We start from the raw sequence: 56,052 nt of genomic DNA on the forward strand, positions 1-56,052 counted from the left end.
CGACCGGATCCCAAGTGCTTGAGGGGCTGGGTGCGGACCGCTGCACCCTGTTTCACGGCAATGCGTTCGAGTTTGAAGACTACGGCAATTATGATGTGATCTACTACTTTCGCCCCATGCAATCGAACCCGGATATGATCGCGCTAGAGGCCCGTATACTGGCACAGGCCCGCCCCGGCACGTTTCTGTGCGTGCCCGGTGAAATGGCGACGCCAAACCATGACGCAGCGGGCGCACGCAATGTGAGCGGGCATGTTTATGCGACCGGTATGAGCAAGGACGAGGTCGATGACTTGCACTTTGCAGCCCGCCATATCGGGACATCGGTTCCTGGCTTTTTCAAAACCCCGCCAAGGGTGTCCCCTCTGCTTGAACGTCTGTTGATGGCCTGTGCACGCAACGGCTACCGCATCTAGACGCAGCGCCCACCCTTGCAGGTGCCACAGCGCGCCTGTAGGTTTGCTCGACTTCTGATCACCCTCAAAGGGGCACGCCTTGACCTTCACTCCCGCGATCACCGGCACCGGCGTCTTTACACCTGAATTGTCCATTTCCAACGCAGAACTGGTGGTCGCATTCAACACCTACGCGGACCGGTTCAACGCGGAAAACGCGGATGCAATTGCAGCCGGAGAGATCGAAGCCAAAGCGTACTCTTCCGAAGAGTTCATCCTCAAAGCCTCCGGCATCGAACGCCGTTACGTCATGGACAAAGACGGCATTCTGGATCCCGCCGTCATGCATCCGCTCTTGCGCCAGCGCAGCGACGACGAACCGTCGATCATGGCAGAAATGGGGGTCGATGCCGCAAACAAGGCATTGGCAGCGGCTGGCAAGACAGCAGCAGATGTTGGAGCCCTGATCTGTGCGGCGTCCAACGTTGAACGCGCCTACCCCGCCGTGGCCATTGAAATTCAGGAACTACTCGGCGTGCAGGGCTTTGCCTTTGACATGAACGTTGCATGCTCTTCCGCCACGTTTGGCATTCAGGCAGCAGCAGACATGGTGCGGTCAGGTTCCATCAAATCTGCACTCGTGGTCAATCCGGAAATCTGCTCAGCACACCTCGAATGGCGCGACCGGGACTGCCATTTCATTTTTGGCGATGTGGCCACCGCCACGCTGATCGAGCGGGCGGAAGACGCAACAGGCCCCTACTTTGAAATCAGGTCAACGCGCTGTGCGACCGAATTTTCCAACAACATCCGCAACAACAACGGCTATTTGCGCCGCTCGCGCCCGGCCGGAATGGTGGACCGGCGCGACATGCAATTCATGCAAAACGGGCGCAAAGTGTTCAAGGAAGTGCTGCCCATGGTCAGCAGTCACATCGCCGGACACATGGGCGATGAGGGGGTGGCGGCGGGCGATCTCAAACGCCTTTGGCTACATCAAGCCAACAAATCCATGAACGATTTCATTGGTAAAAAAGTACTGGGACGCGATCCGATGCCGGGCGAACAACCCAACATCCTTCAGGACTATGCCAATACGTCTTCCGCCGGGTCGATCATCGCGTTCTCTCAGAATTCTGATGACATGCAGAGCGGTGATCTTGGTATAATCTGTTCGTTTGGCGCGGGCTATTCCGTTGGTTCGGTGATTGTGGAGAGGCGCGGCTGACGCGGCTCTTCATCACTCGGCATCTCTTCGACCATCGCATCCATGGCTGAAGCCACCCCGCGCAATCGCTCAAGGCGACCTTCGTGGGTATCTGGCACCTGCATCTGCGAAAGCATCTCAGACACCTGAGTGTAGGAAACATCAAAGAACTCGCGCCCCCGTTTCCAGTCCATGAACCTCATACCCTTGAGCACCGAGATGTTCAGCAAGACATCGTCGCCCACGTCTGTCAGACGCAAAAGTTTGCGTGCATTGACCACCATTGCGCGTGCCAGAACCGCAAAAGCGGTCGGGTGGCGTTCCGCTTCACTTGCGGGCTTGCGCATCATGGTGGTCAGGGCTTTCATCCTTGTGGGATAGTCCTCGTATTTCGCCCGCACCATCCACGGTTTGCCAGGTACAAAGTTGAGGAGTACGTTCGATCCCGCCTTGAGCGAACGCATGGCACCAATCGGCACATTGTCGATCAATCCCCCATCAATCAGAACCTCACCGTTGCTGCGCAGGAAAGGCGGGAAAATGCCAGGGATCGCGCTTGAGGCGCGGATGGCCTGCCAAAGAGGACCCGTTCGGATCACCGAAACATCGTTGTGGGTGAGACTGGTGGAGACAGCAAAGAAATTCAGCTGCAGATCCTCAACATCACCCATCCCAAAGTGTTTGCGAAAAGCGTCATCAAGCACAGAATGATCGAGCAGCGAAAACCTCGGTATGGTCAGGCGCGCCATGGCTTTTGAGCGCAGGAAAATCTCCTCACATTGCTCCATGGTCTCGTCTGGATCATACCCCAAAGCAATCGCTCCGGCCATCGCCGCGCCAACACTGGTACCGCCAACGAAATCAAAGGTATAGCCGTGGTCATGCAGCGCCTTGACCACTCCCAGATGCGCGGTGCCATAAGCCCCCCCTCCGCACATCACCAACCCAATCGCTTCGCCGCGCACAAAGCGCGCGATACGGGCAAAATCCGGCTCAGAATCCAGTGCTAAGTGGTGGTGCAAACGCACGGGTCGCCCCTCCAGCCATTTGGCCGTTTGCGCCGTACTGTCCCCTATTTTCGGTCTGTGCAAAACAAAATGCAGGTGCGTCGGCAACGTCGCACCATAGATCGCATGCTCCAAGTCAGATGGCGCATCCTCTGGGCCAAACGCACCCTCTTTGGGCGCGATGATCATGATAGTGTCAGAATTGTTGGCCGTGACCCGTTGCCAAATTGGGTTCGTCTTCGGATCCGCGCAAATCAACAGCAGATTACCGTAAGCCGCTTCTTGCTCTTCGAGCCATGCGGCCAAGGCGCGAGCGTCTTCCAGCAGGTCTGGAGCGCAATCCTGCGCCTCAATGACTTGCCAGTGTGCCTCCGCTTCAAAAACGGCGCGAATTCCGGCAACAAAAGTAGGGTTGATGACCGGATCCGCGCCACCGGGAAACATCGCGCAGACATGGCCTGACTCGGGTCGTAAATGCGGTGTAGCGGGAATGGTGCGCGCCAGACGCTGGGACACAGCCGCCAGAATGCCATTCGCCAGCGCAGGTGTGGCGGCGGCGAGATCGTCGTAGGCCGCGCGGCTCAGACACATAATCGCACTGTCGCGTGCAGCGACCACTGTGGCTGTGCGGGTGCCCCCGGCGAAAAAGGCCAGTTCGCCAATCGGCTCACCTTTTGATATCTCAGCAATGGCCTGCCCGTTATGCAGAACCGTAAAGCGGCCGCGCAACACGATGAACAACGTATCAGCGGCGTCGCCTTCGTTGATAAGAACCTCGCCCCGGCTCATGTCCCGATAGTCTGCGGTCCGGGCCATTTGCTCAAGGATTTCGGGCGCCAAAGCACCAAACCCATCAATGTCGCGCAACAAAGCGACTAGCTCTGCATAGCTTGTATCACTGGCCACGTTTGCGACCCCCCTTAACCGCGCACAGATTGCACCGCGACCTACCCCACAAGCAAGATGCTACTATGCCGCGTACTACGCGGTATCAGAATACCGCCCAAAAAAGCACAGTGTCCTGGGCCCTTGGGCGGGCGCCTATTTGCGCGCAAACGCAAAAACAGTCGCGCACCGGACCTAACCGTCAGTTTTAGATACCCGTTGATGAACTGCCTCAGCACTTTCAACCCGTTCGGAATATCGATTTACTAAATAGTCCGACCGGCCCCTCACCATCCACGTGAACTTGACCAGCTCTTCCATCACATCCACCACACGCGCATAGAACGGGCCCGCAGGAAGGCGGCCGTTCTTGAATTCCAGCCAAGCCTTGGGAAGGCTCGACTGGTTTGGGATCGTTACCATCCGCATCCAACGCCCCAGAATGCGCATCTGGTTGACCGCATTAAAACTCTGCGAGCCGCCGGAAACCTGCATCACAGCCAGCGTCTTTCCTTGGGTCGGGCGAATGCCCCCCTTCAACGACAAGGGCAGCCAATCTATCTGGCTTTTGATCAGGCCAGTCATGGCCCCATGGCGTTCAGGACTGGACCAGACCATGCCTTCGGCCCAGACCGCCAGATCGCGCAGTTCAACGACTTTTGGGTGGGTGCCATCATCGGCATCAACCTGCGGCAGACCGGTGGGGTCAAATATGCGGGTCTCGCAGTCCAGATGGCGCAAGATGCGCGCGCTCTCTTCGGCGGCACGGCGCGAATAGCTTTCAGGGCGCAATGATCCGTAAAGCAGCAGAATACGTGGCGGATGGCCCGGATCGCCTTTGGCGCGCAATGCCTCGGTGTCAATCTGAGGCAGGGCAGCCGCCACCAAGGCGGGTAGATCGTCGGCCTGCGCCTGATCAGCCACTTTCGTCTTCCAGATGCAATTTCATGTCGATCAGCACCTGTTGCAGCAGCGTTGTCTCTCTCAACAACCGCTTGGCCTCGTTTACGGTGATGATACCATCCTCAATGGATTGCTGATATTCACTCATCAACATGGCAAACCGCTGGCTGAGCGCAATCACATCGCTGTTCACGCCGCCGGGTCGTTCGTCATTGGGACGGCGGTCATCATGGCTGAGGGTAATACCCTGCAATTCGGCCAGCGCGCAGGTCACATGGGGAAAGCTTGCGTCTTTCTCAAGCGCGACGACCGCATCAATCGGCATGAAGCGATCTGCATGTTCGGGATTGTCTGAGTAATAGCGCCCAAGAGTGGCCTTGGACTTGCCCGTCATGCCGCATGCCGGCTCGATACCGACATCCTTCACCAATGCCTCGGTATGCTTTTTCAGATAGCTGCCAAATCCGGCCATACAATGTCCCTCGTTCACTCAGACCTATCGCCACAACCCGCACGTGCGGGGAAACGATCCGGTCTTTTCCCATTAATCAACTCAAAAGCAAATGTCATTTGTAAATGGTCCTAAGAGTTGCGGGACGTAATGAGTAACTGGTGGCCCCAGCGCCGGAACGTGGTGGGGTCTGCCATGATCTTCTGTCACGTGGGACTGACAGGCCGGAACGATCCGGTAGCAAGACAGGCAGATCCGTCGGAGTTAACAAGTATCGGGGCAGGCACATCCCCAAAATGAACGGTGTGATTTCTGCATCCACTCGCCTGCCCTAAAAGTAACACAGTACCGAATGTGGTCCGAGAATTTGACATGCGCTGCCACAAGCGCCGCAATTGCTCGGACCCACCCATTTTCAGATCGTTACTGAGCCGCTCTTTAGAGGTGCTTACAGAGACTAGTCTTTTCCTGGGCCTCGTCAGAACTGGCCAACATTCACAAACTTTTGGCTGTCATTCGAAAGCGCAGGCGGCTTCCTTGCCTCATATGCAGTGCAAGGGCCAAACCACTCACGGATATGCACTTGGTTGCGTGGGGCAGGTCTGTGACCGCCCAGTAGTCACGAATTGCCCCGCGCAACCATTTCCCCACACTGTATAGTCCCTGTACCGACATAACTCCGTCAGGTCTTCGCGCGATGTGCAAATTCCACAATGCCCCTTTAGGTTGTCTGCAAGGCCACCAGTGTGAGCGAATTATCTCAGCAGGAACAATTGCTTGTCTTGCTGGCCTCTGTCACCCGCAGGGGTAAAGGCAGCACTTCGATGAATCAACATTCCATCAGGTATTGTCCTTACGTGTCGCAATGGACTAGATGAAACCGCCTCTAACCACATGAAAAGGCTTCGCATTGTGGCCAAGCTCTACTTCCATTACTCCACCATGAACGCAGGCAAGTCGACTGTGCTGCTACAGGCCGCGCACAACTACCGTGAACGCGGCATGGTGCCCTATCTGCTGACCGCGCGCCTTGATGACCGTGCCGGGGCCGGTCGAATCGCATCGCGTATCGGCATCGGTGCAGAAGCGGACATTTTCACGCCCACAGATGATCTTTTTGAACGTCTCGCCGCACAGCAGGCCAACGGACCAATTGCTTGTGTGTTCGTGGACGAGGCCCAGTTTTTGACCGAGGATCAGGTCTGGCAGCTGGCGCGCGTTGTTGATGATCTGGACCTGCCAGTGATGTGCTATGGCCTGCGTGTCGACTTTTTGGGCAAGCTCTTTCCCGGTTCGGCCACACTGCTGGCGCTTGCCGACGAGATGCGCGAAGTGCGCACAATCTGTCATTGCGGAAAAAAGGCGACCATGGTCATTCGCCGCGATGCGGATGGGCGCGCGCAAGCTGGCGGCGCGCAGGTGCAGATCGGGGGTAATGACACCTATGTCTCGTTATGCCGCCGCCACTGGCGCGAAGCGATGGGGGATGGGTGAAGAACAGGCAAAACACCTGCGCCCGTCGCCATTTGCAAGACACTACACCGGATTAGGCAGAGCCTGACCTTCACAAAACGCCGCCACATTGCGCACGGCCATCAATCCCATATCTAATCGCACCTCAAGGGCCGCAGTGCCCAGATGCGGCAACAGTGTCACGTTATCGAGCGCACGCAACGCCTTTGGCACCTCGGGTTCGCGCTCGTACACATCAAGGCCCGCACCACCGATCTGACCGCTCTGAAGCGCTGCGATCAGCGCGGCTTCATCCACCACATCCCCGCGCGATATGTTAACGAGGTGGGCGTGAGGCTGCATCGCGGCCAATACATCCGCGCCGATCAAGTGACGGGTTTCAGCACCACCGGGCACAGCCGCGACGATAAAGTCCACGCTCTGCGCCAACGTGTGCAGATCAGGCGCATGGGTGGCTGGAAAATCGAGGTCCTTGTCCGAGCGGTTGAAGTAGTACACGTCCATCCCGAAGCCGAAATGACAGCGCCGCGCGATGGCCTGCCCAATCCGGCCCATACCAACGATGCCAACCTTCTTGCCGCTCATGTGCAGGCCCAGCATTTGCGTCGGGTGCCATCCGGGCCAGTCATCGCTGCGCACCATCCGCTCACCCTCGCCCGCCCGGCGCGCCGACATCAGCATCAGCATCAGCGCGATATCTGCCGTGGCATCGGTAACCGCTCCCGGAGTGTTGCTTACGGCGACACCAGCGCTTTGTGCCGCCGCGACGTCAATATGATTGTATCCGACCCCAAAGTTGGCCAGCAGTCTGCAGCGTGGCTTTGGCACATCGGCAAACACTGCCGCAGAAAACTGATCCCCAAGAGTGGGCAGAACGATGTCAAAATCCGTCAGGGCCGCGCGCAGCTCTGCATCAGTCAGCGGCAAGGTCTCACTGCGTACCACGACATCGTCACAACAGGCGCGCGCCGCCGCAACGACGTCTTCCGGCAAAGGTCGTGTGATCCATAGTTTGGTCAATGGAGCCGCCCCCCTGTCGGCACGTCCTTGTCAGGCGTGGCCAACACAATCGCGCCGTCCTCATCGGGAAAGCCGAGCACCAGTACCTCAGACATAAACGGTCCGATCTGGCGCGGTGGGAAATTCACCACCGCCATGACCTGCCGACCAACCAAGGTTTCGGGCTCATAGTGCACCGTGACCTGCGCCGATGTTTTTCGCTCGCCCAATTCTGGACCGAAATCGACCCACATCTTGATTGCCGGCTTACGCGCCTCGGGAAATGGTTCGGCCCGTACCACGCGGCCCACACGGACATCTACCTTCAGGAAATCCTCAAACTCGATCTCAGCCACGCGACAACTCCTCGGATCTTTTGGTGGCCGCCGCAACAGCCCGGGGTAGCAAGGACGGAAAGCCCGCAGCTTCATCCATCAAAACTTCCAAAGCGGCCTGTGTGGTGCCATTTGGGCTTGTCACGTTGACGCGTAATTGGGTGGGATCATCATCCGATTGCATCGCCAAGGCCCCTGCCCCCGCGACGGTGGCCTTGGCCAGTTGCATCGCAAGGTCCGGTGACAACCCCTGCGCCAAACCGCCCGCCGCCAGCGTTTCGATCAGATGAAAAACATAGGCCGGGCCAGAGCCGCTGACGCCCGTGACCGCGTCCATCTGCGCCTCCCCCTCCAATCGGACGACATCACCAACCGCAGACAACAGTTCTGCCGCCTCATCCAACGCGCCCTGTCCGGCGGCATTGGCACAGATCGCCGTAATGCCGCGCCCAATGGCGGCTGGCGTGTTGGGCATCGCGCGCACGATTGGGGTGTCGGCTCCAAATGCCGCCTCAAAAGAAGCCAGGGACGTACCTGCCGCCACCGAGACAAACACCGTTTCTCCCCCTCCCAGCGCCGAAATGGCAGGCAGCGCATCCCCCATCATTTGCGGTTTGACGGCCACAAGTACCACGGCAGGGGCCTCGGGCAACGGGGCGTTGATATGTACACCTGTCCCGCGCAGCCACAGCGAGGGTACCGGCTCGATCACCCAGACCTTGTCTGCGGGCAACCCGCGTTCCAGCCATCCGGCCAGCATCGCCGACCCCATCTTGCCACAGCCCAGAAGCACAAGGCCCTGGGCTGCGATCCGTGTCTTCTTCATGGATTCAGTTCCCCAAGTGATCTCAGGGGGAAAGGTTACGCGCGGCCATAGGCCTCTGCAATGGCGACCTGAATGGCATCCTTGGGCGTACGGTCACCCCAGATCAGCAATTGCAGGGCGGGATAGTAACGCTCGGCGCTCATCACCGCAGCGCCGATCATGGTGTCGATCTGCTCGGCAGATGCCACCTGACCACCGCTAAGGACCAAACCATACCGGTAAACCATCAGCTTTTGCTCTTCCCAATAAGTGAAGGACCCGGCCCAGCACTGATCGTTGATCAGATTGAGCAACTCATAAAGCTCGGCGCGTTTTTCTTCGGTTGGCTCCATCTCGAAGGTGCACACCATACGCAGTGTTTCGTCATAGCCCGACCATGCCAGCGTGAGAGAATATGTTCGCCACTGGCCCTCAACGGCCATTGCGATCTGATCATCTGCAATACGGTCGAAATCCCACTCATGATGTTCGGCGATATGCTCGACGATATCGATGGGATGAATGTCATCGTCCAGGAACTGCTCGGAAAGGGCCATGGTGCCACCTCTTATTCGCTAGTAGCGATGGGGGCTGGCAGCGCCCCAAGCGCTAGGTGCCTGCTCTAGAAACCGGGGCTATTCCCCGTGCCTCTACGATATATGGTGACCGCGCCCATGGCGTCTGGCAACCCTTTATTTGGGGATAACCGCAATAAGTTGGGGACAAAGCGCCGTGGGGCGCAAAATGAGGGCATGGAAGTGGGGATGGGCCAGTCGCGGTCAAGTCGAGTGAAATCTGGTCTAAAGCAGAGCTGCCGGGAAGATCAGAACGTCGGGCTGCCCGCCAAATCTTGGGAAGGGACGGCATCTGTCACGTGGTTTTATGCGCTTTGATGGGCAGGCAGGCAAACTGGCAAGCACCCGTTCTTTCTCTAGGTTGCGGATGAGTCGTCCGCTCCAACGTGACATCGCGCTCAGCCTAAAAAATAAAGGAGGGGCTGCCATATTTTCCGAGATAGTTTGGTGTTTTGAGAGCCATTGTTCACGAAAAACGAGCGCTGCCGCTACCGTGGCGTGAAACTGCCTCAGTTTTGCCAGATTCACCTTGCGCGGCGGATCAAAATACAGCAACCGATCATACATTACTATGACAATTGATCGATGACGCTTAGCTGCGGCGCGTAAAGAGTTGAGGAACAGACAATGAAAAGCATTGCAAAATTTGCAACAACTGCCTCCGTATTGGCCGTGATGGCGACCGGTGCTTCAGCCGCGACCTATACGTTTACCGAAGGCAACGGTCAAAACCGCAAGTTGGTTGCTGGTTCGACGGACCTGAACGACTCTCCGGTACCCGACGGAATTCCACTGGGTAGTTTCGCCAACGACGATGTTATCCAGCTGCACGGTCGGATTGTGTCGTCCCAGGATGTGTTCACTTACACTTTCGCCTTTGCCAGCGCGTTTAAGGTTGAGTTCGATCTGGACGGCTATGAGCTGGCCACTGATCTGATCTCATCAGACGGCGTTTCCACGTTTGAAACCATCTCCGGACTTGTCGGACAAGTGGAAAAAGGCGGAAACCCTGAAACGGGAAGCACGAAAAAGGCTGTCGCATTTACGCTAGCACGCACCGGATCGAGCGTCACCAAGAGTTTCACAACAGATGTCTGGCACGACAATCCTAGCGACGGGTTCATCTTTTCCGGTCTTGGCGGCTTCGAGTACACGTTGACGGTTGATGGTTCGCTGCAGCCAACCCAAAGTGCGGTTGCACTATATGACCTCAAAATTTCCGCCGTTCCGATCCCTGCTGCAGGCTTCATGCTTCTCGGTGGACTTGGCGGCTTGGCAGCTCTGCGTCGCCGCAAAGGTAAAGCGCAAGGCTGACCAGCTGACCGCAAGACTGCAATTATTCAAAGGTCGCATTGAGATGCGGCCTTTTTCTCTGGCGCGACACTTGTTGCGTTGGCGCAGAATTCTCGAATGGTTTTCGCGGTTTTCCTCCGAACCGGACCAAAAGGTCTAAAATAAGAGAATTTCGATGGGCGAACTGTCGTCAGTAAAGGACATGTTGGCAACGTTTCGGATCTGTTGCGCGCTCACATCCAGAATCAGGTCAGAATCCCTTAGCGTCAACAACTTGGTTTTGGTTTGGACGACGATGTCCTTTCCACCCGCACGCACAGCAAAGATCGAACCGCCTTGCGCCAAAAGAAACAAATACACCCGGTCGTTGTTCACGGAAATGCCGTCCGCAACACCAATCACAGCGCCGTCTGCAGACAAAAGGCGCAGGCCTTTGGTGATTTCAATGGAAGCGGCTTCGGATTTGCTCAATTCAGCCTGCGACGGCAACGCGGCCATGTTCAGGGCAAAAACGGCAAGGCAAGTGCGCAAAAAAGCCATCGAGGATCCTCCACATCTGATATTCAAAAGATACGGGCGAAGCAGGCAACTGGATGTCCGTCGATGTTTTTTTGAGAACAGACGCCACGCCGGGTCAGTCAAGCAATCCAGCCATCCGATAGCCCGACAGCCAGTTGTCCTTGTCTTCAAGCCTCTGACAGATACGGGCATGATACTTGGCATATCGCGCAAAGTCAGAACTTTCCGCGCACACGGCACGGAAGGTGTCCGCCGCCTCTGCCGCTTGGTCCATCCGCCCCATGTGGGCATGGCACGCAGCGATCTGGGCAAAAGTGTGCGGTGGCGGGTCGGCCCAGGATTTCAGGATGTCCAGGCAGTCATCGTATCGACGCAACATGTACAGACACTCCGCCATGGGCTCCTTGGTGAAATCGAGGATTTGAGGGTCCATACTCGTTGCCTCTTCCATCACACGCAATCCATCCTCGCACTGGCCTGCGCCATTCAGGATCGATCCGTAGACCACGCGGCACTGCATATCATATGGATTGATCTTTAGAGCGGTTTCAATGTGCATGCGCGCCCGATCACTTTCGCCAAGCCAGTAATAGGCCTCGGCCACAAAGGCCAACAGCGTCGGGTCACTGGAACCCGTCTTTAGCGCTTCGGCCAGATACTGGCGTGCACGTTCTTCGGGGTCGCCGTACCAAACCCCAAGGCTGAAGAGAGAATAGGCATACAAATTGGCCAGAACCGCGTGCGCCTGCACATAGTTGGGATCAATCGCCAGCGCCCGCTCGAGCGCACTGACAGCGCGCGGATCAGCGCCGGCCGATGTCAGAAAAATCCAGCGACCCTGCAGGAACAGCTCATAGGCCGAAAAGGCAGTCGTCGGCTTGCTCTGAATGCGCGTCGACAAAGCGCTGCGCAAACGGTTAGGCAAGACGGCCGCGATCGCGTTGGTCACCTCATCCTGCACGGCAAAGACGTCTTCAAGGTCGCGGTCATAGCGCTCGGCCCAGATGTGCCCGCCATCACCCACATCGATCAGTTGCACGGATATACGCACGCGTCCGCCCGCTTTGCGCACTGACCCCTCAACCAGATACTTGACGCCCAGCGCTTCGCCGGCTTCGCCCGCATCGAGCCGCTGGCCTTTTAGTGCAAAAGACGAATTGCGCGCCTTCACGTGCAGATCTCGGAACCGGCTGAGCGCGGTGATGATGTCCTCAGTGATCCCGTCCGAGAAAAACTCCTGTTCAGGATCGGCACTGAGGTTTTCAAAAGGCAGTACCGCAACCGAGGCCTGACGCGCCGCTTCCAACGCGATGGGTTCGCGCAGGGCTATGGCGGTCGTGCTTTTGGCCGCGCCGGATTGTGACCACTGATGCACCTGCTGTGGGTCACTCATGCCTTTGAGAGTGACAAGGCCCCCGTCAGCAAATGGTACATCCGTCTTGCCGCGCACCTGCTGGTAAACCGCGTCCGAAATACATACCCCCCCGGGGGCTGCCTCACTTTGCAGGCGGGCGACCATGTTCACACCCTCACCGTGGATGTCGTCGCCTTCGACAATGATGTCACCAAGGTTCACCGCAATGCGAAACGCAAGCTGGCGCAAATCCATGCTTTCGGCCTCGCCCACGTGCAAGTGCATCTGTTTTTGCAACTCGACGGCACAGGTCACAGCATTAAGGACAGAGGAGAATTCCATAAGGAACGCATCCCCCATCGTTTTGATGATGCGCCCCTTGTACATGCGAGATACGGGACCGAAAAAGTTCTTTTCCAGCTTTTGAAACAAAGCCCGCGTGCCAACCTCGTCGCGCTGAATCAGACCGGAATACCCCACAATATCTGCCATAACGATGGCGGCGAGACGGCGTTCGGGCTGGTCGGACATCAAAGTATCTCAGCAAATTTCCGAAGGTATCGGTCGACACAGTGCATCGCCGGGCTCGCGATTGCCAGCTTATCCCGGGCACAGCGCCAATTTACGCAGAAAGCCTGGTCGAACACCGGGCAATCACGTGCAACTTACATCTTTGGAATGGTGCGGCAGCGCCTCCGTTTGATCAGGCGCCGATCAGTGATCGGGCCCTGATAAGTCAAACGGCTTACTTGGACGCTGCTTCCATCGCATCCAGACGCGCTTTCAGCGCTTCGTTTTCTTCGCGGGCTTTTTGCGCCATCGCGCGGACCGCGTCGAATTCCTCGCGGGTGACAAAATCACGGTCCGCCAGCCAGCGGTCCATCATCGACTTCATCGCCGTCTCGGCCTCGTCCCGCGCGCCTTGGGCGACGCCCATCGCGTTGGTCATCAGTTGCGAGATATCGTCGAAAATCTTGCCACGTGCCTGCATCTGTCGTCTCCCGTTCAAAGCTGACCCCTATATGGGGGCCACAAGCCCACGGGGCAAGCTTGACCTTACCCGCAGCCAGAGGCATTCAGACGCAGATGAACGCGCTCCTCCCCTTCCCCAACATCTCGCCCGAGATATTTTCCATTTCGCTGTTTGGCATGGATTTGGCCCTGCGCTGGTATGCGCTGGCCTATATCGTTGGGATCATTATCGGCTGGCGGCTGGTGGTGATGACGGTCAAGACGCCTCGGCTCTGGCCCGGGCAGCAACCCGTCATGTCCCCCGCGCAGATCGAAGACATGCTGACATGGATCATTCTCGGCGTTCTTTTGGGTGGGCGCCTCGGCTACGTTCTGTTCTATCAACCCGGCGTGTACCTCGAAAATCCGTTCGCGATCCTCGCCATCTGGGAAGGCGGCATGGCTTTCCACGGCGGGCTTTTGGGCGTGGTGCTTGCCGCGTTCCTCTACACAAGACGCCACAAAATCTCGCAACTTAGTGCGGCAGACGCAATCGCTCTGGGCGTACCGCCCGGTCTGCTCCTCGGCCGGATCGCCAACTTCATCAATGCTGAGCTTTGGGGGCGGCCTACCGAGCTGCCGTGGGGCGTTATCTTTCCTGGGCAAGCCGCACAATACTGCCCGCAGATCGTTGGCGCGTGTGCGCGCCACCCTTCGCAGCTTTACGAGGCCTTTCTTGAGGGATTTGTCTTGCTCACCCTCCTTTTGTGGATGGTCTGGCGGCGCGAAGCGTTCAAGCGGCCCGGTCTGGTCTGTGGCACTTTCCTTGCAGGCTACGGGTTGTCGCGCTTTGCAGTTGAATTCGTCCGCCAACCAGATGCGCAATTTGTCGGTCCTGCCAACCCACTGGGACTGGCCTGGCATGTGGGCGGCTACGGGCTGACGATGGGGCAACTGTTATCGCTGCCGATGATCTTTCTGGGTCTCTTTCTGATCTGGCGCGCGCGCCGGATTGGCCTAAGTGCCGCATGACGCTGGAACGGGAACTGGCGGCCCGGATTGCGGCCTCGGGACCAATAACCGTTGCCGAGTATATGAGCACGGCGCTTCTGCACCCCACACACGGGTACTACAGCACCCGTGACCCGCTTGGCGCGGATGGGGATTTCACGACCGCCCCGGAAATCAGCCAGATGTTTGGTGAACTGATCGGCCTGTGCCTGGCGCAAAGCTGGCTGGATCAAGGATTACCAAGTCCCTTCACACTGGCAGAACTCGGCCCCGGGCGCGGCACCTTGATGGCCGATACCTTGCGGGCAACAAAAAAAGTACCCGGGTTCCATGACGGTGCTCGGATCGTACTGGTCGAGGCGTCACCAGTACTTAAGACGCTGCAAGCAGAGACACTGGCCCCATTTACTCCGACATGGATCGACACAGTTGCCGACTTGCCCGACCTCCCCCTTTGGCTTGTCGCCAATGAATTCTTTGACGCCCTGCCGGTACGACAGTTTCAGCGTGACGGCACTGGGTGGCGCGAACGCAGTGTTGGACTAAAGGACGAAACACTGACCTTCGGCCTCTCTCCCGTTGGCCCGCAACCCGCCCTTGACCACAGGCTGGAGGATACAAAGGACGGCGATCTGGTGGAACTGAACGCCCCGGCACAGGCAATCACTGCGGACATCGGCGCGCGTGTGGCCAAGGGCGGTGCAGCGCTGATCATCGACTACGGCGACTGGCGCAGCCTAGGGGATACGCTTCAAGCCCTGCGTGGGCACGTCCCTACTGACCCATTGGATGCCCCCGGGCACGCAGACCTGACCACACATGTGGATTTTGAGGCCCTCAGCAGCGCCGCCGCCCCGGCCACATTCACGCGCCTGACGCCTCAGGGTGTCTTCCTCGAACGGCTGGGAATCACCAATCGTGCGCAAACACTCGCCAGTGCGATGACGGAAGAGAACCTGAATGCCCATATTGCAGCACATCGACGGTTGACGCACCCCGATGAAATGGGAAACCTGTTTAAGGTGCTGGGTCTCTACCCGCCAGATGCACCGCCCCCGCCCGGACTGGAGCCATGACGCTTGAAATCCTGACCGCCGACACTCTCGCGCCCCTGCGCCACGGCTTCTTCACGCGCAAAGGTGGGGCATCTTCGGGTGTGTTTGAGGGGCTGAATTGCGGCACCGGCAGCACGGATCAGACCGAAATCGTTGCAATCAACCGGAGCCGTGTGGCGGAGGCGCTTGAAGTGCCCGACGACCATCTTGCAGCCGTACACCAAGTGCATTCGAGTGATGCGATCCATGTCAGCGGTGCCCAAACCGAAAAACCCCGCGCCGACGGGTTGGTCACTGCCACGCCTGGCCTTGCTCTGACAGTACTAACGGCGGACTGCCAGCCTGTGCTCTTTGCCGATGCAGGCGCGGGCGTAATCGGCGCTGCCCATGCCGGTTGGAAAGGTGCACAAGCTGGGGTGCTTGAAGCGACTGTAGACGCAATGGTCACCCTCGGGGCCAACCGCGAAAATATCCATGCCGTCATCGGCCCCTCGATCAGCCAGCGCGCTTACGAAGTGGGGCCGGAGTTTTTTGATACCTTTCTGGATGAAGATCCCGAAAACGCCCGCTTTTTCGCAGGTGGTGACGGTGACAGGATGCATTTTGACTTGCCCGGTTACGGGCTGGCACGATTGCGTGCTGCCGGGGTGGGGTCTGCTGAGTGGACAAGGCACTGCACATATTTTGATGCCGATAGGTTCTATTCCTACCGCCGTTCAGTACACGCCAAGGATCCCGACTACGGACGATTGATCTCGGCCATCGTGCTGTGATCAGGGCACGGACAAGGCACAAGTCGCCGCAACTGCGCCCCATTGTTTCCCTTCGCGCACCAATGCATGAGGCAAAGCCCAAATAATTAAGGGTTTTTGCAAAATGTGCGCCACGCCATGATTGGCCAGAAAGTTTTTCTCAAATTTTCGAAAAACGCGCAGGGCCGTCAAAAACGCGCCCGAATGCAGCGCCATTCTGTATGCGAGGCGGGCAAAAGCCCGGACAGAACAAAAAAAACGCGAAGGCAATAGAACAGATGGCAAAAACACGTTTCATCAAATCCGTGGTCAAATCGGCCAAAGAAGATACCACCCAACTGCCATGGGCACGCGGTACACGGCGGGCAGCCTTTATCGCCAAGCGGAACTCAGCGGCAGTTCTGCGCAAATCTGCATAAGCGCTGATCCGCGCCCCTCGAATCAAATGTGGCGCGCTTGTCCTGCAAGGCGTCAACAATCCCGACCAAAGGCGCATCATTGATGCGCCTTACTCAGTTTATGTTCCCCTTTTATTGATAATTTGCGGCTAATTTCAGAATTAATCTATATTGTTGAGACACATGGCTAGAGCCCATCTGTCGTCGTCGGTGGGGGCCGACACGGATGTGACCAGTAAGACTGAGGTTACACATGACGATCCCCGCTGCTATGCGCACACATCGCGCTCCCTCCACCCCTGTAATGCCGACCCGTTCCTATGATGTGGCCGCGCTCAACCCCGATGGCACGCGCTTTGTGCACAGTTTTCAAGCGCCGATGCTCCCCCTGTTTGAAACCGCATTTTCTGCTTTTGCCCGCGGGACTACTCTGGCCGGTCCTCATGGGGCTATTGCAATCGAAGACCTTGTGCCCGGCGACTGGCTCAACACATCGGCCGGTCAACCGGCAGAGGTGACATGGATCGGATCAACCACCTTCGTGCCTGCCCATTCAGGGCGGCGCATGCCGCTGGTGCGGATCATGGCGGACAGCTTTGGGCAAAGCCGCCCATCTTCTTTTGTTTCACTGGGCAAGGGCGCGCGCGTTCTGCAAACGCCACCGCATTTGCGCGGATCAACTGGCGGCGCGCAGACCCTGACCCCAATCAGCGATTTTGTGGACGGCGTGAACGTGATTGAAGTCTCTCCGCCCACACCGGTACACTTGTTTCACCTGTGCCTGACGCGCCATGCGGCGGTGGATGTGGGCGGCATGATGGTCGAAACCTTTCACCCCGGTATGGGTGGCACCCGCGACATGTCATACGCCCAGCGCGATCAGTTTCTGTCGATGTTCCCGCGAGTTTCGCACATCACGGATTTCGGTCCATTGGCACACCCACGCGCGCCAGAGGCAGCCTAGGCCGACTTGGCCAATCGCTCCTCAAGCACATCAAACGGCACGCCAGGGGCATCCTTGGCCTGCCGGATCACCAGCGATGTCTTGACGGATTCCACATTGGGAGTGGTTAGCAACTCGCCTGTCAGAAAGCTCTGAAAGCTGGACAGGTCTGGCGCCACGCATTTTAGGATGAAGTCAACTTCGCCGTTCAGCATGTGACACTCGCGTACCAGCGGCCACGCACGGCAGCGATCTTCGAACGCACTCAGGTCGGCCTCGGCCTGACTGGCCAGACCTACATTGGCAAACACCTGCACTTCGAAACCCAGAACATGGGCGTCCACGTCACCGTGATAGCCACGGATGTACCCTGACTCTTCCAGCGTGCGCACACGGCGCAAGCAAGGCGGAGCTGAAATACCCACCCGTTTGGCCAGTTCCACATTGGTCATGCGGCCATCCGCCTGCAATTCGGCCAGAATCTTTCGATCGATCTCGTCCAGACGTGTGCTTGCCATGATTGCCCCCTCATTTTACGCGATGTTATAGCAGGCCGGGTCAAGCGCGCAATAATATTTCACACTTGCGCAACATTTGAAAATTTATTTCGCGTAAGACCTATGCGCAGCGCACACATCTGCCTGCCAAAATCGGGGTTCAAACCCATGGCACGCAAGTCTATATCATCACAACAATCCCCGCCTCAGGAGAGCTGCCAAATGTCCGACACAAAACGCACCAAGGTTCTGATCATCGGCTCCGGCCCTGCCGGATACACAGCGGGCGTCTACGCCAGTCGAGCGATGCTCGACCCCATCCTCGTGCAAGGGATCGAACCAGGCGGGCAGTTGACCACCACGACCGAAGTCGAAAATTGGCCTGGTGACACCGAGGTGCAGGGCCCTGATCTGATGGTGCGGATGGAAAGTCACGCCACGGCCATGGGCTGCGAAATCATCGGTGACATCATCAGTTCCGTGGACTTCTCCAAACGGCCCTTCGTTGCGCAATCCGACAGCGGCACGGTTTATGTGGCCGACGCGATTATCCTTGCCACGGGCGCGCGCGCCAAATGGCTTGGCCTGCCGTCTGAGGAAAAATTCAAAGGCTTTGGCGTTTCCGCCTGCGCCACCTGCGACGGCTTCTTCTATCGCGGTCAGGAAATCGCCGTGATCGGCGGTGGCAATACGGCCGTCGAAGAGGCGCTGTTCCTCACCAATTTCGCCTCCAAAGTCACGCTGATCCACCGCCGGGACGAACTGCGCGCAGAAAAGATCCTGATCGACCGGCTGATGAAAAACCCCAAGATCGAACCGCTCTGGTTCCATCAGCTCGAGGAGGTCTATGGGACGGACACGCCCCTTGGCGTCGAAGGGATCAAGGTCAAACACACGCAAACAGGTGAAATCACGGACATCCCGGCCAAGGGCGTCTTTGTGGCCATCGGCCACGCGCCTGCCAACGAACTGGTCAAGGATGTGCTGGACACCCACATGGGCGGCTACGTGGTCACCAAACCCGACAGCACAGAAACTTCCATTCCGGGCGTGTTTGCTGCGGGCGACCTCACAGACCACAAATACCGGCAGGCCGTCACGTCTGCGGGCATGGGCTGTATGGCCGCTCTCGAGGCGGAACGGTTTATCGCCGAAAACGGTGTCGAGGACGCAGCAATGGATTACACCGCCGTCGCTGAATAAATCCTGCCCTTGGACTGTTACCTCAATGCCGCGCGCCTCCCGTTGACCGGGGCAGGCACGCGCGCCACTGTGCACGGACCAGACAGGATCGAGAGAACAAGATGAATTCAGAGCTGTGGCGCGGCAGTTGGGCGACCCGCATTCGGATCGTGTCCGGGTTGATCTTGATGGCCTATGTCGCGGCCCACCTGATAAATCTCGCCTCGGCCCTGATCTCACCGGATGCATATGACATGGTGCAGAAGGTGCGGTTTTGGGTCATCCGTTCTGATATCGGCACAACCGTGATCGGACTGGCGCTGCTTGCCCATATGGCGCTGTCACTGGGCAAGGTGGCCTTGGCGCGTTCTCTTCGGATGCCGCTGCGCGACGCGCTGCAAATCTCGCTCGGGTTGATCATACCCCTGATCCTTGTCAGCCACGTGATATACACTCGTGCGGCACACGAGGTATTGGGCGTGAACACCACGCTTGGCTATATCAACACTCTGATCTGGACCACGTGGGATGGTTGGATGCAGGCACTCTTGGTCATTGTCACATGGGTGCACGGCATGATCGGGATGCACGTGTGGTTAAGGGTGACACGTTGGTGGCGGGCATCATTTCCTTGGATTGTCGGCGTTAGCGTCCTGATCCCGACACTCGCGCTTGTTGGGTTTGTCATCTCCGCGCGGGTGATGCGCGGGCTGATGCAAGATCCACGGGCCGCAGACCTTGCCCGGCAGGCATGGAACTTCCCTGACAGGGAAGGGTTTCAGCTGCTGGCCCAATTCGATCAGCAATCCACTCTGGCAGTTTGGGCAGTGCTGGCCCTTGCCCTGTTTGTCTTTGGCGTACGTCGCACGATGACGGCATTGCGCAAACCGATCCGGGTTCAATACATTGATGGCCCCCAAGTGCGCGCACCGCGCGGCCAAACGCTGCTGGAAACCTCGCGCAGCAACGGCGTAGCCCATACGGCACTGTGTGGCGGGCGTGGACGCTGTACCACCTGCCGCGTCATCGTCGAAGACGGGATGGACGACCTGCCCCCGCCATCCGAGGCAGAGGCCCGCACACTGGCCGCCGTCGGCGCTCCCCCCAATGCGCGGCTTGCCTGCCAGATGCGGCCCAGCGCCCCGATCAGCGTTTTTCGCGTCTTTGCGCCTGACGGCAAACGCAGCCGCGCCCACGCAAGCCAAGGGAAAGAGGCGCAACTGGCCGTCCTGTTCCTTGATATGCGCGGGTTCACCGCCCGCACAGACGGGCAGTTGCCCTATGACGTTGTGTTCCTGCTAAACCGCTTTTTCGACCAGATCGTGCCGCCGATCAACAAGGCTGGCGGGACCGTGGACAAGTACATGGGCGATGGGCTGATGGCGGTGTTTGAGACGGACACGCCCAGTGCCTCTGCACGTGCCGCGATCCAAGCTGTCGAAGGCATCGGACACGCGCTTGAGACTTTCAACGAAACACTCAAAAGCGAAGGCGGCGCGCCCGTAGCGATTGGCATCGGTGTGCATCTGGGCAATGTCGTGCTGGGCGAGATTGGGGCAGCGGGCCAAGCCCCCCGGACGTTGATCGGGGACACGGTGAACACCGCCTCACGCCTCGAGAGCGAAACCAAGGGGCTCGCTGTTCAGGCCTTGATATCCGAAGAAACCCTTCAAGCCGCCGGACACGCCGTTGCGACAAGCAACATGGTCCAGCTCTCCTTGCGCGGCCTTGAACATCCCCTGCCCGCGCTGGCGATAGATCAAGCCAACCAATTGCAAGACACGCTGGGGAAAGCCGGCGAAAACGCCCTCGCATAGTGCTGCGACACCTGTGCTGGACAGGCCAGTGCTGCCGCAAAATCGCTATACCTGACAGCGTCGTCGGTTTCTGTCAGTACAGCCGCCCCGTCTCGTTATAGGCCATGCGCGCCTCGATGTCCTCTAGTGGGCTGTCCATCTTGCCCATGTCTTTGAGAGCCTCGGCATAGGTCGGCAAGCCCTCGATCGACCCCCAATGCTCTGGTTGCCACATCCGGGACCGGATCATCGACTTGCCGCAGTGAAAGAATGCCTCTTGAACACGCACGATCAGCGCAAGGTTTGGGCGGTGGCCATTGACGGTTGTCATGTCCAGAATGTCGTCATCCCGCGCAATTTCGCCCACACCGTTAATGCGCACGACTTCCTTGCGCATCGGAACCACCAGCATCAGGCCGATAGCCGGGTTTTGCAGAATGTTGTGAAATGTATCCCCGCGCTTGTTGCCGATGCGGTCGGGGATGGCGAGAGTCTTGGGGTCCAGAAACTTGATGAACCCGGCCGGGTCCCCTTTGGGCGAAACATCCATCCGACCGTTTGCATCGCTGCTGGCAATGGCGACAAAGGTGGTTCTTTCGATCCACGCCCGGCAATTGTGATCAATGTGGTCAATGACTTTGTTGACCTGACTGGGATGCATCGTCGGCGTGTCGAGGATATCTTCGATCTGATCAGCAGTCGTGACCGGCTTTTGGATTTCGTACATGCGGCTCCCCCGTTTCGGCGATCAACAGAGCAGAACGCTAGCACCGATCACAAGCCAGTCAAAATTGATATGTCAGGACGGCCCGCCCAAAGGCAGACCCAAGCGTGCCCGATTAACCACAGATCCAAAAATCCGCGCCAAATTCAAAGTTTGTTCTTTTCTGAACATACTTTTCGTGACATACGTTCACTCGTGAACAAACACGAGTGACCCGGTGCCCAGTACAGCATCCAAATCCAGCGACGCACGCGACGACCAGATGTTCCGTCTGCTGCGTCAACTCGACATCGCCCCGGATGCGTCCCAACGGGCCATGGCGCAGACCATAGGTATTTCGCTGGGCCGTCTCAACGCCCTGCTGCGCGATGCCACCGCCGCCGGTCTGGTCAAAATCGGCAACAAAGACAGCACCGACAAACGCCAACGTTACTCTTATGCGCTCACAACCCGCGGAGCAGGCGAAAAGAACCGCCTGATCGACCAATTCCTGACCCGAAAGTTCGCCGAATACGACGCGCTCTACGCCGAACTGACGGGCACCACCTCCGGCTTTAATCCCTTGAACTACAGGACCAAATTGATGGAAAATAACCTCGCCCCGATCCCCGAGCTGTTCGTGTCCTACGACAGCGCCCAGAAACTGAAAGCCGACGCAGGCGATCTGGTCAGCTGGGACCTCACACCGCGCCAGATCTGCGATCTGGAATTGCTGATGAACGGTGGGTTCAATCCGCTCAAAGGGTTCCTGTCCGAGGCCGATTACAACTCTGTCGTGGACACGATGCGCACCACAGACGGCGCGCTGTGGCCAATGCCCATCACACTGGACGTAAACGATAAATTCGCAGGCCAGCTCGAAATTGGTCAGGACATCGCCCTGCGCGACCAAGAGGGCGTGATCCTCGCCACCATGACCGTGACAGACCGCTGGACACCCAACAAAGCACACGAAGCCGAGCAGGTGTTCGGCGCTGACGACAGCGCGCACCCGTCCGTCAACTACTTGCACAACACCGCAGGCGACATCTACCTCGGCGGGCCCGTCACAGGCATCCAGCAACCGGTGCACTACGACTTCCGGGCCAAGCGCAACACACCCAATGAATTGCGCGCCTATTTCCGCAAAATGGGCTGGCGCAAGGTTGTCGCATTCCAAACCCGCAATCCGCTGCACCGCGCGCACCAGGAACTGACCTTCCGCGCCGCACGCGAGGCCCAAGCCAACCTGCTGATCCACCCGGTCGTCGGGCTGACCAAACCCGGTGACGTCGATCACTTCACCCGCGTACGCTGCTACGAGGCGGTGCTGGACAAATACCCCCAAGCCACCACATCCATGTCCCTGCTCAATCTGGCAATGCGTATGGCTGGCCCACGCGAAGCGGTCTGGCACGGCCTGATCCGGAAAAACCACGGCTGCACCCACTTCATCGTCGGTCGTGACCACGCTGGCCCCGGCCAGAACTCGGCAGGCGAAGATTTCTATGGGCCTTACGACGCACAGGACCTGTTCCGCGAACATCAGGCCGAAATGGGCATCGAAATGGTCGACTTCAAACACATGGTCTGGGTGCAGGAGCGCGCCCAATACGAGGCCATTGACGAGATCAAGGACAAGGATGACATCACCATCCTCAACATCTCGGGCACCGAATTGCGCCGCCGCCTGTCCGAAGGGCTGGAAATCCCCGAATGGTTCTCGTTCCCCGAAGTCGTGGCTGAACTGCGCAAAACCAAACCACCACGGGCACAGCAGGGCTTTACCGTCTTCTTCACCGGGTTTTCCGGGTCGGGTAAATCGACAATCGCCAACGCCCTGATGGTCAAACTGATGGAAATGGGCGGGCGCCCCGTGACGCTGCTTGACGGCGATATCGTGCGCAAAAACCTGTCCTCCGAACTTGGGTTCTCCAAAGAGCACCGCGATCTCAACATCCGCCGCATCGGATACGTGGCAAGCGAGATCACCAAGAACGGCGGCATCGCCATCTGTGCACCCATCGCGCCTTATGCGACCACCCGGCGTGCTGTGCGCGAAGATGTTGAAGCATTTGGGGCCTTTGTCGAAATCTACGTCGCCACCTCTATCGAGGAATGCGAACGCCGTGACCGCAAGGGGCTTTATAAACTGGCACGCGAAGGAAAGATCAAGGAATTTACAGGAATTTCAGACCCCTACGACGTTCCTGCCAACCCAGAACTGAGCGTCGAAACTGAGAATGTAGATGTGGACAACTGCGCCCATCAGGTCCTGCTGAAACTGGAAAGCATGGGACTGATTGCGGGATAATCTCCCCTTTTTCACACACCATCAAACCAATCAAAACGCGCCCTGTTCCGGGGCGCGTTTTTTGATGTACCCAGCACGGGCACGCCTCGTACCCCTCTAAGGCGCGCAAGCGGTTGGCATAAATGCACCACCCAAGCGGGCCATCCATTGCGCCCGCGTTGGTTCATTGGGTCAAAACTGCTATATCGACAGGCGGATAAAAGCGGCAATCACGCCTCTGACCAAATCGCAAAGATGCCATGTTTCACGGCTAAACCCGGCTCGAAAAGGAAGTCTCAGACCCATGGCCGATCCGTTTCTGTCAGAGATCAAATATCTGGGCGGTGCCAACCTCGACTTCATCGAAGTTGCGGTTGATGTGGGCTATGACGTGCCAGATTTGGTTCTGACCATCTACAATTCAAACGGCTCGATCAGAAGTTCAAGCAACCTTTCGGTGCTGACCCCAACCACCGTGAACGGCAAGGACGTTTACCTGATCGAAAACGGGGATGCCACGAACTTTAACGGCGTGGCCCTGTCGAACGCGGTGGCGTTGAGCGAAAACGGCACCGTTTATTCCTTTGTGTCCTTCAATGATACCGTTGGCGGCGTGACCGCAACAGAAGGTCCCGCAAACGGGACAACCTCTGATGAGATTGGCATCGCCGGAGCAGGCTCATCCCTCGAAACAGACGATGGCGGGACGTCCTACTTCACCCAGACAAACCCAAACCCCGACAGCGTGCCCTGCCTGACAACAGGTGCGCAAATTCAAACCAGTCATGGCCTAGTCAAGGTTGAAGACCTCAAGTCAGGGGCGCGCGTCTACACGTTTGACGGAGTCCACAAACCGCTGAGAAAGATCTTTAAACGTGCCATCAGCAAGGATGAACTGGACCAGAATCCACGGCTCTATCCGGTGCGCATATGCGCGGGCGCCTTGGGGCCGGGCCTCCCGTCAGAGGACCTGCTGGTGTCGCGCCAGCACAGAATGGTCGTGTCATCTCCCATCGCCAAACGCATGTTCGGCAGTGCCGACGTGCTGGTTGCGGCCAACAAACTGACTTCGCAAAAGGGCATTTTTGTCGACGCCTCTGTGTCCTCTATCGAATACTTCCATCTGTTGTTTGATGCGCACGAGATCATCTTTGCAGACGGCGCCCCAACCGAAAGCCTGTTTCTCGGAGCCGAAGCGATGAACGCCCTGCCCGCAAAAATACTCGATGAAATCAGGCGGATATTTCCTGGCATCAAGTTGCCGCTCGAAGACGCGTCTTCGAAACTTTATATCCCGACCAACCGGCGACAAACAAAGCTGGTCGAAAGGCACCTAAAGAACCAGACACGTCTGGTCACCGCCCTTTAAGAGGCGCAGGCAAGGTGCGTTGATCCTTACCATTGCGCTTGTATCCTCGGGCGAGCGCCCTAATCCACCAAGCCCAATTGTCGGGCAATGGTGACGCTGTCGTAGTAATCGCGTCCTTCAACCACCATCCCATCCTTGACCCGCATCACCGAACAGTACCGCACTTCGGCCCGTTTGCCCGTCGCCGGGAAATCCCCAAGGCTTGAGCGCAGCGTGCCCCTGTGCGTTCCGGTGTTGCGAAACTCGACCGTCGCCCACTCTCCACACTGGCTCACGATGACGTTCTCAACCTTGCACAGCCCATCCGGAAACGCCTCGCGCCAACGATAGTAGTCTTCTTTGTAGGCCTCTTTCCCGGTGAGTTTTTCGCCGCGCGCAATATCTTGGAAATCACAATCATCCGCGATGACCTCTGCACCCCGATCCGGGTCGCGCATGTCCCAGGACTCGTGGAACTGGCGCACTGTCTTTTCGGTGGGATGCATCTGCTTTGGATCCTTTGGTGTTCTATCAAAGATGGCAGCAACACGGACACGTAACACATATAGGCAAAGACGTCTGCATCCCGTTGATATCGCTTCCCTTCACACTGCCTCGACTTGGAACACCGAAGTCCAACAAAAACCCCTAGACTCCCCTGCCTTCATTTCCGATGATCCTGTCAAAATCCAAAACGGGGACTGTAGCCATGAAGACCATTCTGACCGCCACCCTCCTGACCCTCTCCGCCTCAGGCGCCTTTGCCGCTGGTCACTGTGCTGCAGGCAAGACCCTGACCGAAGGGACCCTGACCATCGCCACTGGCAACCCTGCCTACTATCCGTGGGTCATCGACGACGCCCCTGAAGCCAAGCAAGGGTTCGAAGCCGCCGTGGCTTATGCCATTGCAGGTGAAATGGGTTTTGCCGACGACGCGGTCACATGGGTGCGCACCTCGTTTGACGAGGCGATCCAACCCGGTGCCAAGAACTTTGACCTCAACATGCAGCAGTTTTCGATAACCGCAGACCGTGATCGAGTCGTCGACTTCTCTGCCCCCTACTACACCGCCCCTCAGGCCGTAATGACGACAGTCGAGACCGTCGATGCCGGGGCCAAACCGACCATGGAAAGCCTTAAGGCCATGAAGTGGGGTGTTGTCGCATCGACCACCGCCCTGCCCGTCGTCACAGAGACAATCAAGCCCACCCAATCCCCACTGGTCTATGATGACAACGCCAACATTACGGCCGCAATGCAGGCAGGTCAGATTGACGCTGCGCTGTTTGATTTGCCCACCGCCCTCTTCACTGCAGCTGTCCTGATGGACAATGGAGTGGTGCTGGGCCAGTTCGATCCGTCGGCGGCCGAAAGCCCCGATCAGTTCGGAGCATTGATGCCAGAAGGGTCCGCTCTTAAAGAGTGCGTCGACGAAGCCCTCGCCGCACTGACGGCAAGCGGCGAACTGGCCGCCATCGAGGCCGAGTGGCTGCAAGCCGCCGTCGGAGTACCTCTGATCAAGTGACCACACGCCGCGCCGCTTACGAGGCCCGGCAGCGCCGCCGGGCCAACCTGCTTGCCGGGGGTAGCACGGCTGTCGTGCTTGTCCTTTTGATTGTCCTCGTGCCACTGGCACCGGGGTGGGAGGGCGTACAGGCGTCCTTTTTCAACGCTGAGATCTTTGCCCGCACATTTCCTGATCTGCTGAGCGCGTTCCTGATCAACATCGCGATCTTTGCGTGGTCTGTGCCTCTGATCGCAGCTCTCGGCCTTGCCATCGCTTTGGCGCGCGGTGCGCGGGCGCCGGTACTGTTCCCGCTGCGCATCTTCGGGGCCATCTATGTTGATTTGTTTCGCGGAATTCCGGTTGTCCTGTTGGTCTATCTGGTGGGCTTTGGCATTCCGGGGCTTGGACTGCCGCGCCCGTGGAATTCACCCTACATATGGGGCACAGTGGCGCTGGTCCTGACGTATTCGGCCTATGTCGCAGAAGTACTGCGTTCAGGCATCGAAAGCATCCACGAAAGCCAGCGCAACGCCGCTGTCTGTCTGGGGCTCAGCGAACGGGACACGATGCGTTATGTAGTGTTGCCCCAAGCCATCCGACGGGTGGTCCCGGCCAATATGAACATGCTCGTGGCCCTGCAAAAGGACGTAGCCCTGTTGTCTTTTATCGGACCGGTGGAGATTTTGCGGCAGGCCGGTATCTTTAAAAGCCTACTGGCCAATTTCACACCCTATGTAGCCGCCGCAGTGATTTTTCTGTGCGTTACCGTGCCTGCCACGCGCTACGCCGACTATCTTATGAACAGGGATCGCAATGCCAGAACCTAGGCTCGCGCTCAGTGGCGTGAAAAAGAGCTTTGGCGACGTCGAGGTGCTGCATGGGATCGATCTGGTAGTGAACCCGGGCGAAATGGTCTGCCTGATTGGTGCGTCCGGGTCAGGCAAGTCGACATTGTTGCGGTGCATGAACGGGCTGGAACCGGTGGATGACGGCGAAGTTCGCCTGGACGGGGTCGACATCGCCGAACCCGGTTTTGACCTCGCCCCGATCCGCCAAAAGATCGGGATCGTCTTTCAGTCTTTCAATCTCTTTCCTCACATGACCGCCTACGACAACGTCGCACTCGCTCCGCGCCGCGTTCTGGCCGAGGACGCAAGGACACGGATTGAGGCACTGTTCGAACACTTTGGTCTGTCAGCGCACATGACCAAATACCCGGATCAGCTTTCAGGCGGGCAACAACAACGGGTTGCTGTGATCAGAGCGCTGGCGATGCGACCACAAACGATGCTCTTTGACGAAATCACTTCGGCACTCGACCCTGAATTGGTTGGCGAGGTGCTGGATGTACTGCGATCCCTGCGGGATGACGGAATGACAATGGTGCTGGCCACGCATGAAATGGGATTTGCCCGCGAGCTTGCCGATCGTATCTGCTTTATGGACAAAGGTGTGATCGCAGAAGAGGGTCCGCCTGACGTGATCTTTTCCAACCCTCAAAAGGAACGCACCAAACAGTTCCTTGCGTCAGTCCTGCGCTGAGGTTGCCACTTTATCCCTCCCGCCCGAGGGGCTGGCCTGCCAGGGGCAAAACCAATCAGTAAAGATTCCAGTCATCCGTCTCTGCCAGCGCGCCGACGGACATCCACGCCACACGCACCCGGGCAACGCGCGTGTCCCCCCAAGTACGAAAGACCAGATCAAAACCTTCTGGCGAAACCGCGTCAGCGGACACATCAGCGCGCAGTGGCGTTTTGGTGTCCACATCCCACATAGAAATAGAGACGTGTACAGACGGTGCAGTCTGGTACGTTTCAGAGAATTTAATACTGCGACGCCGTTCACGTGGCCCACGCCCCGTCCACATCTCACCATCGTTTTCAAAATCGGAAAACAAAATGACGTCGCCTTGGTCGATGCCGATCAGGTGGTTCTCTAGTCGCTTCATGGGATCGTCGTCTCAAAATCGTCAGGTCATCAACTCGGCTACGTTGATGCACCTAACAAAACAAAACGGCAATATTGGGACTGCGCATAAAAAAGGGCCCCGACAAAGGTCGGAGCCCCTTTTTCAACTGTCGCGATAAAACGGCCTACAGGCTCGGCGATTTAGTGCTCAAACCGATTTCAGATCCCACGGCAACAATATCCGCCATCAGCTTGGCTGCATCGTCTACTGGACCGGTGTTACCGTCCGCTGCCTGCTTGGCGCGGTTGTAAACGTCCTGCACCTCGTCAAACATTGCGTCCATGTCGTCCTGGGTCATGTCGCTCTTGGCAACAGCACGTTCAGCAAGAACCGAAACGCCTTGCGTCCCAATCTCGGCAAAGCCACCGGTGACAACATACTCATGCGTGTTGCCACCCGCCTCAACCCGTAGAACACCGGGGCGCAAGGTCGTGATGGTCGGGGCGTGATCCGCCATGACCGTCATATCACCGTCCGCGCCGGGGATTTGAACCGAAGCCGCATCCATAGACGCCAGTTCGCGTTCGGGCGACACAAGATCAAATTGCATAGTCTTCTCCTCATTTGAACGCTTGGGTCAGACCCGTGCGCCCGGAGGTTGATCGGAGATGTAAGGCGGGGATATCCCCCGCCCCGCACATTAGGCTGCGTCGGCAGCCATTTTCTGAGCCTTAGCAATCACATCCTCGATGCCGCCAACCATGTAGAAGGCGCCTTCGGGCAGGTGATCGTATTCGCCAGCAACAACCGCCTTGAACGAGGCAATCGTGTCTTCCAGCGGAACCTGCACACCGTCAGAGCCGGTGAACACTTTGGCCACGTCGAACGGCTGGGACAGGAAGCGCTGGATTTTCCGCGCACGTGCCACAGTCAGTTTGTCCTCTTCGGACAGTTCGTCCATGCCGAGGATCGCGATGATGTCTTGCAGCGATTTGTAGCGCTGAAGGATCTGCTGAACGTCGGACGCAACCTTGTAGTGCTCTTCACCCACAATCTGCGGGTCCATCAGGCGCGAGGAGCTGTCGAGCGGGTCCACAGCCGGGTAGATACCCAGTTCGGAAATCGCACGGGACAGAACGGTTGTCGCGTCCAAGTGGGCGAATGTTGTGGCGGGTGCTGGGTCGGTCAAGTCATCCGCAGGAACATAAACAGCCTGGATCGATGTGATCGAACCGGACTTGGTCGATGTAATCCGTTCCTGCATTTGCCCCATGTCAGTCGCCAGTGTTGGCTGGTAACCCACCGCCGAAGGAATACGGCCGAGCAGAGCCGAAACTTCGGAGCCCGCTTGCGTAAAGCGGAAGATGTTGTCGACGAAGAACAGAACGTCTGTGCCGGAGGCATCGCGGAACTGTTCGGCCAGTGTCAGACCGGTCAGAGCAACACGCGCACGCGCTCCGGGAGGTTCGTTCATCTGGCCGTAAACCAGAGCAACCTGCGATTCTTCGAGGTTATCGGGCTTGATCACGTTGGATTCGATCATCTCGTGATAAAGGTCGTTGCCTTCACGCGTCCGCTCACCCACGCCCGCGAACACGGAATAGCCCGAGTGCACTTTGGCGATGTTGTTGATGAGTTCCATGATCAGAACGGTCTTGCCCACACCGGCACCGCCGAAGAGGCCGATCTTACCACCTTTGGAATAGGGTGCCAGCAAGTCAACGACCTTGATGCCGGTGACCAGAATTTCGGATTCTGTGGACTGTTCGGCAAAAGCTGGCGCGTCGGCGTGAATGGGGCGGAATTCTTCGGCGCCGACTGGACCACCTTCGTCCACAGGTTCACCCACCACGTTAAGGATGCGACCCAGTGTTTTGGGGCCAACGGGCACCATGATCGGGCCGTCTGTGTCCACAACTTCCTGTCCGCGCACGAGGCCTTCGGAGGAGTCCATCGCGATACAGCGTACGGTGTTTTCGCCCAAGTGCTGCGCAACTTCCAACACCAGCTTGTTGCCGTTGTTGTCCGTGGTCAGCGCGTTCAGAATTTCCGGCAGGTGATCATCGAACTGCACGTCGCAGACGGCCCCGATGACCTGTGTGATTTTGCCTTTAGCGTTTGCCATGTTTCGTCTCCGGTTTTCTTACAGCGCTTCCGCGCCGGAAATAATTTCGATCAGCTCGTTCGTGATGACGGCCTGACGCGAGCGGTTGTACTGAATGGTCAACTGATCAATCATGTCGCCCGCGTTGCGCGTTGCGTTGTCCATCGCGGACATGCGCGCGCCTTGTTCGGATGCGCCATTTTCCAGCAAAGCGGAAAAGATCGCGGTGGCCACGGCCCGGGGCAGAAGGTCAGCGAGGATCGCCTCTTCATCCGGTTCGTAGTCATAAAGCGTCTCGCCCGCTTCGTAATCCTCAGGGATCGCAAAGGGGATGATCTGCTGCGCCGTCGGGATTTGCGTCACAACGTTCTGGAAGCGCGCGAAAAAGATCGTTGCCACGTCGAAGTCACACGCATCAAAGCGGCCCAGAACATCCTTGGCCACACCTTGTGCGTCGCCGTAGGACATCCGCTTGACCTCGGACATATCCACGTGACCGACGAACGCATCGCCAAAATCACGTTTCAACTGGTCCCGGCCTTTTTTGCCGACAGTCAAGATTTTGACGGTCTTTCCAGCAGCTTGCAGCTCCTGCGCCTTGGTGCGCGCCAGCTTGGCGATGTTCGTGTTGAACCCACCGCACAGACCGCGCTCGGACGTCATAACCACCAGCAGGTGCGTCTGATCTGACCCCGTGCCGCTCAGCAGTTTCGGCGCGCTGTCCGATCCTGCCGCTGCAGACGCGAGCCCCGCCATCACGGCCGTAAACCGTTCAGCATAGGGGCGTGACGCCTCGGCTGCTTCCTGTGCCCGCCGCAGTTTCGCGGCGGCCACCATCTGCATGGCCTTGGTGATCTTGCGCGTTGATTTAACGCTCTCGATCCTATTTTTCAGGTCCTTGAGATTTGGCATTGCCCGACCTCCAAATTAAGCGAAGGTCGAAGCGAACTCGTCAAGAACCGCCTTCATCTTGTCGACGTTCTCACCGCCTTTGAATTTTGGATCTTCATCCGAAATCCACTTGAGGAATTCAGCCTTCTGGCTGCGCAGGAAGGCCAGCAAACCTGTCTCGAACTTGCCAACGTCACCGACGGGCAATTTGTCGAGGTAGCCGTTCGTGCCTGCGAAGATGACGCAAACAATCTCGGCGTTGGTCAGCGGTGCATATTGCGCCTGCTTCATCAACTCGGTCAGACGTGCACCACGGTTCAGCAGCTGCTGAGTGGCGGCGTCAAGGTCAGAACCAAACTGAGCGAAGGCAGCCATTTCGCGATACTGAGCCAGCGACAGTTTCACCGGACCCGCAACAGACGACATCGCGTCTGTCTGGGCAGACGAACCAACCCGCGAAACTGACAGACCGGTGTTCACAGCAGGGCGAATGCCTTGATAGAACAGTTCGGTTTCAAGGAAGATCTGGCCATCCGTGATCGAAATCACGTTTGTCGGGATAAAGGCTGACACGTCGCCGCCTTGGGTTTCGATGATCGGCAGAGCCGTCAGCGAGCCCGCGCCATTGTCTTCGTTCAGCTTGGCCGAACGCTCCAGCAGACGGGAGTGGAGATAGAAAACGTCACCTGGATAAGCTTCGCGGCCTGGTGGGCGGCGCAGAAGCAGGGACATCTGGCGATAAGACACGGCCTGCTTGGACAGATCATCATAGATGATTAGCGCGTGGCGGCCATTGTCGCGGAAGTGCTCCGCCATGGATGTCGCGGCATAGGGTGCAAGGAACTGCATCGGCGCCGGGTCGGACGCGGTCGCGGCCACAACGATCGAATATTCAATCGCACCGGATTCTTCGAGCTTCTTCACCAGCTGTGCAACGGTCGAACGCTTTTGGCCAACCGCGACATAGACGCAGTACAGCTTCTTGCTTTCGTCATCGCCCGCGGCGTCGTTGTAGGATTTCTGGTTAAGGATCGCGTCGAGAGCCACGGCAGTTTTGCCGGTCTGACGGTCACCAATGATCAGCTCACGCTGGCCACGGCCAATCGGGATCATCGCGTCAACGGCCTTGAGGCCTGTCGCCATCGGCTCGTGCACCGATTTACGTGGGATGATGCCCGGCGCTTTGACGTCCGCAACCGAACGCGCTTTGGATTTGATCGGGCCCTTGCCGTCCAGCGGGTTGCCCAGACCGTCAACAACGCGGCCCAGCAGTTCGTCACCAACAGGCACGTCCACGATTGAGTTGGTGCGCTTGACCGTGTCACCTTCTTTGATGTCACGGTCGGAACCGAAGATCACCACACCGACGTTGTCGGTTTCGAGGTTCAGAGCCATGCCCTGAATGCCACCGGGGAATTCAACCATCTCACCGGCTTGGACATTGTCGAGGCCGTAGACGCGGGCGATACCGTCGCCCACGGACAAAACGCGGCCCACTTCGGCCACTTCTGCTTCCTGACCAAAGTTCTTGATCTGGTCTTTAAGGATTGCAGAAATCTCTGCTGCTTGGATACCCATTTATCCGACCTCTTTCATTGCATTCTGGAGGGAAGAGAGCTTGGAGCGGATCGACGTGTCGATCATCTTCGAGCCCACTTTTACGATCAAACCGCCGATGAGGCTTTCATCGACGGAAGCATTAATAGTGACGTCTTTGCCCATACGGGCCTTGAGAGTCTTGGCAAGGCTTGCGCTTTGCGCCTTGGTCAGCACCTTGGCGGATGTGACGTCAGCCGTCACTTCACCTTTGTCCTCGGCAATTGCCAGACGCAGAGCTTGCACGAGGTGTGGCACCACGAACAGGCGGCGCTTGTCCGCCATCAGTGCCAGCGTGTTGCTCATCACCGATGTCAGTCCCGCCTTAGCGGCAATGGCCGTTACGGCGGCGCGCTGTTCATCGCGGCTGTAGAGAGGTGAATTGATCAGCGCATTGAAATCTGAACTCTCGGCCATGGCCGCTGTCAGGATTTCGATGTCGCCTTCAAGGCTTTTGACGTCACCTGCCTCTTTGGCAAGTTCATAGACAGCTGTGGCATAGCGTGCAGCGATGCCTGTGGAGATCGAAGCTGGTTCGGACACGTCCACCCTTTCGATGTCTTGGCCTCGAATTTGCGCCATGCCTGGCGGAAACCCGAGGGTGTTGGTTCGCCCGAAGAAACCTCCAAGCGATGAAATCAGGGGGGATGTAGCAGAGGGTGCGAGACCCCGCAACATATGTTCGTGAACACCCATTTCTTGGGTTATCATGTGTTTTCAGCAGGTTAATCAAAGTGCGACCGTTTGGCCCGATGGGAATGTTGGGAATCTGTCGCAAAACTCACGTTTTTGCATGCGATTCCGTTGAACACAGCCGGGCAAGTGCTGAAATTCGCGGCTCTCGGCTTGGTCGTGCATTCGGATTGTGTAGCAAAGGTTCCGAAATTGGCCTGCTATCAGGAAGAGACCCTCACTTGGCGTGTAAACGATGCCATCGGTTGGCATTTGCTACCAGCCCGGTCACACCCGTCCTGCAATTGGCGAAGGCACCCCTTGGGGAATCTTCTGGCGCTTGGCCAACGCCGGCTTCACTTTGCCCTTGGGTGGATAGACAAGTTTTGACGCCTCGACCATGAATGCGCCCCCCGCAAACATGCCTGGCATCGCGCGCCCGACCCTCTCAAACATCGCACCCGACTTCATCCAAACACGTCTGGTAGACGGGAATTGGTAAAGCGCGCCCAAATGCCGTTCGGGCAGGAATTGGTGTTTGCGCAGTTGCGTCTCAAGCTGGCTGGCCGAATACGGGCGGCCAAATCCAAACGGTGTGCGGTCCCGCCGCGACCAGATCCCGGCCCGGTTGGGCACAATAAACAACGCCTTGCCCCCCGGGCCCAACACCCTCCATGCCTCCTCCAAAAGATCAAAGGCGCGTTCGGATGTCTCAAGGCCATGCAGGATGATCAGCTTGTCCACATGCCCGGTCTCGATCGGCCACAGCGTCTCTTCGGTCAGGACAGAGACGTTCGTTCCATCCGGCGGCCATGGCATCACACCCTGAGGGCCGGGCATCAGCGCAATCACCCGGCGGGCATCAGCCAGAAAGGGGCGCAGTAGCGGCACAGCAAAGCCGAAGCCCGCTACGGTTTGCCCCTTGGCCTCCGGCCAGAATTCAAACACGCGGCGCCGCATAGACGACTGTGCCGCCCGCCCTAAGGCACTGCGGTAATAAAAGTTGCGCAGATCTTGTACGTCCAGATGCATCGGTCTCTTGCCCTTGGGCGGCACACGGGCCACCTTTGCACTATACCTACTCCAAGAAAGCGCAAATGCCATGCCTCTCGAAATTCGCACGATCCCCTGCCTGTCGGACAACTACGCCTATCTCGCCCATGATCCGGACACAGGCGCAACGGCGGCCATTGATATCCCAGAGGCAGCACCCATAATCGCGGCGCTGGCAGAAACAGGCTGGACGCTCTCGGACGTTCTGATCACGCATCACCACTACGATCATGTGGATGGTTTGCCCGACCTGCTCGCCGCCCATCCGGCCCGCGTGATTGGGGCCACAGCGGATGCGCATCGTCTGCCTGCCTTGGATGTAGCGGTCAACGAGGGAGATACGGTCAGTATCGGGAACCAAACTGGCACTGTCATTGATGTGTCAGGCCACACGATCAACCATGTCGCCTTTCACTTCCCCGACTCACACGCCGTGTTTACCGCAGACAGCCTGATGGCATTGGGGTGCGGGCGGGTGTTTGAAGGCACCAAACCGCAAATGCACGCATCTTTGCAAAAGCTGGCCGCACTTCCCGGCGACACAGTCGTTTATTCGGGCCACGAATATACCGCGGCCAACGCAAAATTTGCGCTGACCATTGATCCGGACAATCCAGCGCTTATATCGCGGGTCCGTGATGTGACCGACAAACGCGCAAACGGCACGGCCACGGTGCCCTCTCTTCTGTCAGAGGAGCTGGCAACCAACCCTTTTCTGCGCGCCCACGACCCCGCCGTTCAAGCCAACTTGGGCCTGACCGGTGCTAACGCCGCCGACGTGTTCACAGAAATCCGCACCCGGAAAGACAATTTCTGATTGCGATTGCGCTAACAGCACGCCCACTTTGTTAACAAACTCGCACTGTTCACACGATTTGTGAGCGTCAAGGCAAAGAAAAGCCTTGAAGACGCGCGCTGTTCAACCAAACTTAAGCACATGAGGCCATGGTTGGTATGGGGTCTCGATATCCCTTGAGACCCCGGGCCAACCCCGATCGATAGGAGCACCGCTGTGCCTTCATTCTCGACATCACTCGAAAAAGCCATTCATCAGGCTCTTGCGCTGGCCAACGAACGCCGGCACGAATTTGCAACGCTAGAACATCTTCTTTTGTCACTCGTCGATGAACCGGACGCACGCCGCGTGATGCAGGCATGCTCGGTCGACATTGATGAGCTGCGCGGAACGCTGGTCGAATTTGTCGATGACGACCTGTCTAATCTAGTGACTGATATCGACGGTTCTGAAGCGGTGCCAACGGCGGCGTTTCAGCGGGTGATCCAACGCGCAGCCATTCACGTCCAATCGTCTGGTCGCACCGAAGTGACCGGCGCCAACGTGCTGGTAGCCATCTTTGCCGAACGTGAATCGAACGCCGCCTATTTCCTGCAAGAGCAGGATATGACGCGCTATGACGCGGTGAACTTTATCGCGCATGGTGTGGCCAAGGACCCCGCCTTTGGCGAAGCGCGTCCCGTGTCCGGCGCGCCGGAGGCAGAGGAAGAACCCCAAGGCGTGACCGAGGGCGAGAAAAAAGAATCCGCTCTGGCCAAATATTGCGTGGACCTCAACGAAAAATCCCGCGAGGGCGACATCGATCCGCTGATCGGACGCGATTCCGAGGTAGAGCGCTGCATTCAGGTGCTGTGCCGCCGCCGCAAGAACAACCCGCTTCTGGTGGGAGACCCCGGCGTGGGCAAAACAGCGATCGCCGAGGGCCTCGCACGCAAAATCGTTGCCGGTGAAACACCCGAAGTGCTCTCTGGCACCACCATTTACAGCCTCGATATGGGTGCGCTACTCGCTGGTACACGCTATCGCGGTGATTTCGAAGAACGGCTGAAGGCTGTCGTGACCGAACTTGAGGAACATGACGACGCGGTGCTGTTCATCGACGAAATCCACACTGTGATCGGTGCGGGTGCGACGTCAGGCGGCGCTATGGATGCCTCAAACCTGCTGAAACCTGCCCTTCAGGGCGGCAAGCTGCGCACCATGGGCTCAACAACATACAAAGAGTTCCGCCAGCACTTCGAAAAAGATCGCGCACTGTCGCGTCGTTTCCAAAAGATCGACGTGAACGAGCCTTCGGTCGAAGACGCCACAAAGATCCTCAAGGGCCTCAAGCCCTATTTCGAGGATCACCACGGGGTCAAATACACCTCGGACGCGATCAAAACATCCGTTGAACTGGCGAGCCGGTACATCAACGACCGCAAGCTGCCCGACTCGGCCATTGATGTGATCGACGAGGCCGGTGCGGCCCAGCATCTGGTTGTCGCCGCCAAACGGCGCAAGACGATCGGCACCAAAGAGATCGAGAATGTCGTGGCCAAAATCGCACGCATTCCGCCTAAGAACGTGTCCAAAGATGATGCCGAAACGCTTAAAGACCTCGAAGCGTCCCTCAAACGTGTCGTGTTCGGGCAGGATGACGCCATCGTGGCCCTGTCTTCGGCCATCAAACTGGCGCGGGCTGGCTTGCGCGAACCTGAAAAACCCATTGGGAACTACCTGTTCGCAGGTCCCACCGGCGTGGGTAAAACCGAGGTGGCCAAGCAATTGGCGGACACGCTCGGCGTGGAAATGCTGCGGTTCGATATGTCCGAGTACATGGAGAAACATGCCGTCTCTCGCCTGATCGGTGCCCCTCCCGGCTATGTCGGCTTTGACCAAGGTGGCATGCTGACGGACGGTGTGGATCAGCATCCGCACTGTGTGCTTCTGCTCGACGAGATGGAAAAGGCACATCCGGATGTCTACAACATCCTTTTGCAGGTGATGGACCACGGCAAGCTGACCGACCACAATGGCCGGACAGTGGATTTCCGCAACGTGATCCTGATCATGACGTCGAACGCGGGTGCCTCGGAAATGTCGAAGGCCGCCATCGGGTTCAACCGTGACCGGCGTGAGGGCGAGGATACAGCTGCAATTGAGCGGACGTTCACACCTGAGTTCCGTAACCGTCTGGACGCAGTGATCAGCTTTGCGCCACTTCCAAAATCGGTGATCCTGCAAGTGGTCGAAAAGTTCGTGCTTCAGCTTGAAGCACAACTGATGGATCGCAACGTGACCATCGAGTTGACCAAGCCAGCTGCTGAATGGCTCGCTGATAAGGGCTATGACGACAAGATGGGCGCACGCCCCTTGGGCCGCGTGATTCAGGAGTACATCAAGAAACCGCTCGCCGAAGAACTCTTGTTCGGCAAGCTGATGAAGGGTGGTGTGGTAAAGGTTGGCGTCAAAGGCGGCGAGCTGGACCTGAAACTGGAAGGTCCGGACAAACCGCGTCTGTCCGGAAACAAGCCTCCGCTTCTGACCGCAGACTGATGCGCATGGGCGCGCTTGCGTCCCTATGCCTGATCCTTGCCGCAAGTCCGCTTGCGGCAAGGGACATCCTCCTCAATCCCCCCATCGCCTGCAATCTGCAAACCGACTGCTATATCCAGCAATACGTGGATCACGGCTCATCGGACGCAACGATGGATTTCCGCTGCGGTCCGCTGACCTATAACACCCACTCTGGCACCGACTTCGCGCTGCGCTCCATCGCACAGATGGAACGCGGTGTTGACGTGAAACCCGCCGCCCCCGGAACAGTGCGCGGAACGCGGGGCGGGATGCCTGACCAAATTTATACACCTGACCTTGCTGCTGATTTCGACGGACGGGACTGCGGCAACGGCGTAGCGATCGACCACGGCGGCGGGTGGAGCACGCAATACTGCCACCTCAAACAGGGCTCGGTCAAAGTGCGATCCGGTGACCGCGTCCGACTAACAACTGTGCTGGGACAAGTAGGGCTGTCCGGGCGCACCCAGTTCCCGCACGTTCACATGACCGTGCGCAAGAACGGCGAGGTTGTGGACCCGTTCGATCCGGATGGCCAAATCACCTGTGGCACCCCCAGCACGGAAACTCTGTGGAAAACACCGCCTATCTACCGCCCCGGCGGCATCCTGACCGTGGGCTTTGCAGACGCAGTACCCGACTTTGGCGACATAAAAGCAGGTACCGCCACCGCCGAAACCCTCAGTCGCACCGCACCGGCCCTTGTCGTCTTTGCCCATATCTTTGGGGGTCAGTCAGAGGACATCATCGCATTCCGCATCGACGGACCCAAAGGTGTATTCTTGGATGAAACCGTGGTCCTAGAAAAAAACCAGGCCCAGTTGTTTCGCGCTGTTGGCAAACGCCGTCGTGGCGATTGGGACAGTGGAACCTATAACGGCACTGTTCGCCTGATCCGCGACGAACAAGTGATCAACATCGGAAAGGGCGTTGTGTTCATACAGTAAGGCGCCTGTGTTGCCCTTACTTTTCAGTGAACTTCAGCTCAATTCGACGGTTTTGTGCGCGCGCCTCGAGCGTGTCTGCGAAGTTGATCGGCTGGTACTGACCAAAGCCGTTGGCCGACAACCGGTCCGGCGGCAGCCCTAAAAAGTCCACCATATAGCGAACCACAGACAGAGCCCGTGCCTGGCTCAGTTCCCAGTTATCGGCAAATTCACCTGTACCCGATAGCGGGACGTTGTCGGTATGTCCGTCTACTTGAAGCACCCAGTCAATTCCCGAAGGGATGTCTCCGGCAATGTTAAGCAGAATGCTCGCAATTTTGGTGATCTCGACTTCGCCCAACTCAGACAGGTCGGCGCCACCAGGCGGGAACAGCACTTCTGAGGAGAACACGAACCGGTCGCCAACAATCTGAACCCCGTCCTGAGTGCCAAGAATATCGCGTACCCTGCCAAAGAATTCCGAGCGATAGCGCTCCAGATCCTGCGCCTCTGCCTCAAGCGCCTGCGCCTCTGCCTCAAGGGCTGCACGTTCCGCCTCGAGGCGCGCCCGTTCCGCTTCTTCCAATTCGCGCCGACGCCGTTCTTCGGCAGCAACACGGGCCAGCGCTGTGTTCAACTCAGAGCCCAATGACTGCAACTGCACATCGCGCACCGCATCCCGCGCCACGGCATCATCCAGAAGGGCCTGCAACTGACCCAACTGGTTGCGCAATGCGGCAACCTGCTGGTTCAGCAGTTCCGTTTGCCGCTGCGCCTCCAGCGTCGCGGCTTCCTCGGCAGTCAACGCTTCGCGCGCAGCAGCCAAAAGGGCCGCGCGTTCATCTGCTGTCTCGTTGCTGTCGACCAGTGCTGCTTCTGCGGCCGCTTTTTCTGCAAGTGCAGCAACCAACGCGGCCCGAACCTCCGCCGTGTCAGCACCAAGGCTCTCCATTTCGGTTTCCGCCGCCAACTTGGCCGCCAACGCGGCGGCCAGTTGCGCGCGCACCTCTGAATTACTGCTCCCTGCCGCATCGGCATCCGCGAGAGCCGCATCCCGCGCCGCAAGGGCAGCCGCCACTTGTGTACGCAAATCGTTCAAATCGGCGTTTTGGCCGGCCAACGCCCCTTCGGCAGCGGTACGTGCCGCAACGGCGGCTGCAAGACGATCCCGTATGTCTGTCACTTCCAGATCAGAGGCGGCGATTCGCGCCTCAAGTGTGGTCAGGCGGGCCTCAAGCTGTGCAACATCTTCCGCCGACGCCTCACGCGCGGCCTGTGCACTGTCCAATTGCGCCTGCAACTCCGCCACATCCGCTTCACTTTGGGCCAGCGCCGTTTGTGCAGCCCCCAATTCGGTTTGCAACGCGGCACTGGTCGACGTCCCATCATTCAATGCAGCCTCGGCTGCCTGCAAGCGCAGTTCCAGCGAACTGGCCTGTGCAGTGCGTTCATCCAGAGCGCTTAAGGCGCGAGCCAGTTGCGACTCTAAGTCAGCCGCTGCGGCTGCGCCGTCTTCAGCATCAAGCAATGCGGCCGCCAGTTGTGTCTCAAGACTCGCCCGTTCGGACGTGGCACTTAGCGTCTGTGCCTCTGCCGCACTCAACGCAGCCAATGCTGCGGCAAGGCTAGTTTCCAATTGTTCCAACTGCGACTGCGCCGCCGCGGCACTGCTGGACGTTGTCTCAACGGCCAAAAGCGCTGCCGCCAATTGTGCATCAAGGTCAGCTTCGGCGGCACGTGCAGCGGAAAGCAGGGTCAACGTATCTTCAGCCTCCTGCCGTTGCGCCTCAAGCGCAAGCGTCATCGCCGTCAACTCTGCATCCGCTTCAGCAAGCCGCGCGCGCAGGGCCTCTGCAGCCGCAGCCTCAGCCAGCCGGGCGACCTCTTCCGCACTCAGTGCGTCTTGCGCGCTATCCAGATCAGCCTGCAAGGCTGCAGCCTCGGCTTCGCTGTCCGCATTGCGGCTCCGCAAATCTGCGATCAACGCCTGCAAGGCGTCGGTGCGCGCCGCAGCCAACCGCGCGGCCTCAGCCTGCGCGTCAATTTCGGTCCGTGATTGCGCAAGGGCCAGGTTCAACGCCTCTTGCTCGGACAACAGACGCGTCTGTTCACTCTCGAGACCAGAAATGCGCTCCAACGCGCCGTCACGCTCTGAAATCAGTGCTGCAACCTGCGCCTCAAAGCTCGTGATCCTAGTCTGCGCCGCGCCCAACGCTTCGGCCTGTGCATCCCGCTCAGCACTCAGTGAGGCAATCAGGGCCGTCTGTTGTAATACCTGCGCCTGTGCATCATTCAACGTTGCATTCAGTGACGTGACCCGCGCATCCAGTTGGTCGGCGCGCTGCTCTTCCAACCCCAATGCCTGCGCTAGGGCCGCGACCTCGCCGGCCAGTTGATCAAGTTCGGTTTCCTGCCCAGTGATCGTTTCGCGCAGGACGAACTGCACGACCATGAAGATGGTCAAAACGAACATCAACACCAGCAACAAGCCCGTCATCGCATCGACAAAGCCCGGCCAGATCGAGGCCTGAAACCGTTGCCCGGTGCGTCGCGACAGCGCCATTGCTAACCCGTCCCGCCGTCAGTCTTTTTGCGCGTTTGCGAAGCGGTTGTACGGCGCGTCTGACCACCCGCGTTCAGGGCTGCCGCCAGCGCAGACAGATCCGTGCGGATTTCTGACATGGTTTCTTGCCGACCGGCACTAATTTCTTCGAGGATGCGTAACATCTGAACATCGATTGAACGCAGGCGCATCCGACTTTCCGCATCAATACCGTCCCCGGTACCTTGCGTTTCGACCACTTCGATCAGGCGTTCTTGTGCCGCGACACCACGCGCTTGCCCTTCGGCCAATTGGCGCAGGGCATCCGTCATTTGCCCCTGTCCCGCGATCACGCCATCAAGCGTCCCCGAGCCTGCGCCGCCTTGCATCTGTTCCGTCATGCGCTCGACCGCGTCCGTTAGTTTGCTTAGCTTTTCGTCGACGACCGCCCGGCTCACGTCTGATTGCAGAAACACGTTTTGCAGACTTTCCATCTGTTCGGCCAGATGATCCAAAACGCCCGCCATCATGTGGGACTCAGCATTGCCCTCGCCTTCGGCCTCAGCCGCGAAACTGACGCGGGTGATAGAACTCAGCCACTCTTCCAATTCCCGGTAAAAGCGGTTCTGCCCGTGCCCTGCGAACAGTTCGAGAAGGCCAACGATGAGTGATCCGGCAAGACCCAGAAGGGAGGAGGCAAAGGCAACGCCCATCCCCCCCAATTGATCCTCAAGCCCGGTCATCAGCCGGGCAAAAACCTCAAAACCTGCTTCGCCATCCTGCGGTGCAAGGCTGCGGATCGTGTCCACAAGCGCTGGCACCGTTGTTGCGAGACCATAGAAAGTCCCCAAAAGGCCAAGGAAAATCAGCAAGTTGACGATGTAGCGCGTAATCTCTCGTGCCTCATCGATACGTGTCGCCACCGAATCCAAGATCGAGCGGGTTGAAGTCGCGTTCAACTGCATCCGCGAGCCCCGGCTGCGCAACAACGACGCAAGAGATGCCAGCAGACGTGGCGCCTTGTCATTTGCTGTCGGGCCGCCGCTCGCAAACCCTTCGATCCAGCGTACTGACTGGATCAGTTGGAGCACCATCCAGAAACAGGCGATCACCCCGATCAGGAACACAAAGACGATAAAGCCATTGAGGTACGGGTTCGCCTCGAAAACAGGCAACACACGCGGCAAGGCCAGCACAACGCCTGCGCCGGACAGGCCCAGAACGATGACCATCAATGCAATTTGCCGTAGCGGCTGGCTAAAGTACGGCTGTGCCTCAGGTGTGGTCTGCGCCATAGGCTGGCTCCTGACCCCTTATTTGTTCTGCTCTTGGCGCAATCTATCGGCTTTTCGGCAAAAGTGCCAAGGATTTATCCCGTTATCGCTGCGACGCGGCGTGACAACCAGTCAAGGTCCGGATCTGCCACCCCAAGCGCGGTCAAATGTTGGGCAGTGTTGAACAGGTATTCGTAGTTTGGCCCGCGCCCGCCGACTGCCTGGGCGATGATCTGCGCCTGTTCTTCGAGCGGCAGGCCGCCGCAATACTGCACATGGTCCGGATCGATCACATAGGTAACCGCCTGCACGGTCGGCCCACCTTCCAAAGAGATGTCCAGCATCCGTTCCAGATATGCGGACGAGATCAGCTCTCTTTCGCGCAAGTAGGCCAGTGTCGCCTCTTCCGTCCCTGGCGCGGCACGCAACGCCACTCCGTTGCAAACCGTCTCATCATGTTCGTCCAACGCCAGAACCAATCCGGGCGCCTCTTCTGTCCCGCGGTGATGGATCGAACGCATGCAAAACGAACGCGCGTAGCCTGACAGCTTCGCAGGCACTTCTTCAGCGACCTCGAATCCGGGATTCCACAACAAACTGCCATATCCAAACACCCACATGGTCATTTGACTGGTCCTCTCTACATCGCATGGGATAGACCCGATTTCGCAGCCAAGGGAAAGGGCCCGTATGCGCAAATTGTCCGTCGTAGTGGCACTGTTATGTGCCGCGTGGTGCCTGTGGTGGTGGGTAGCGTCTTCGACACTGCAAAGCAGTGTGCAGGCATGGTTCGATGCGCGTGAAGGCGAAGGCTGGCAAGCTGAGCTGGGCGGAATCCAAGGCGGTGGGTTTCCCTTTCAACTACGGGCTGGTCTGTCAGGCATTGCGCTGGCAGATCCCGACGCCGGTCTTGCCATACAAACAGAGCGTCTTGACATCACGGCGCCTGCGCATTGGCCCGGCGACGTCACCGTCACGCTGGATGAAGGCCCCATCGTTGTGGCCTCCCCCTTTGGCCGTTCGATGCTGACGATGCAGGACGGACAAATGGAGCTTAACCTGCAACCCGGCACAGCGCTCGAGCTGGAGGCACTGGGGTGGACGTCAAACCAGTGGACCATAAGTGACGCCGCCGGTGTCCGTGTCGGCGCCGACACGTTGACCCTGACCATGACGCAAGACAATGGACCGACCTACGACTTCGTCGCCCGCGCCAACACCTTTACCCCCGGCGATGCCACCCGTGCACGGCTGCGGCTGCCGGACACGTTCCCACGCGCCTTTGACAGTCTAACGCTGCAAGCCCGTGTTACCTTTGATCGGGCGTGGGATCGGCGGGCACTCGATACCGTTCGACCGCAACCGCGCCGGATCAACCTGCATCTGGCAGAGGCAAGTTGGGGTGATTTGAACCTGAACTTTGCCGCGGACCTTACAGTCAGCACCGAAGGCATCCCGAATGGCACCATGTCCGTTCAGGCCGAAAACTGGCGCACCATGCTGGATTTTGCGCAAGCCAGCGGCACCTTGCCCCCTGCATTTCGCGAACAGGCGGACAGGGTTTTGCAGGTTCTGGCGGGCGCAAGTGGCAATCCGGATACGCTGGATGTGGAACTCACCTTGAGCGACGGTGCGATCTATCTGGGCTTCCTGCCCATCGCGCCCGCGCCAAGGTTGATCATCAGATAGGGCTCCGTGTTTTCTTCTGACTAAAAGAGCTTAAGGTCAGCGCTCTTCTCCGGGGCATAGCCTCAAAACCCCCACCCTCAAATCAACGGCAATATGTCCCGCTGCGATGGTTGGCCGTGTCAAAATGGAAATGATCACGGTGAAACCGGTCCGAATTTGGCCCCAACACGGTTCCAAAAGGCCCACATGCTGCGCGGTGCATGGATTTAAGGGCCTTCCCATTCCGTGAACTCCAGTCGTTCAACACGGTAAGGGTTGTCCCGTCCTTCATGACAAAACCAGAAATATCAATCGCCTTGCCGCGACCGTGTTCTGAAATCCGCCCGCCCGGTTGGTTGTTTCGTGTACGGCAGGCATAGTGCGCCGCAACACGGTAACTCGCTAGCCCGCCGCCCTTTTTGCGCAGTGCCGGTTTGGCGCCGTTTTCCGTCCAGCGTTTCAGTGCCTTGGCTGTATTACAATCGATCACCGCGGCTTGGCTCAAGGTCACGCCCGACACAGAGCGCAGTCGAACCGCCTCGGAAACTCCGCATCCTTTGATGCGCCCGGGGACCATACCAACCTCGTCCCCCTGCAAATCGGGATCACCACAAACCTGCCCCTTACGCCGTTGGGCCCGCCGCGCCATCGCCTGCTGCACAATCGCAGGCGGGCGCATGAAAGGGCGCAACGAAGTTGCCTCACCAGAAAATGCCGCCAGTTGCACAGGTGCGTCGGGCGCGACATTGCGGGTATCGGTTCCGATGCGTGCCACCGGGCGTTTGGACGTATCAGGTGCCGCCAGCGCGGCACTGGTCAAAAGAACGAGTGCAAGCGCAAACGCCTTCACCGCTGTCCTCCGCGCCCGAAATCCGGTGCGTCTGTATCCTGGCCCGCTTCAATAATTCCACGGCGGATCGCGCGGGTGCGTGTAAAATAAGCATGCAGGTGGTCGCCGTCGCCTTGCCGGATGGCCCGTTGCAGTGCGAACAGTTCTTCGGTGAAGCGGCCCAGAATTTCCAGCGTCGCATCCTTGTTGTTCAAAAACACATCGCGCCACATCGTCGGGTCACTCGCCGCAATGCGGGTGAAATCTCTAAACCCGGCGGCGGAATACTTGATCACTTCGCTGTCGGTCACCCGGCGCAGATCATCCGCAACCCCAACCATCGTGTAGGCAATGAGATGCGGCGCATGGCTGGTGACGGCCAGAACGAGGTCATGGTGATCCGGCTCCATCTCTTCGACGAAAGCACCCAGCCCTTCCCACAGCTTGCGCAAACGAGAGACGGCCTCCGGATCGGTCCCCTCAACTGGCACCAAAAGGGTCCAGCGATTGTCAAACAACTCGGCAAAGCCACTTTCGGGACCGGAATGCTCGGTGCCAGCCAGCGGGTGGCCAGGCACAAAATGCACACCTTCAGGCAAGTTCGGGGCGACCGCGTCGATCACCTCCCGCTTGACCGATCCCACATCCGTCACCGTCGCTCCGGGCGCGAGATGTGGTCCGATCTCTTCGGCCACAGCGCCCATTACACCCACGGGGACGCAGAGAATGACAAGGTCCGCTCCGTCCACGGCCTCAGGCGCGCTGTCGCAAACGACGTCACACAACCCGATCCGGCGGGCCGTGTCTCGGGTTTCCGCAGACCGGGCATAGCCGCGCACTTCGCCGACCAATCCACCCCGTTTCATCCCCCAGAACATTGAGGACGCAATCAGGCCAAGGCCAATCAGTGCTACACGGTTGTAAATCACGCTGCCGCTCCTTCACGCCACTGTGTCAGGGCTTCAATTACGCGGCCAGTCTGCTCTGCATTCCCGACGGTGATGCGCAACCCTTCAGGAAAGCCATAGCCCGCAACCCGCCGCACCAGAATACCTGCTGCATTCAATGCGGCCTCTGCCGCATCGGCCTCCGCACTGTCTGCCGCGCGGGCAAGAACAAAGTTGGCGTGGCTTTCGTCACATGCCAGTCCCAACTGCCGCAGGGCCCCAGTCAGACGCGCGCGTTGTTCGGTGTTGAGGGCAATGCAGGTGTTCAGCCAATCGCGATCCCTCACGGCGGCCTCAGCCGCCGCCAGTTGAACGACCGACAGGTTGAAAGGCTGGCGAATGCGGTTCATCACATCCATCATCTCACGTGGCCCAAAGCCCCAACCAACCCGCAGCCCTCCAAGGCCATAGAGTTTCGAAAAGGTGCGCGTGACCAACACGTTGGAGCGATCTCGCGCCAGCGAAATGCCCCCGTCATACCCGTCAGAAAATTCCGCATAGGCCCCGTCGATCACAAGGATCACGTGGTCAGGCAGCCCGTCGGCCAGACGTTCCAATTCCCCCTCTGACAGCATCGTTCCGGTCGGGTTGGCAGGGTTGGCCAGCAACACAACGCGGGTGTTTTCCGTGACCGCAGTCAGGATCGCATCTACGTCCACGACTCGCTCGTGCTCATCCACACAAACCCGCGTTGCTCCGGCCATGCTGGTCAGGATCGGGTACATCGAGAACCCGTGCTCGGTATAGATGATCTCATCGCCCGGCCCGGCAAAGGCTTGCGTTACGAACTGCAAAACCTCGTCCGAACCCACACCACAGATCACACGGTCAGGATCTACGTTCCAGACCTCAGCAATAGCCACGCGCAAGGACGCGTGATCGGTTGATGGGTAGAGGTGCATTCCGCCTGCGGCGTCGCTCACGGCCTGCATCGCACTTGGCGGCGGTCCCAGCGGATTTTCATTGGAACTGAGCTTGAGCACATCTGACACCCCCGCAAGATGCGACTGCCCGCCCTGATAAAGAGCGATGTCCATAATGCCGGGTTGCGCGGTAATGCGGGTCATGTCGGGCCTCTTAATGCGTAAGCGTCGTTTTAGGACGCGCGACAGGCGGTGGCCAGTGGCAAAAGCGCGCGCGAAGGACCACGGGGGAACCGGCACGGAATCAAGGCCGAAAGCCTCCGTGCCAGCCGCTTCCCGCCCCCTGGTCGGCCGCTACGTCACCGAAAGCGCGTCATCTGGACGTTATAGGCACACGAGAACCATAAGCCGCGCAGCACAGACGGCAGGACGGCAACCCACGGGCAGCCGCTGGCACGGCTCGCACACCTACACAGCCGCCCCGTCCGCAGGCTTCCACTTGAACCCGACCCGGATCACGCCGTGATCATTGGTGCCACTCTCTTTGTGGTCGTGGTAATTTAGGTGATCATTCTCCACCACCATCTCGTCAAACGCCCAGATCCGGCGTTTGGAGTTGTCGTAGAATTCCTATGAGAACATGATGTGATCAAGGCTCTCGCGGTTCCCCTCAAAAACATGGGTGTAATAGACGTCACGGACCGACCGGTATTCCTGCATCGTCTGCGCGGTATAGAGAGAATTGTCCCCGCCCCCCGTAGACAGCGGCGACAGGTAAGTGGGCTGTTCGCTTAGGATGTTGAGGGTGTTGCTGTCCTTGCCGTCGTTCATGTCACCAATGACGACAACAGGCGTATCCGTCTTCTTGGCAAGGTTGGTGACCAGCACCCGCAACGCAGCCGCCTCAGCCGTGCGGCGCACCGTAGAGATGGCGTAGCCCAGAGCGCTGAGGTGGGGGCCATGCACGTCCTTTTCATACCAGCTTTCGCGCCAGAACTGCGTTGGGCGGCGGGATTTGAAATGGCAGACAAAGACATGGATGACCGGCGTGCGCGGATCGGGCTGTACCTTGAAGTGCAGAACAGGGCGCGAAAACGTGCTCAGGTTCACCTCGATAAAGTCCTGTTGCGGATCATCCCCACCCGATTTCAGGACATATTCATCTGGGAAATCCCGAATCCACTCGGGCTCGTCCACCAACATGCCGTTGCGCACAAGGGCGGCACAGACAATGCTCTTGCCATTGTGACCAGGTGGGATGAGCGCCGTGTAGTCGGCCTCTAACCCGCCGGCCACCAGCGCCTGGTCCAGCGCGTCTGCGGCCCAGAGTTCCTGAAGGCCGATTACATCCGCGTTCTGACGCAGCAACACGTCGCGGGTAAAGTTGATCTTGCGAGCAAAGATGTCGAAATCCCACCCATCCGTATCACCATAAATCGCGGCACCGGGCAGTTGCAGGTTCAAAAGGTTAAAACTCGCAAAGGAAATATCGCGGGCACCCATGGCAGTCTCCAAATCTGATTAAAGAATGCAGATAAGCTACCACAGGTTGCAACGCGCGGGCACGAAAACTTTTAGGTCACCGCTGGATCACGGGCTGGACGCCACATCGGCCCCACGGCAAGCGCGAGAATTCCTATGTTAAACAATACGTTCGACGGATGCCCCGACAGGACAGACCCCGCACTGTCCAGCACGAACCAACACACCAACGCTGTGACGATTGTTCGGCGCACGCCCTCGGGTGCTGCGTCATAAACCCAAGCCTGCAGCAGCCAGATCGTCACGCCCCAACCCAGCAAAATGCCGCCCAGAATGGCCGAAATGAACCGACTTGCCGGATCGCCGCACACAGGCAAACCGTCCAGCGGCAGGCCCAAAAGATCCAGCGTGAATTGCATGGGCCATGCCGTCGCCTCCATGCTGCCCAGAAACATGACGGGGGCAAAGGATGCGATTATTACGGCGGTGATCTTCAGCCAGAATTTGTGAAAGTCGTGGGTCATCTGCCCCTCCTAATGGTCTGTTCAAACAGGACCTAAGGGTTGGGACATCATCGTTTCAATTACCTCAGAAGTAATGGGCGCGCACCAAAATCCACGCTACGGTTCCTTTATGACCACGTTTCCCGGCACATTGCGCACATGGCGCAAAGCACGTCGCCTTAGCCAGTTGGACCTCGCAGGCGAAGCAGGCGTATCCGCACGCCACATCTCCTTTCTGGAAAGCGGGCGGTCGCGGCCCAGCCCCGAGATGATCGGGCGGTTGGGTGATGCACTGGCCCTGCCACTGGACGCGCGCAACCAGATGCTGACCCACGCAGGGTTTGCCGCACGCTATCCGGGTCGGGCATGGGACGACGCCGAGATGGAGCCGATCCGCAAAGCTGTCAGCTACATGCTTGAGGCCCATGCCCCCTACCCCGCACTCGCCGTCGACAAGCTGTGGACCGTGATGGCGCTGAATGCCCCGGCCGCGGCGTTGTACGGAATGCTGGGGGTGGGCGAAGGAGACAGCCTGCTTGATCTGATGATGTCCGATAATCTGCCGCCAATGATCGAAAACTGGACGCAGGTCGCCCAACATGCCTGTCAGCGGCTCCGCACAGAAAGTGCAGCACAAGGCGGCGTGCCGGCACTGGATCGTGCCGCAGACCATCTGGGCCGCGTGCCCCGTCCGCGCGGTCTGACTACAGGACCGGTGATCCCAACGATCCTAAACACGGGGACGATGCGCCTGTCGATCTTTGCCACCATAGCGCAGTTGGGCACACCAGAGGATGTCGCACTCCAAGATCTGAAGATTGAGCTGTATTTTCCCACCGACGACGCCTCGGCATCATTGCTGCGCCAACTGGCTGACCTGTCCGGTTAGGCCGGTGTCGTCAGGGGGTCTGCCCTTGCAACCCGCGCCAGCGCGTTGCGTGCAACAAGGATGTGGAACGGCAGGATCGCGGTCAGATAGCTACGCCCGCCGATGCTGTGGGGATGTACCCATGTCGCCAGTGAGACACGACGCCCGTCCCCATAGACCGACACCCGAAAATTGAGGTGCTTGTCGTCAAAGCCGGCGATCACCTCTGTGCCGGTGTCCAACTCAACTGGGAACGGCCCCAGCTTGTCATCGGCCTCCGGTCCATCCTGAGACAAACCGAAGGGGCAGTAGCGATGCGACGCACCATCAGCAAACCCCGCGCCCATGCCGGGAAAGCGGTGATCACTTCTGCGGCAGCGCGGGCCGGCATGTCGCTGGCCACCGAATAACAATCCAGAAAGTCACCCTGCCCGCCATAGCAGTGCAATGCACTCCGGTCCGGAAGGGGGGTAGCGTTCACGCGCATGACAAAATCTCCCGCGTTGTGTGACCTCAATGTAGTCACCAGATCGGGAGCGTGCAGCGCGACACGAGGCCACGGCACATCAGTGGGGCTCAAACGAAAAAGGGCCGCCCCCGATGGGACGGCCCTCTTGTTCATTAGCAGCAGGACAAGCCCGCGAACCTTTAGTTCTTGGCGTAGAATTCGACCACGAGGTTCGGTTCCATCATCACCGGATACGGCACATCGCCCAGTGCAGGCGTGCGCACGAATGTCGCGGTCAGTTTCGAGTGATCAACGTCCATGTAGTCAGGAACGTCACGCTCGGGCAGTTGTGTCGCCTCGAGGATCGCCGCCATTTGCTTGGAACGATCACGGACCTCGATCACGTCGCCTTCTTTGACGCGATAGGACGGGATGTTGACCTTTTTGCCGTTCACGCGGACGTGGCCGTGGTTCACGAACTGACGAGCCGCAAAGACAGTTGGCACGAATTTGGCGCGGTAGACAACGGCGTCCAGACGACGCTCCAGCAAGCCGATCAGGTTTTCACCGGTATCGCCTTTCACACGCTCAGCTTCTGCGTAGATGCGGCGGAACTGTTTTTCGGTCAGGTCGCCGTAGTAGCCTTTCAGCTTCTGCTTGGCGCGCAGCTGAATGCCGAAATCGGACAGCTTGCCCTTGCGGCGCTGACCGTGCTGGCCGGGGCCATATTCACGACGGTTGACGGGTGATTTGGGACGGCCCCAAATGTTTTCGCCCATGCGGCGATCGAGTTTGTACTTGGCAGCTGTGCGTTTTGTCACGGCTGATCTCCTTCGTTCAGGTTTCGAAGGGCGTTGTCCTCTGACCCGATTTTGCGGGACCGACAGGAAACCCCTTGCGGGGGCCACCAACACCAATGAAAGCGCGCTTATAGGGATGCGCCAGACAGAGTCAACGCCCCTTTGGCGATTGCGCCATCGCGGCGCACTCGGCGTGGCGGTGGCAAGTCAGGATGTGATCATTCACCAACCCCGTCGCTTCCATGAACGCATACACAATCGTAGGGCCACAGAACTTGAAGCCACGCGCCTTGAGGTCCTTCGAAGCCTGCGCGGACATTGGGGTTGAAGGCGGTACATCCGCTTGCGTGGCAAAACAGTTCTGAAGAGGCTCACCATCCACGTATTTCCATAAAAACTGATCAAAGCCTTCAGTGGCATTAACCTCGAGATACGCGCGGGCATTGGCAATCGTGGCTTCGATCTTGCCGCGATGGCGGATAATTCCGGGATTGCCCAGCAACCGCTGCACGTCGACCTCCCCCCATTCCGCAATCACTTCCGGATCGAACCCTTCAAAAGCCGCACGAAAGTTGTCGCGTTTCTTCAGAATTGTAATCCAGCTCAGGCCAGCCTGAAACCCGTCCAGGATCAGCTTTTCCCACAGTGTTCGGGCATCATACTCGGGCACCCCCCACTCAGTATCGTGATAGTCCACATAAACTTTTTCCAGCCCGGCCCAGCCACATCGCCCGTCCATTTGAGGGTCCTTTGGATAACGCAGAAAATTAGAACAAAATGCAAACATTAAGACTGTTTTTACACCCATCAGAGCATGGTGGCCAGACTATGTCTGGGAAGGAGTTCCTGCCGCACCATGCCAAAATTCAAACCCATCAACGTGCCAGTTGGCGTTGCAAACCCGCTGGATGCGGCCGTGTCGAGCCGGGATCGCAACACGCTTGCGATGGTGGCCGAGGCGCTGGAGCAAAAACAAACGCTATTGGCCTTTCAGCCGGTCATGGTGGTAGGTGACTCCCGACGTGTGGGGTTCTATGAAGGATTGATCCGGGTGATCGGTGACACCGGGCGGGTGATTCCGGCCAAGGATTTCATGCCAGCGGTCGAAAAAGCGGAAATGGGGCGCGAGATCGACGTCAACGCTTTGAACATGGGGCTGCGCACGCTTCACCAAAACCCGTCCGTCCGCCTTTCGATCAACATGTCTGCGCGTTCGATCGGCTATCAACGCTGGATGCAGACGCTGAACCGCTGGCTGAAGATAGACGAATCCGTAGGTGAACGGCTGATCCTCGAAATCACCGAAAGCTCGGCAATGGATCAACCTGAACTGGTGGTCGATTTCATGAACAGGCTCAGCGCGCGCGGCGTGTGTTTTGCACTCGATGATTTCGGCGCAGGGTTTACCGCGCTGAGATACCTCAAGGATTTCTATTTCGACGTTCTCAAGATCGATATGCAGTTCTGCAACGGCATCGCTGATGACTACGATACCCAAGTACTGACGCGTGCAATGATCCAGATCGGCCAGCACTTTGATATGCTCGTCGTCGCCGAAGGGGTCGAACGGGTCGAAGACGTCGAATGTCTGACCGAAATGGGCATAGATTGCCTGCAAGGTTACTATTTTTCTGCCCCCGAGATCCGACCCGATTGGCTTCACGGGCAAGGAAAAGGAAAAAAGACGAGCCAGCACGCCTGATCAAAGCGGGTATGCGCGCGTTACCACTCAGTTCGTTTGCGCAAAGGGGGCGAATCCGATAACGCACGCTCAACGCGGGGCAGTCTGGGGTCCGCACAACGTGCCAATCTCGGGGTGCCGCTCGGACAGTCCTCACGGTAACTTAAACTGAGGATTTAATCACATGACCAATATCGTGATCGCTTCTGCCGCCCGAACTGCCGTCGGCAGCTTCGGTGGCTCTTTCGCCAACACCCCTGCACATGATCTCGGCGCGACAATGCTCGAAGCCATTGTGGAACGCGCAGGCATCGACAAATCCGAAGTCTCCGAAACCATTCTCGGTCAGGTCCTGACAGCTGCCCAAGGCCAAAACCCCGCACGCCAGGCCCATATCAATGCCGGTCTGGCTCAGGGTTCTGCCGCTTGGTCGATCAACCAGGTCTGCGGCTCGGGTCTGCGTGCCGTGGCCGTTGGCGCCCAGCACATTGCACTTGGCGATGCTGACATTGTCGCCGCTGGCGGTCAGGAAAACATGACACTCAGCCCCCATGCCGCGTCCTTGCGCGCAGGTCACAAGATGGGCGACATGAAATACATCGACACCATGATCCGCGACGGTTTGTGGGATGCCTTCAACGGCTATCACATGGGGCAGACGGCCGAAAACGTCGCCGACCAGTGGCAGATCACCCGCGATGCTCAGGACGAATTTGCCGTCGCCAGCCAGAACAAGGCCGAAGCCGCCCAAAAGGCCGGCAAGTTTGCTGACGAGATCACCGCGTTCACTGTGAAAACGCGCAAAGGTGATATCGTCGTGGACACTGACGAATACATCCGCCACGGCGCCAACCTGGAAGCGATGGCGAAAATGCGCCCCGCCTTCACCAAGGACGGGTCCGTCACCGCCGCCAACGCCTCCGGCCTCAATGACGGTGCCGCGGGTGCTCTGCTTATGTCCGCCGACAACGCTGAAAAGCGCGGGATCGAGCCACTGGCGCGCATCGCCAGCTACGCCACCGTTGGCCTTGACCCATCGATCATGGGCGTCGGCCCAATCTATGCCTCGCGCAAAGCACTGGAAAAAGCGGGTTGGAAGCCCGAAGACCTCGATCTGGTTGAAGCGAATGAAGCCTTCGCTGCCCAAGCTTGCGCTGTGAACAAGGACATGGGCTGGGATCCAGCTATCGTGAACGTGAACGGCGGCGCAATTGCCATTGGCCATCCAATCGGGGCCTCCGGTGCGCGCATCCTCAACACGCTGCTGTTTGAAATGAAGCGGCGCGATGCGAAAAAGGGCCTTGCCACACTTTGCATCGGTGGCGGCATGGGTGTCGCCATGTGCCTTGAGCGCGACTAAGCGCCAACGCAAAGAGCAACTGATCCAGATCAAGGCGGCGCCCTAGTGCGCCTCCTAAATCCCAAATTCATATGACGATACGCCTTAGATAGCATTGTGCGCGTAATAATGTTACGCGCGGTGTTATTTTCGTGAAACAAAGACACTAACCTTACCGGAGGAGAACTATCCATGTCCCGCACCGCACTTGTGACCGGAGGCAGCCGAGGAATCGGAGCCGCCATTTCTACCGCTCTGAAGGACGCAGGCTATTCCGTCGCCGCGACCTATGCAGGCAATGACGAGGCTGCGGCCAAGTTCACGGATGAAACCGGCATCAAGACTTACAAATGGAACGTCGCGGATTACGACGAATCCGCAGCTGGCATCGCACAGGTAGAGGCCGACATTGGCCCGATCGATGTTGTCGTTGCAAATGCGGGCATCACCCGTGACGCGCCCTTCCACCGCATGACGCCCGAGCAATGGCATCAGGTGATCGACACCAACCTCACCGGCGTGTTCAACACGGTACACCCTGTGTGGCCCGGCATGCGCGAGCGCAAGTTTGGCCGCGTCATCGTGATCTCTTCGATTAACGGTCAAAAAGGACAGTTCGCTCAGGTGAACTACGCCGCAACCAAGGCTGGTGACCTTGGAATCGTCAAATCACTGGCGCAGGAAGGCGCACGCGCAGGCATCACCGCCAATGCGATCTGCCCTGGTTATATTGGCACCGACATGGTGATGGCGGTTCCGGAAAAAGTTCGCGAATCGATCATTGCCCAAATCCCGGCGGGCCGTCTGGGCGAACCCGAAGAAATCGCGCGTTGCGTGGTGTTCCTTGCTTCGGACGATTCAGGTTTCATTAGCGGGTCGACCATCTCGGCAAACGGCGCGCAGTTTTTCGTCTGACACACCGCTTCGGTGCACAGTCGGTGCACCGCCAGAACCAAGAAAAAAGGGCCGGTGCATCGCTGCACCGGCCCTTCCTTTTCATCCCGTAATATGGCGCGCGCGCATCAGCGGGAAGATTTGCCCCCAAACAACCAGTGCCAGGCCTGTTTCATGGCTTCCGCGCGTTCTGCGCGTGCCCGATCAAGTCCGTTACGGATGGCGGGGTGTGCGGATGTCTCAAACATGATGTTGTCCTTTTCGCGGTGTAGCGGTGTGTCTGTTCTTGATCTCAATATGTCTTTTTGACCGCCGCCCGACAAACGAGACTTTCCCTTGCTTCAGTTAAGCTATACTTGTGTGAGGCATGTCAGACAGATTGCCACCTCTCACCGCTTTGCGCGCCTTTGACGCCGCCGCACGACACATGTCCTTTGCCAAGGCAGCAGAGGAGTTATTCGTTACTCCAGCTGCGCTCAGCTTCCAGATCAAATCGCTCGAGGAGCACTTGGGCACTCAGGTCTTTCGCCGTCTGAACCGTGCGGTCGAACTGACCGACGCAGGCAAAGCTCTTGCCCCCGGGACTGCTGTTGGATTCCAATCCTTGGCTGCGGCGTGGCGAGCGGCGGAAAGAACGACGGATGATCATACACTTACCGTTACCGCCGGGCCCGCATTTACCGCAAAATGGCTGGCCCCACGTCTCTATGAGTTTGCTCAGGCGCATCCGGAAGTCGAATTGCGTTTTTCTGCCTCGCTAAAGATGATGGA

The 56,052-nt window shown here is 58.3% G+C and carries 57 protein-coding genes (2 of these 57 running past the window's edge); 25 read left to right on the forward strand and 32 right to left on the reverse strand.

Features of this window, described 5'->3' with window-relative positions; genetic code table 11:
• Positions 1 to 416, forward strand: the 3' portion of a protein-coding gene (locus ABJD00_RS01075) for a class I SAM-dependent methyltransferase (protein ID WP_413830248.1). The gene continues 673 nt to the left of window position 1, outside the view; the window shows 416 of its 1,089 coding nt (coding positions 674–1,089); the start codon falls outside the window, past its left edge; it ends in the stop codon at positions 414 to 416.
• Between the two features lie 79 nt (positions 417 to 495).
• Positions 496 to 1,623: a beta-ketoacyl-ACP synthase III gene (locus ABJD00_RS01080; protein WP_413830250.1), complete on the forward strand. Its 1,128-nt coding sequence runs from the start codon at positions 496 to 498 to the stop codon at positions 1,621 to 1,623.
• Here the strand turns inward: ABJD00_RS01080 and ABJD00_RS01085 are convergent.
• The 3 genes from ABJD00_RS01085 to ABJD00_RS01095 all read right to left on the reverse strand — a co-directional run bounded on the left by ABJD00_RS01085 (position 1,584) and on the right by ABJD00_RS01095 (position 4,869).
• The gene (locus ABJD00_RS01085) at positions 1,584 to 3,515 is read right to left on the reverse strand and encodes a patatin-like phospholipase family protein (RefSeq protein WP_413830252.1); all 1,932 of its coding nucleotides are present in this window, start codon (positions 3,513 to 3,515) and stop codon (positions 1,584 to 1,586) included. The two genes, ABJD00_RS01080 and ABJD00_RS01085, sit on opposite strands and share 40 nt — an antisense overlap.
• A gap of 174 nt (positions 3,516 to 3,689) precedes the next feature.
• Complete coding sequence (gene arsH, locus ABJD00_RS01090; RefSeq protein WP_413830254.1) at positions 3,690 to 4,418, reverse strand: arsenical resistance protein ArsH; 729 nt, start codon at positions 4,416 to 4,418, stop codon at positions 3,690 to 3,692.
• Positions 4,411 to 4,869, reverse strand: coding sequence for a hypothetical protein (locus tag ABJD00_RS01095; RefSeq protein ID WP_413830256.1), 459 nt, complete (start codon positions 4,867 to 4,869; stop codon positions 4,411 to 4,413). The genes arsH and ABJD00_RS01095 overlap by 8 nt, the downstream gene beginning before the upstream one ends.
• 891 nt (positions 4,870 to 5,760) lie before the next feature.
• Here ABJD00_RS01095 and ABJD00_RS01100 point away from each other — a divergent pair.
• Positions 5,761 to 6,342, forward strand: a complete 582-nt coding sequence (locus tag ABJD00_RS01100; protein ID WP_413830258.1) for a thymidine kinase — start codon at positions 5,761 to 5,763, stop codon at positions 6,340 to 6,342.
• A gap of 42 nt (positions 6,343 to 6,384) precedes the next feature.
• Here ABJD00_RS01100 and ABJD00_RS01105 read toward each other — a convergent pair whose 3' ends face one another.
• From ABJD00_RS01105 to ABJD00_RS01120, 4 genes are read right to left on the reverse strand one after another with little or no spacing between them, the layout of a single operon-like run.
• Positions 6,385 to 7,341, reverse strand: coding sequence for a 2-hydroxyacid dehydrogenase (locus ABJD00_RS01105; RefSeq protein WP_413830260.1), 957 nt, complete (start codon positions 7,339 to 7,341; stop codon positions 6,385 to 6,387).
• Positions 7,338 to 7,676, reverse strand: a complete 339-nt coding sequence (locus ABJD00_RS01110) for a tRNA-binding protein (RefSeq protein ID WP_413830262.1) — start codon at positions 7,674 to 7,676, stop codon at positions 7,338 to 7,340. Before ABJD00_RS01110 ends, ABJD00_RS01105 begins: the two co-directional genes overlap by 4 nt.
• Entirely contained in the window at positions 7,669 to 8,481 is an 813-nt protein-coding gene (gene proC / locus ABJD00_RS01115) for a pyrroline-5-carboxylate reductase (RefSeq protein ID WP_413830264.1), read from the reverse strand. Before proC ends, ABJD00_RS01110 begins: the two co-directional genes overlap by 8 nt.
• A 35-nt stretch (positions 8,482 to 8,516) precedes the next feature.
• Complete coding sequence (locus tag ABJD00_RS01120) at positions 8,517 to 9,017, reverse strand: YbjN domain-containing protein (RefSeq protein WP_413830266.1); 501 nt, start codon at positions 9,015 to 9,017, stop codon at positions 8,517 to 8,519.
• A gap of 645 nt (positions 9,018 to 9,662) precedes the next feature.
• On the opposite strand from ABJD00_RS01120, the gene ABJD00_RS01125 reads away from it, so the two are divergent.
• A complete protein-coding gene (locus ABJD00_RS01125) occupies positions 9,663 to 10,349 on the forward strand; it encodes a VPLPA-CTERM sorting domain-containing protein (RefSeq protein WP_413830268.1) in 687 nt (228 codons plus the stop codon).
• Positions 10,350 to 10,484: 135 nt separating this feature from the next.
• Here ABJD00_RS01125 and ABJD00_RS01130 read toward each other — a convergent pair whose 3' ends face one another.
• From ABJD00_RS01130 to ABJD00_RS01140, 3 genes are all read right to left on the reverse strand, one after another.
• A complete protein-coding gene (locus tag ABJD00_RS01130; protein WP_413830270.1) occupies positions 10,485 to 10,868 on the reverse strand; it encodes a hypothetical protein in 384 nt (127 codons plus the stop codon).
• 94 nt (positions 10,869 to 10,962) lie between these two features.
• On the reverse strand, positions 10,963 to 12,732 hold the full coding sequence (locus ABJD00_RS01135; RefSeq protein WP_413830272.1) for an adenylate/guanylate cyclase domain-containing protein: 1,770 nt from the start codon (positions 12,730 to 12,732) through the stop codon (positions 10,963 to 10,965).
• Between the two features lie 214 nt (positions 12,733 to 12,946).
• Positions 12,947 to 13,192, reverse strand: coding sequence for an accessory factor UbiK family protein (locus ABJD00_RS01140; RefSeq protein WP_413830274.1), 246 nt, complete (start codon positions 13,190 to 13,192; stop codon positions 12,947 to 12,949).
• Between the two features lie 95 nt (positions 13,193 to 13,287).
• Between ABJD00_RS01140 and lgt the strand changes: the two genes are divergently transcribed.
• The 3 genes from lgt to pgeF are packed head-to-tail and all read left to right on the forward strand — an operon-like array spanning position 13,288 to position 15,991.
• The gene (gene lgt, locus ABJD00_RS01145; protein ID WP_413830276.1) at positions 13,288 to 14,184 is read left to right on the forward strand and encodes a prolipoprotein diacylglyceryl transferase; all 897 of its coding nucleotides are present in this window, start codon (positions 13,288 to 13,290) and stop codon (positions 14,182 to 14,184) included.
• Positions 14,181 to 15,239 carry a class I SAM-dependent methyltransferase gene (locus tag ABJD00_RS01150; RefSeq protein WP_413830278.1) on the forward strand — a complete coding sequence of 353 codons (1,059 nt, stop codon included), beginning with the start codon at positions 14,181 to 14,183 and terminating at the stop codon, positions 15,237 to 15,239. The genes lgt and ABJD00_RS01150 overlap by 4 nt, the downstream gene beginning before the upstream one ends.
• The gene (pgeF, locus tag ABJD00_RS01155) at positions 15,236 to 15,991 is read left to right on the forward strand and encodes a peptidoglycan editing factor PgeF (protein ID WP_413830280.1); all 756 of its coding nucleotides are present in this window, start codon (positions 15,236 to 15,238) and stop codon (positions 15,989 to 15,991) included. The genes ABJD00_RS01150 and pgeF overlap by 4 nt, the downstream gene beginning before the upstream one ends.
• Here the strand turns inward: pgeF and ABJD00_RS01160 are convergent, their stop codons facing one another.
• Positions 15,992 to 16,261, reverse strand: coding sequence for a hypothetical protein (locus ABJD00_RS01160; RefSeq protein WP_413853627.1), 270 nt, complete (start codon positions 16,259 to 16,261; stop codon positions 15,992 to 15,994).
• Here ABJD00_RS01160 and ABJD00_RS01165 point away from each other — a divergent pair.
• Positions 16,249 to 16,389 (forward strand): hypothetical protein, encoded by a 141-nt coding sequence (locus tag ABJD00_RS01165; RefSeq protein ID WP_413830284.1) that lies wholly within the window; start codon positions 16,249 to 16,251, stop codon positions 16,387 to 16,389. The genes ABJD00_RS01160 and ABJD00_RS01165 overlap by 13 nt on opposite strands.
• Positions 16,390 to 16,621: 232 nt before the next feature.
• A complete protein-coding gene (locus ABJD00_RS01170) occupies positions 16,622 to 17,332 on the forward strand; it encodes a Hint domain-containing protein (protein ID WP_413830286.1) in 711 nt (236 codons plus the stop codon).
• On the opposite strand, the gene ABJD00_RS01175 is transcribed toward ABJD00_RS01170, so the two are convergent.
• Entirely contained in the window at positions 17,329 to 17,829 is a 501-nt protein-coding gene (locus ABJD00_RS01175) for an Lrp/AsnC family transcriptional regulator (protein ID WP_413830288.1), read from the reverse strand. The two genes, ABJD00_RS01170 and ABJD00_RS01175, sit on opposite strands and share 4 nt — an antisense overlap.
• 201 nt (positions 17,830 to 18,030) lie before the next feature.
• On the opposite strand from ABJD00_RS01175, the gene trxB reads away from it, so the two are divergent.
• Together trxB and ABJD00_RS01185 are read left to right on the forward strand one after the other, a co-directional pair.
• Positions 18,031 to 19,011, forward strand: coding sequence for a thioredoxin-disulfide reductase (gene trxB, locus ABJD00_RS01180; RefSeq protein WP_413830290.1), 981 nt, complete (start codon positions 18,031 to 18,033; stop codon positions 19,009 to 19,011).
• A gap of 101 nt (positions 19,012 to 19,112) precedes the next feature.
• Positions 19,113 to 20,807: an adenylate/guanylate cyclase domain-containing protein gene (locus ABJD00_RS01185; protein WP_413830292.1), complete on the forward strand. Its 1,695-nt coding sequence runs from the start codon at positions 19,113 to 19,115 to the stop codon at positions 20,805 to 20,807.
• A gap of 73 nt (positions 20,808 to 20,880) precedes the next feature.
• On the opposite strand, the gene ABJD00_RS01190 is transcribed toward ABJD00_RS01185, so the two are convergent.
• The gene (locus tag ABJD00_RS01190; protein ID WP_413830294.1) at positions 20,881 to 21,513 is read right to left on the reverse strand and encodes an MSMEG_1061 family FMN-dependent PPOX-type flavoprotein; all 633 of its coding nucleotides are present in this window, start codon (positions 21,511 to 21,513) and stop codon (positions 20,881 to 20,883) included.
• Positions 21,514 to 21,772: 259 nt separating this feature from the next.
• On the opposite strand from ABJD00_RS01190, the gene ABJD00_RS01195 reads away from it, so the two are divergent.
• Positions 21,773 to 23,803 (forward strand): bifunctional sulfate adenylyltransferase/adenylylsulfate kinase, encoded by a 2,031-nt coding sequence (locus ABJD00_RS01195; RefSeq protein WP_413830379.1) that lies wholly within the window; start codon positions 21,773 to 21,775, stop codon positions 23,801 to 23,803.
• Positions 23,804 to 24,086: 283 nt separating this feature from the next.
• The gene (locus ABJD00_RS01200) at positions 24,087 to 25,151 is read left to right on the forward strand and encodes a Hint domain-containing protein (protein WP_413830296.1); all 1,065 of its coding nucleotides are present in this window, start codon (positions 24,087 to 24,089) and stop codon (positions 25,149 to 25,151) included.
• Positions 25,152 to 25,210: 59 nt separating this feature from the next.
• Here the strand turns inward: ABJD00_RS01200 and ABJD00_RS01205 are convergent, their stop codons facing one another.
• Complete coding sequence (locus tag ABJD00_RS01205; RefSeq protein WP_413830298.1) at positions 25,211 to 25,636, reverse strand: ester cyclase; 426 nt, start codon at positions 25,634 to 25,636, stop codon at positions 25,211 to 25,213.
• 203 nt (positions 25,637 to 25,839) lie between these two features.
• On the opposite strand from ABJD00_RS01205, the gene ABJD00_RS01210 reads away from it, so the two are divergent.
• From ABJD00_RS01210 to ABJD00_RS01220, 3 genes are read left to right on the forward strand one after another with little or no spacing between them, the layout of a single operon-like run.
• Positions 25,840 to 26,655 carry an ABC transporter substrate-binding protein gene (locus tag ABJD00_RS01210; protein WP_413830300.1) on the forward strand — a complete coding sequence of 272 codons (816 nt, stop codon included), beginning with the start codon at positions 25,840 to 25,842 and terminating at the stop codon, positions 26,653 to 26,655.
• The gene (locus ABJD00_RS01215) at positions 26,652 to 27,464 is read left to right on the forward strand and encodes an amino acid ABC transporter permease (RefSeq protein ID WP_413830302.1); all 813 of its coding nucleotides are present in this window, start codon (positions 26,652 to 26,654) and stop codon (positions 27,462 to 27,464) included. Before ABJD00_RS01210 ends, ABJD00_RS01215 begins: the two co-directional genes overlap by 4 nt.
• The gene (locus tag ABJD00_RS01220) at positions 27,451 to 28,179 is read left to right on the forward strand and encodes an amino acid ABC transporter ATP-binding protein (protein ID WP_413830304.1); all 729 of its coding nucleotides are present in this window, start codon (positions 27,451 to 27,453) and stop codon (positions 28,177 to 28,179) included. Before ABJD00_RS01215 ends, ABJD00_RS01220 begins: the two co-directional genes overlap by 14 nt.
• Before the next feature lie 55 nt (positions 28,180 to 28,234).
• Here ABJD00_RS01220 and ABJD00_RS01225 read toward each other — a convergent pair whose 3' ends face one another.
• From ABJD00_RS01225 to ABJD00_RS01255, 7 genes are all read right to left on the reverse strand, one after another.
• Entirely contained in the window at positions 28,235 to 28,585 is a 351-nt protein-coding gene (locus tag ABJD00_RS01225; RefSeq protein WP_413830306.1) for an H-type lectin domain-containing protein, read from the reverse strand.
• Between the two features lie 145 nt (positions 28,586 to 28,730).
• Positions 28,731 to 29,156 (reverse strand): F0F1 ATP synthase subunit epsilon, encoded by a 426-nt coding sequence (locus tag ABJD00_RS01230; protein WP_413830308.1) that lies wholly within the window; start codon positions 29,154 to 29,156, stop codon positions 28,731 to 28,733.
• 90 nt (positions 29,157 to 29,246) lie between these two features.
• Positions 29,247 to 30,671: a F0F1 ATP synthase subunit beta gene (gene atpD / locus ABJD00_RS01235; RefSeq protein ID WP_413830310.1), complete on the reverse strand. Its 1,425-nt coding sequence runs from the start codon at positions 30,669 to 30,671 to the stop codon at positions 29,247 to 29,249.
• 18 nt (positions 30,672 to 30,689) lie between these two features.
• Complete coding sequence (locus ABJD00_RS01240; protein WP_413830312.1) at positions 30,690 to 31,562, reverse strand: F0F1 ATP synthase subunit gamma; 873 nt, start codon at positions 31,560 to 31,562, stop codon at positions 30,690 to 30,692.
• Positions 31,563 to 31,577: 15 nt separating this feature from the next.
• Positions 31,578 to 33,119 (reverse strand): F0F1 ATP synthase subunit alpha, encoded by a 1,542-nt coding sequence (gene atpA, locus ABJD00_RS01245; protein WP_413830314.1) that lies wholly within the window; start codon positions 33,117 to 33,119, stop codon positions 31,578 to 31,580.
• On the reverse strand, positions 33,120 to 33,680 hold the full coding sequence (locus tag ABJD00_RS01250; RefSeq protein WP_413830316.1) for a F0F1 ATP synthase subunit delta: 561 nt from the start codon (positions 33,678 to 33,680) through the stop codon (positions 33,120 to 33,122).
• A 417-nt stretch (positions 33,681 to 34,097) separates the two neighbouring features.
• Positions 34,098 to 34,841, reverse strand: coding sequence for a hypothetical protein (locus ABJD00_RS01255; protein WP_413830318.1), 744 nt, complete (start codon positions 34,839 to 34,841; stop codon positions 34,098 to 34,100).
• Between the two features lie 70 nt (positions 34,842 to 34,911).
• Between ABJD00_RS01255 and gloB the strand changes: the two genes are divergently transcribed.
• The 3 genes from gloB (at position 34,912) to ABJD00_RS01270 (ending at position 39,164) form a co-directional block, all read left to right on the forward strand.
• Positions 34,912 to 35,679 (forward strand): hydroxyacylglutathione hydrolase, encoded by a 768-nt coding sequence (gene gloB, locus ABJD00_RS01260; RefSeq protein WP_413830320.1) that lies wholly within the window; start codon positions 34,912 to 34,914, stop codon positions 35,677 to 35,679.
• Between the two features lie 195 nt (positions 35,680 to 35,874).
• Complete coding sequence (clpA, locus tag ABJD00_RS01265; RefSeq protein ID WP_413830322.1) at positions 35,875 to 38,196, forward strand: ATP-dependent Clp protease ATP-binding subunit ClpA; 2,322 nt, start codon at positions 35,875 to 35,877, stop codon at positions 38,194 to 38,196.
• Between the two features lie 5 nt (positions 38,197 to 38,201).
• Positions 38,202 to 39,164: a M23 family metallopeptidase gene (locus ABJD00_RS01270; RefSeq protein ID WP_413830324.1), complete on the forward strand. Its 963-nt coding sequence runs from the start codon at positions 38,202 to 38,204 to the stop codon at positions 39,162 to 39,164.
• A gap of 16 nt (positions 39,165 to 39,180) precedes the next feature.
• Here ABJD00_RS01270 and ABJD00_RS01275 read toward each other — a convergent pair whose 3' ends face one another.
• The 3 genes from ABJD00_RS01275 to ABJD00_RS01285 form a co-directional block, all read right to left on the reverse strand.
• The gene (locus ABJD00_RS01275) at positions 39,181 to 41,706 is read right to left on the reverse strand and encodes a peptidoglycan -binding protein (protein ID WP_413830326.1); all 2,526 of its coding nucleotides are present in this window, start codon (positions 41,704 to 41,706) and stop codon (positions 39,181 to 39,183) included.
• Between the two features lie 2 nt (positions 41,707 to 41,708).
• Positions 41,709 to 42,980, reverse strand: coding sequence for a biopolymer transporter ExbB (locus ABJD00_RS01280; RefSeq protein ID WP_413830328.1), 1,272 nt, complete (start codon positions 42,978 to 42,980; stop codon positions 41,709 to 41,711).
• 74 nt (positions 42,981 to 43,054) lie between these two features.
• Positions 43,055 to 43,585 carry a gamma-glutamylcyclotransferase gene (locus tag ABJD00_RS01285; protein WP_413830330.1) on the reverse strand — a complete coding sequence of 177 codons (531 nt, stop codon included), beginning with the start codon at positions 43,583 to 43,585 and terminating at the stop codon, positions 43,055 to 43,057.
• 64 nt (positions 43,586 to 43,649) lie between these two features.
• Here ABJD00_RS01285 and ABJD00_RS01290 point away from each other — a divergent pair, with 64 nt between their 5' ends.
• Positions 43,650 to 44,648 carry a DUF2125 domain-containing protein gene (locus ABJD00_RS01290; protein WP_413830332.1) on the forward strand — a complete coding sequence of 333 codons (999 nt, stop codon included), beginning with the start codon at positions 43,650 to 43,652 and terminating at the stop codon, positions 44,646 to 44,648.
• 82 nt (positions 44,649 to 44,730) lie between these two features.
• On the opposite strand, the gene ABJD00_RS01295 is transcribed toward ABJD00_RS01290, so the two are convergent.
• From ABJD00_RS01295 to ABJD00_RS01315, 5 genes are all read right to left on the reverse strand, one after another.
• A complete protein-coding gene (locus tag ABJD00_RS01295; protein ID WP_413830334.1) occupies positions 44,731 to 45,477 on the reverse strand; it encodes an extensin family protein in 747 nt (248 codons plus the stop codon).
• Entirely contained in the window at positions 45,474 to 46,385 is a 912-nt protein-coding gene (locus ABJD00_RS01300) for a prephenate/arogenate dehydrogenase family protein (protein ID WP_413830336.1), read from the reverse strand. Before ABJD00_RS01300 ends, ABJD00_RS01295 begins: the two co-directional genes overlap by 4 nt.
• Positions 46,382 to 47,470: a histidinol-phosphate transaminase gene (gene hisC / locus ABJD00_RS01305; protein WP_413830338.1), complete on the reverse strand. Its 1,089-nt coding sequence runs from the start codon at positions 47,468 to 47,470 to the stop codon at positions 46,382 to 46,384. Before hisC ends, ABJD00_RS01300 begins: the two co-directional genes overlap by 4 nt.
• A 426-nt stretch (positions 47,471 to 47,896) precedes the next feature.
• Entirely contained in the window at positions 47,897 to 48,769 is an 873-nt protein-coding gene (locus ABJD00_RS01310; RefSeq protein WP_413830340.1) for an endonuclease/exonuclease/phosphatase family protein, read from the reverse strand.
• Between the two features lie 71 nt (positions 48,770 to 48,840).
• Entirely contained in the window at positions 48,841 to 49,272 is a 432-nt protein-coding gene (locus ABJD00_RS01315; RefSeq protein ID WP_413830342.1) for a hypothetical protein, read from the reverse strand.
• A 109-nt stretch (positions 49,273 to 49,381) separates the two neighbouring features.
• Between ABJD00_RS01315 and ABJD00_RS01320 the strand changes: the two genes are divergently transcribed.
• Positions 49,382 to 50,140, forward strand: a complete 759-nt coding sequence (locus ABJD00_RS01320) for a helix-turn-helix domain-containing protein (protein WP_413830344.1) — start codon at positions 49,382 to 49,384, stop codon at positions 50,138 to 50,140.
• Here ABJD00_RS01320 and ABJD00_RS01325 read toward each other — a convergent pair.
• The 3 genes from ABJD00_RS01325 to ABJD00_RS01335 all read right to left on the reverse strand — a co-directional run bounded on the left by ABJD00_RS01325 (position 50,137) and on the right by ABJD00_RS01335 (position 52,106).
• Positions 50,137 to 50,466 (reverse strand): DUF2867 domain-containing protein, encoded by a 330-nt coding sequence (locus ABJD00_RS01325; RefSeq protein ID WP_413830346.1) that lies wholly within the window; start codon positions 50,464 to 50,466, stop codon positions 50,137 to 50,139. The two genes, ABJD00_RS01320 and ABJD00_RS01325, sit on opposite strands and share 4 nt — an antisense overlap.
• Before the next feature lie 301 nt (positions 50,467 to 50,767).
• The gene (rpsD, locus tag ABJD00_RS01330) at positions 50,768 to 51,388 is read right to left on the reverse strand and encodes a 30S ribosomal protein S4 (RefSeq protein ID WP_108835543.1); all 621 of its coding nucleotides are present in this window, start codon (positions 51,386 to 51,388) and stop codon (positions 50,768 to 50,770) included.
• Positions 51,389 to 51,518: 130 nt separating this feature from the next.
• Positions 51,519 to 52,106: a DNA-3-methyladenine glycosylase I gene (locus tag ABJD00_RS01335; protein ID WP_413830349.1), complete on the reverse strand. Its 588-nt coding sequence runs from the start codon at positions 52,104 to 52,106 to the stop codon at positions 51,519 to 51,521.
• A gap of 117 nt (positions 52,107 to 52,223) precedes the next feature.
• Here ABJD00_RS01335 and ABJD00_RS01340 point away from each other — a divergent pair, with 117 nt between their 5' ends.
• The 4 genes from ABJD00_RS01340 to ABJD00_RS01355 form a co-directional block, all read left to right on the forward strand.
• Positions 52,224 to 53,069 carry an EAL domain-containing protein gene (locus tag ABJD00_RS01340; RefSeq protein WP_413830351.1) on the forward strand — a complete coding sequence of 282 codons (846 nt, stop codon included), beginning with the start codon at positions 52,224 to 52,226 and terminating at the stop codon, positions 53,067 to 53,069.
• Positions 53,070 to 53,232: 163 nt separating this feature from the next.
• Complete coding sequence (locus ABJD00_RS01345; RefSeq protein WP_413830353.1) at positions 53,233 to 54,408, forward strand: acetyl-CoA C-acetyltransferase; 1,176 nt, start codon at positions 53,233 to 53,235, stop codon at positions 54,406 to 54,408.
• Positions 54,409 to 54,579: 171 nt separating this feature from the next.
• Positions 54,580 to 55,302, forward strand: coding sequence for an acetoacetyl-CoA reductase (phbB, locus tag ABJD00_RS01350; protein ID WP_413830355.1), 723 nt, complete (start codon positions 54,580 to 54,582; stop codon positions 55,300 to 55,302).
• A 346-nt stretch (positions 55,303 to 55,648) separates the two neighbouring features.
• Positions 55,649 to 56,052 carry the start of a transcriptional regulator GcvA gene (locus tag ABJD00_RS01355; RefSeq protein WP_413830357.1) on the forward strand. Its footprint extends 544 nt past the window's final position, so only the first 404 of its 948 coding nucleotides appear in the window; the start codon lies at positions 55,649 to 55,651; its stop codon lies beyond the right edge, outside the window.

The sequence above is a fragment of the Tateyamaria sp. genome (assembly GCF_039945315.1).
GTDB lineage: Bacteria > Pseudomonadota > Alphaproteobacteria > Rhodobacterales > Rhodobacteraceae > Tateyamaria.

What these genes read in the sequence shown, in the direction of transcription:
- ABJD00_RS01095 (WP_413830256.1), bottom strand. Translation starts at nt 4,869, where the DNA reads ATGGCCGGATTTGGCAGCTATCTGAAAAAGCATACCGAGGCATTGGTG.
- proC (WP_413830264.1), bottom strand. Translation starts at nt 8,481, where the DNA reads ATGAAGAAGACACGGATCGCAGCCCAGGGCCTTGTGCTTCTGGGCTGT.
- ABJD00_RS01120 (WP_413830266.1), bottom strand. Translation starts at nt 9,017, where the DNA reads ATGGCCCTTTCCGAGCAGTTCCTGGACGATGACATTCATCCCATCGAT.
- ABJD00_RS01125 (WP_413830268.1), top strand. Translation starts at nt 9,663, where the DNA reads ATGAAAAGCATTGCAAAATTTGCAACAACTGCCTCCGTATTGGCCGTG.
- ABJD00_RS01130 (WP_413830270.1), bottom strand. Translation starts at nt 10,868, where the DNA reads ATGGCTTTTTTGCGCACTTGCCTTGCCGTTTTTGCCCTGAACATGGCC.
- ABJD00_RS01135 (WP_413830272.1), bottom strand. Translation starts at nt 12,732, where the DNA reads ATGTCCGACCAGCCCGAACGCCGTCTCGCCGCCATCGTTATGGCAGAT.
- ABJD00_RS01140 (WP_413830274.1), bottom strand. Translation starts at nt 13,192, where the DNA reads ATGCAGGCACGTGGCAAGATTTTCGACGATATCTCGCAACTGATGACC.
- lgt (WP_413830276.1), top strand. Translation starts at nt 13,288, where the DNA reads ATGAACGCGCTCCTCCCCTTCCCCAACATCTCGCCCGAGATATTTTCC.
- ABJD00_RS01150 (WP_413830278.1), top strand. Translation starts at nt 14,181, where the DNA reads ATGACGCTGGAACGGGAACTGGCGGCCCGGATTGCGGCCTCGGGACCA.
- pgeF (WP_413830280.1), top strand. Translation starts at nt 15,236, where the DNA reads ATGACGCTTGAAATCCTGACCGCCGACACTCTCGCGCCCCTGCGCCAC.
- ABJD00_RS01165 (WP_413830284.1), top strand. Translation starts at nt 16,249, where the DNA reads ATGGCAAAAACACGTTTCATCAAATCCGTGGTCAAATCGGCCAAAGAA.
- ABJD00_RS01170 (WP_413830286.1), top strand. Translation starts at nt 16,622, where the DNA reads ATGACGATCCCCGCTGCTATGCGCACACATCGCGCTCCCTCCACCCCT.
- ABJD00_RS01175 (WP_413830288.1), bottom strand. Translation starts at nt 17,829, where the DNA reads ATGGCAAGCACACGTCTGGACGAGATCGATCGAAAGATTCTGGCCGAA.
- trxB (WP_413830290.1), top strand. Translation starts at nt 18,031, where the DNA reads ATGTCCGACACAAAACGCACCAAGGTTCTGATCATCGGCTCCGGCCCT.
- ABJD00_RS01185 (WP_413830292.1), top strand. Translation starts at nt 19,113, where the DNA reads ATGAATTCAGAGCTGTGGCGCGGCAGTTGGGCGACCCGCATTCGGATC.
- ABJD00_RS01190 (WP_413830294.1), bottom strand. Translation starts at nt 21,513, where the DNA reads ATGTACGAAATCCAAAAGCCGGTCACGACTGCTGATCAGATCGAAGAT.
- ABJD00_RS01195 (WP_413830379.1), top strand. Translation starts at nt 21,773, where the DNA reads ATGTTCCGTCTGCTGCGTCAACTCGACATCGCCCCGGATGCGTCCCAA.
- ABJD00_RS01200 (WP_413830296.1), top strand. Translation starts at nt 24,087, where the DNA reads ATGGCCGATCCGTTTCTGTCAGAGATCAAATATCTGGGCGGTGCCAAC.
- ABJD00_RS01205 (WP_413830298.1), bottom strand. Translation starts at nt 25,636, where the DNA reads ATGCATCCCACCGAAAAGACAGTGCGCCAGTTCCACGAGTCCTGGGAC.
- ABJD00_RS01210 (WP_413830300.1), top strand. Translation starts at nt 25,840, where the DNA reads ATGAAGACCATTCTGACCGCCACCCTCCTGACCCTCTCCGCCTCAGGC.
- ABJD00_RS01220 (WP_413830304.1), top strand. Translation starts at nt 27,451, where the DNA reads ATGCCAGAACCTAGGCTCGCGCTCAGTGGCGTGAAAAAGAGCTTTGGC.
- ABJD00_RS01225 (WP_413830306.1), bottom strand. Translation starts at nt 28,585, where the DNA reads ATGAAGCGACTAGAGAACCACCTGATCGGCATCGACCAAGGCGACGTC.
- ABJD00_RS01230 (WP_413830308.1), bottom strand. Translation starts at nt 29,156, where the DNA reads ATGCAATTTGATCTTGTGTCGCCCGAACGCGAACTGGCGTCTATGGAT.
- atpD (WP_413830310.1), bottom strand. Translation starts at nt 30,671, where the DNA reads ATGGCAAACGCTAAAGGCAAAATCACACAGGTCATCGGGGCCGTCTGC.
- ABJD00_RS01240 (WP_413830312.1), bottom strand. Translation starts at nt 31,562, where the DNA reads ATGCCAAATCTCAAGGACCTGAAAAATAGGATCGAGAGCGTTAAATCA.
- atpA (WP_413830314.1), bottom strand. Translation starts at nt 33,119, where the DNA reads ATGGGTATCCAAGCAGCAGAGATTTCTGCAATCCTTAAAGACCAGATC.
- ABJD00_RS01255 (WP_413830318.1), bottom strand. Translation starts at nt 34,841, where the DNA reads ATGCATCTGGACGTACAAGATCTGCGCAACTTTTATTACCGCAGTGCC.
- gloB (WP_413830320.1), top strand. Translation starts at nt 34,912, where the DNA reads ATGCCTCTCGAAATTCGCACGATCCCCTGCCTGTCGGACAACTACGCC.
- ABJD00_RS01270 (WP_413830324.1), top strand. Translation starts at nt 38,202, where the DNA reads ATGGGCGCGCTTGCGTCCCTATGCCTGATCCTTGCCGCAAGTCCGCTT.
- ABJD00_RS01275 (WP_413830326.1), bottom strand. Translation starts at nt 41,706, where the DNA reads ATGGCGCTGTCGCGACGCACCGGGCAACGGTTTCAGGCCTCGATCTGG.
- ABJD00_RS01280 (WP_413830328.1), bottom strand. Translation starts at nt 42,980, where the DNA reads ATGGCGCAGACCACACCTGAGGCACAGCCGTACTTTAGCCAGCCGCTA.
- ABJD00_RS01285 (WP_413830330.1), bottom strand. Translation starts at nt 43,585, where the DNA reads ATGACCATGTGGGTGTTTGGATATGGCAGTTTGTTGTGGAATCCCGGA.
- ABJD00_RS01290 (WP_413830332.1), top strand. Translation starts at nt 43,650, where the DNA reads ATGCGCAAATTGTCCGTCGTAGTGGCACTGTTATGTGCCGCGTGGTGC.
- hisC (WP_413830338.1), bottom strand. Translation starts at nt 47,470, where the DNA reads ATGACCCGCATTACCGCGCAACCCGGCATTATGGACATCGCTCTTTAT.
- ABJD00_RS01310 (WP_413830340.1), bottom strand. Translation starts at nt 48,769, where the DNA reads ATGGGTGCCCGCGATATTTCCTTTGCGAGTTTTAACCTTTTGAACCTG.
- ABJD00_RS01315 (WP_413830342.1), bottom strand. Translation starts at nt 49,272, where the DNA reads ATGACCCACGACTTTCACAAATTCTGGCTGAAGATCACCGCCGTAATA.
- ABJD00_RS01320 (WP_413830344.1), top strand. Translation starts at nt 49,382, where the DNA reads ATGACCACGTTTCCCGGCACATTGCGCACATGGCGCAAAGCACGTCGC.
- ABJD00_RS01325 (WP_413830346.1), bottom strand. Translation starts at nt 50,466, where the DNA reads ATGGGCGCGGGGTTTGCTGATGGTGCGTCGCATCGCTACTGCCCCTTC.
- ABJD00_RS01335 (WP_413830349.1), bottom strand. Translation starts at nt 52,106, where the DNA reads ATGGACGGGCGATGTGGCTGGGCCGGGCTGGAAAAAGTTTATGTGGAC.
- ABJD00_RS01340 (WP_413830351.1), top strand. Translation starts at nt 52,224, where the DNA reads ATGCCAAAATTCAAACCCATCAACGTGCCAGTTGGCGTTGCAAACCCG.
- ABJD00_RS01345 (WP_413830353.1), top strand. Translation starts at nt 53,233, where the DNA reads ATGACCAATATCGTGATCGCTTCTGCCGCCCGAACTGCCGTCGGCAGC.
- phbB (WP_413830355.1), top strand. Translation starts at nt 54,580, where the DNA reads ATGTCCCGCACCGCACTTGTGACCGGAGGCAGCCGAGGAATCGGAGCC.